Source organism: Corynebacterium sp. HMSC070E08, assembly GCF_001808895.1.
GTDB classification, from domain to species: domain Bacteria; phylum Actinomycetota; class Actinomycetes; order Mycobacteriales; family Mycobacteriaceae; genus Corynebacterium; species Corynebacterium hiratae.
In genome coordinates this window covers 57,672-103,861 of the sequence record NZ_KV794751.1, presented here as the reverse complement: position 1 = coordinate 103,861, position 46,190 = coordinate 57,672, and the positions used below count along the sequence as shown (strand labels likewise).

Below are 46,190 nucleotides of genomic sequence, written 5' to 3'. Positions count from 1 at the left end.
CGCCGCAAATCCACACGAAATGTCCCTTAAGCCAGAGAAAGGGCCTTGAAAAAGGCCCTTTTGAGCTGGAGACGAGACTTGAACTCGCAACCTACGGTTTACAAGACCGTTGCGCTACCGATTGCGCCACTCCAGCACCGCGGCTCATCCGCTATGGGGAATCGTACCTGAGCCCACCCCATGGACGGAAAGCCAGGGTGGTTGCACTGCGAAAAAGCGGCCGTCAGGGGCCCGAAAAGCACTGGCAGGTGCATAAATCCGCGGCAGTTACTAAAGTGCTGACTTACCGAACCCAGAAGTGTTGTTGAGGTCTTTCTTTTCCGTGTCTGTTCTTTCTTCCTTGCGCCAGCGCCTGCTGTACCGGTCGGCTCCGGTCGCCACCATTGACGCCGCTAAGGCCGCACCGCCGCCCTCCCCGCTCGCCCCAGTCGATCTCACCGATCCGGCCCAGGTCACCGGCGTCATGGAGATCGCCGCGCGCGTCGGCGAAATCCTGATTGCAGCGGGCTCAGCCAATACCGACGTGCAGGCACAGATTCACCTCGTCGCATCCTCCTATGGCCTGCACTACTGCCACGTGTCGATCCTGATGAACACCATCACTATCCACACCGCCATCGGCACAGGGCCGGATCGGCACAACCTCCACGTCTTCCGCGTGGCGCCGAGCATCGCCGTGGATTTCACCAAACTATCCGCCGTTGACAGGCTCATCCGCTCCATCCATTCCGGTGCTACGCCACCGGCAATGGCGGAGAAGATCTTGGATGACATCGATGCGATGAAGAACCCCTATTCCAAGACCACCATCGTCAGCGCGTGGGGTGCCATGGGTGGATTCATCGCCGTGATGCTGGGCGGTGACCTTCTCGTCGGTGTTGTCACCTTCCTCATTTCGGCACTCATCATGGGCACGAATATGTTCCTCGCCGGCTACCGGCTGCCGCCGTTCTATCAGAACCTTGTCGGCGGCCTGCTTGCCGTCATTCCCGCGGCCATCCTCTACAACGTTTTCGCGCGATTTGGCATCCAGATGCTACCCTCCCAAATCATCGGTTCCGGCATCGTCGTGCTGGTGGCGGGACTAACGCTCGTACAGTGCCTCGTGGACGGCATCACCCGCGCACCCGTGACCTCGTCCGCGAAGTTCTTTGAGGCTCTCATGTCCACCGGCGCCATCATCGCCGGCGTGGGCCTGGGTATCCAGGTGGCGTCGTGGTTGGGCTTTAGCCTTCCCCCACTAGCCACGCTCGCCCCGCCCGTCTATCACCAAATCCCACTGCTCGTACTGTGCGGCGGCATCGGCTCCGCCGCCTTTGCGCTGGCGCTGGGAGCCTCCTGGTCCGAGGTCACCATCTCCGGTCTCACGGCCGCCGCCGGTATGGTGTTCTACTACTTCCTCGTCGTCTTCTTGGGCGTCGGGGCCGTCATTGCCTCGGGCATTTCTGCCGCAGCGGTGGGCTTGGCCGGCGGCCTACTCTCCCGTCGCTACATGATGCCGCCACTCATCACTATGATCGTGGGCTATACGCCCATGCTTCCAGGCCTGACGTTGTACCGCGGCATGTACGCCATGCTCAACGAGCAGCTCATCACCGGCCTGACCAACCTGGCCAGCGCCCTCGCCATCGCCGGTGCACTTGCCGCCGGCGTCGTCTTCGGCGAGCGAGTCGCCCGCCGCCTGCGCCGCCCGCAGTACTTCCGCCCCTACACCGCCTTCAAGCGCCTAGGCACGTTCTCCTTCGCGCGCGCCACCCGCCTGGCGCAGCGCGCCCGCATTCCCCGCGTACCCCTGTCTCCCTTCGCCCCGCGCCACAATCTGCCGGCCCCGCCGCCGCAATATGGGCCCAAACCACCGACGCCCGCACAGCAGGCGCGCTTCCAGCAGGGCGATGCCATCACGGACATGTGGCCCGTTACCACGCAATTTCCGGCGCAGCGCCCCACCTACACGGTGCCCGGCAAAGATGACCCGAGCGCCCCAACGAAGTCGCAATAGCGTAGAATAGCCGGTCTGAAAGCTTTCATACTTCATCCCAGGAGGACTCCGTGCCACCAAAGGTCACAGATACCCAGCCCGCGGCTGACCAGACTCACGCAGTAGAGGAGGAGACCGCCCGCTCCGCGCGCCGCGTTGTCGCCACCTATGCGGAGGATTTCCTCGACGGCGTGACCCTCATGTCGATGCTGGGCGTCGAGCCAGAAGGCTTGGTCCACCGCAAGGTGCTGGCCGAGCAAGCCGATGCTGCCCCCAAGAAGAGCAGCAAGAAGGCCACGAAGAAGGCTTCTAAGAAATCCACGAAGAAGACGACTAAGAAGGCCACGAAGAAAGCCACCAAGAAGACAACTAAGAAGGCCACGAAGAAGGCAACTAAAAAGGCCGCAAAGAAGGCCTAGCTATGTCCGGGCGCACCAATAGCTTCGTCGTCGTTGCCAATCGCCTGCCGGTGGACCTCGAGACCGCCGCCGATGGCACCCGCGAGTGGAAGGCATCCCCCGGCGGCCTCGTCACCGCGCTCTCCCCGGTCTTGGAAGAACACCAGGGCTGCTGGGTGGGATGGCCGGGCGTAGCCGACGAAGCTCCCGAGCCCTTCACCACGGATAACGGTGTCCTCCTTCACCCGGTGCGCCTGACACAGGAGGATTTTGAGGCCTTCTATGAGGGCTTTTCCAACGCCACCCTGTGGCCGCTCTACCACGACCTCATCGTCACCCCCGTCTACAACCGCGACTGGTGGGATGCCTACCGCGAGGTCAACCTGCGTTTTGCCAACGAGGTAGCAGCCGTCGCCGCAGAGAATGCCACGGTGTGGGTGCAGGACTATCAGCTCCAGCTCGTCCCCGGCATCCTGCGCCAGCTACGCCCCGACCTCACCATTGGATTCTTCCTGCACATTCCCTTCCCCTCCCCGGATCTCTTCCGCCAGTTGCCGTGGCGTGAGGAGTTGGTGCGGGGGCTTCTCGACGCCAACCTGATCGGCTTCCACCTCGAATCCAACGCCCGCAATTTCTTGGAGCTGGCCCGCACCCAAGGGCTGGACGTAGAAGGGGAGGTCAGCACCCGCGCGGTCACCGCTCGCATCGTGACCGGTAGCGGGCATTCTGTCGGGGTAGGCGCTTTCCCCATTTCTATTGCGGCGGGTGAATTCGCTGACGGTGGCGATGCGGGGGACGTCGCCCAGCTGCGCGCTGAGCTGGGGAACCCCAAGCACGTCATTTTGGGTGTGGACCGCCTGGATTACACGAAGGGGATCCTGCAGCGCCTCACCGCCTTCGAGGAGCTCCTCGAGACCGGTGCGCTGGACCCACACGAGGTAACCTTCGTCCAGCTGGCTACTCCTTCGCGCGAACGCATCGACCATTACCGCGCCACGCGTTCAAAGGTGGAGGAGGCCGTGGGCCGCATCAATGGCCGCTTTGGGCGCCTCGGCGCGCCGGTGGTGCATTACCAGCACAGTTCCGTACCGAAGGACGTCCTGCGGCGTTATTACCGGCTCGCGGACATCATGCTGGTCACGCCATTTAAGGACGGCATGAACCTAGTGGCCAAGGAATACGTGGCCTCCCACGGCGACGGCACAGGTGCACTCGTGCTCTCCGAGTTTGCGGGCGCGGCAGCAGAGCTTACCCAAGCCAACCTGTGCAACCCCTTCGACATCGAATCCATCAAGCGCGCCCTACTCTCCGCGGTCAAAGCACTGGAGGAATTCCCCGAGACCATGCGCGAGCGCATGATTGCTATGAACGAGCAGGTGTGTCAGCACGATATCGCGCTGTGGTCGCAGTCCTTCCTCGGCGCTTTGGACCAGGAGGAAGCATGATGCGGCGCCGGCTCACCGCTGTGCTCAGTACTGTGCTGCTTGCGCTTGGCCTAGCTGGATGCAGCTCCGCTGAGGAGGAACCTGCCCCGCGCGGCGATGACCGCATCGTGGGCAAGGATTGGCAGGTCATCAACCTCTACACCTCACCGGACGCTCCTTCCTCCCTCCCTGCCGATACTGCACACGTGCCCCATATGAGCTTCGGTGAGCACACCGCGGTGGGCTCAACTGGCTGCGTACCGTTTACCGCTGAGGTGTCCTTCCACAAGGATGACAAAACCTCCACGATCTGGGAGGGCGATATCATGCGGGTGGAGAAAGCCACCTATGAAAGCCCACCGCGAAGCGGCGACTGCGAGGGCTCGATGCAATGGGCTGATTCGCTGATGCGCAACCTCATCGCCGAAGGCCATGAGTTCGACTTCGCGCTCAACCCCAACAACCAACTCGTGTTGACGCTGCGCACCGACAAGGTGGATTCACCGATTATCCGCATGGCCGCGCTATAGCTCCGAAGTTTCAGCGCTAGGGTGGGGAGCATGATTGATGCTCTCGCCGCCGCCGAACATTTAGCGGTTGTTTCCGACTTCGATGGCACCTTGGCCGGCTTCGCGCGCAACGCCTACGCAGTGCGCCCCGAGCAGCGCTCGCTGGATGCTCTCGCTGCCTTGGCGCAACTACCTAACACCACCGCGGCAGTGCTCTCTGGGCGCCACCTCGATGGCCTGATGCGAGTATGCCCGCTGCGCGAGCCGGTGCTTTTTGGTGGCTCGCATGGGGCCGAATCCTCGTGGGAAGAATCCGCGCTCACCCCGGAGATGGAAGCCTACTTGGCCAAGAAGGAAGCGGAAATCAAGGAGATTATCGCCCGCCACCCCGGCGCGGAGCTGGAGATCAAACCTTTCCAGCGGGTGCTGCACCTGCGGGCGCTGGAGTTGCAAGACCCGGACGCCGCCGCTGCTGCTTATGCGGAAGGCGAGGCCTTAAGCGCCGATGGTTTCCCCAAGACTGCGGGCAAGTGCGTCGTCGAGTTCTCCGCAACGCAGGCCACGAAGGGCACGTGGATTGACAAGCTTCGTCACCGCGTCGGGGCCACAGCGGTGGTCTTTTTAGGGGATGACACCACCGACGAAGACGGCTTCGCCGCGCTCAATCAGCCGCCGGACCTCGGTGTCAAGGTTGGTGAGGGCGCAACGCAGGCGGCGCTGCGCGTGCCCGATATCGCGGCGGTGACAGAGTTCCTCGAAGAACTCGCCGCCGCTCGCGCGCAGCACAGCTCTTAAGCCCCGACCGGCGCCACGGTGCGCCCCGGGCGGAAGGTGGTCTCCAACAACACGCGCGGCACCTCGCCGCGCCCCTCGATGAGGCTGGCCAGCATGCGCCCCGCCGCCGCCCCCTTTTCCTTGTTCGGCTGCACGACGGTGCTCAGGCCCAGCGCCAGGGCCGGCGCGATGCCATCGAAGCCGGTGACGGAGAGCTGCTCGGGAACCGCGATTCCATGATCGCGCGCATAAGCCATAACCCCGAGCGCCATCGAATCCGTCGTGCACAACACCGCGGTGAGATCCGGGTACTTAGTCAGCAGCTCCTCCGCGGCCGCGTAAGCCGTACGCGAATCGTTGATGTGTCGCGTCACCACGGGGATGTCTGCAGGATCGAGTCCCGCGTCTGCAAAAACATCGAGCGCACCCAATACACGTGAGCGCTGCACGTGCATGTCCGCCGCGGCCAGTTGTGCGGCCGTCACTTCGCCGTCGAGGCGTTCGCGGTGTAGTCGGATGGCAAGGATACCGATGCGGGTATGGGAGGCGTCGACAAGTGCCTGCGCCGCCGGGGCAATCGCGGCGCGGTCATCGATGCCCACGAAGGGCAGGCCCGAATCCGTGGGCTGGTCACACACCACCACCGGCAGGCCACGGCGCTGCACGGCGTCGAGGTAAGCATCACCCGCCGCCACGGAATAGACCACGAAACCGTCGACGGCAGCCGAACCTACGAGCTGCGCTGCCTGGGCGTCGTTGGGCGCGCCGGCGGTATCCGGCCCGGCAGGGATGAGAGTCAACGTCGTGCTCGCCCCCGCCGAGGCCTCCGCCATGCCGGCGAGGAAGTCCACAGAAGCCATGTCCTCGAAGGCATAGGAAAGGTGCTCGGTGAGCAGAACACCCAGTGAACCTTGGCGGCGCGTGCGCAAGCTGCGTGCGGTGGGATCCGGGCCTGTGTATCCACGCTCAGCCGCGGCGGCGAGGATGCGCTCGCGGGTGGCAGGCGCCAGCTGGTCCGGCCGGTTGTACGCGTTGGACACCGTGGTGGGCGAAACCCCAAGTTCGGCCGCTAGGGAGGCCAGCGTCGTGCTGCGTTTGGACATGACGGCAACATTACCCTTTTTCAACTCATTATCATTTGACAACAATTTTCACTAAACGTAGAAATAGGGGCATGACCACTTCCCTCTCACGCCGTGCTTTCCGACGTCCCACCGCTCTCCTCTTCGCAGCCACCCTGGGCGCCGCTTCGCTCACCGCCTGTTCTTCCAGCGGCGATAACGCCGATGGCGGCTCGGATGCCGGTTCCGACAAGGAGACCATTCAGGTCGTCGCCTCGACCTCCATCTGGGCTGATGTGGCCCAGGCGGTCGTCAACACCGCGCAGACCGACGTGAACATCGACGTTCACCCCATCGTGAGCGGCAACAGCGTGGATCCACACCACTTCGAGCCCACCGCCGCGGACATCGCCCGCGCCAACGAGGCTGACGTCATCATCGCCGGTGGCGGCGGTTACGACGCCTGGCTTTACCAGGCCGTCAAGAACCAGGACCAGATCATTCACGCGCTCCCGCTTACCGCTCACGATCATGGTGGCCATGACCATGACGAGCATGATCATGGCGAGGAACACGAGCATGATCATGAAGAAGGGCACGACCATGCGCACGACCATGACGAGCGTGCGCATGACCATGCGCACGAACACGGGCATGACCATGACCACGCTCACGAAGGCGACACCGTGACCATGGACGAGGCCAAGAAGATCGCCGCCGAGCACCCCGAGCAGGTCACCAACATCGATGGCAACGAGCACGTGTGGTACGACGCCGCAGCCATCGAGAAGGTGGCGACCGAAGTGGCCGAGCTCGTTAACGAGACCAACCCAGAGGCTAAGGCCACCGCCGATCCGCTAGTCGAGCGCGTGGAGGGCCTGAAGGCACGCATCGAGAAGCTCCCGCAGCGCAACTACGCGCAGACCGAGCCCATCGCGGACTACATCTTCAAGTACACCGACAGCACCGACGCCACCCCGGAGGGCTACCGCAAGGCCACCGTCGCTGAGGGCGAGCCCACCGCCGCCGATTTGGCCCGCTTCCTTGAGGACATCAAGCAGGACAAGATCGACCTGCTCATCTTTAACCCACAGACCGAAACCGACATGACCAAGCGCATCCGCGCCGCCGCCGAGGATAAGAACATCCCGGTGGTAGAGATTGGTGAAACCCCGCCGGAGGGGACCAACTTCCTCGACTACTACGAGGAAGTCGTCAACGCACTCGAGGCTGTGTAAGTGCTCATCTCTTTTAAGAACGCCGCAGTAGAACCGCTGTGGTCGGACATGAACCTCGCCGTAGACCGCGGCGAGTTCATCGCCGTTTTAGGCCCCAACGGCGTGGGCAAATCCACGCTCCTCGGCACTATCTTGGGTACCCGCCAGCTCACCGCGGGCAGCGTAGATATCAACTGCCGTGTGGGCTTTATCCCGCAGCAAAGGATGTTCCCTCAGGACCTGCCCCTGCGCGCCCGAGACCTCGTGTCGCTGTCCCTGGCGCATGGCACGCTGCGCAACCGACGTCCTGCCCGGGGGCGCGTGGACGAGCTCCTCGCCGAAGTCGGTGCCACCGGCATCGCTGACCGCCGCGTGGGCCAGCTCTCGGGCGGGCAGCAACAGCTCATCCGCCAAGCCCAGGCCCTAGCCAACGACCCAGAGCTCATCCTCGCGGACGAGCCGCTCTTGTCCTTGGACCCGGCGCGGCAGCAGGCGACCGTCGAGAAGCTCAATGCGTGGCGCCACGAGCGCGGCACCTCCGTGCTCTTCGTTACCCACGGCATCAACCCGGTACTAGGCGTGGTGGACAAGGTGCTCTACCTCGCGCCCAATGGCCACATCTTCGGCACGGTCGATGAAGTCATGCGCTCTGAGGTGCTCTCGGAACTCTATGGCTCCTCCGTGACCGTCCTCAACGTCGATGGGAGGCTCATCGTTGTCTAAGTTCATCGAAGATACCCAGTACCTGCTGGGTGTTGACTTCGTGCAATCCTCGCTCATCGCCTGCGCCCTGCTCGGAATCCTGTCCGGAGTGATGACCTCGCTCATCGTCCTGCGCCAAATGTCCTTCTCCGTGCACGCCACCTCTGAGCTCGCGCTCATGGGCGCGGCCGCAGCTTTGCTCTTCGGCCTCAACATCGGCTTTGGCGCGATTGCTGGCGCCATCGTCGCCGCCATCATCCTGGCGGTGCTGGGACTGAAAGGCCAACAAGACAGCGCTATCGGCGTGGTCATGAGTTTCGGCCTGGGACTCTCGGTTTTGTTCCTGCACCTCTACCCCGGCAACGCCAAGACCGCGATGACGCTGCTCACTGGCCAGATCGTCGGTGTGTCCTCCGCCTCGGTGTGGCTGCTCGCCGCCACGACCGCCATCGTGGTTGCTGTCGTGGTGCTCTTCTGGCGCCCGCTGCTTTTCGCCTCCGCGGACCCCGTCATGGCCCAGGCGGCCGGCCTGCCGGTCAGGTGGCTCGCGGTGGGTTTCGCCATCCTCGTGGGTCTGACGGCCGCGCAGTCGGTGCAGATTGTCGGCTCGCTGTTGGTCATGGCGCTGCTCATCACCCCGGGTGCCGCGGCGGTGCAGGTAACTTCCTCCCCGCTGCGCGCGGTGGTGTGGTCCACCATCTTCGCGGAAGTCTCCGCCGTGGGCGGCTTCCTGCTCTCCCTAGCGCCCGGCCTGCCGGTATCGGTCTTTGTAACCACGATTTCTTTCATCATCTACCTGGTGTGCCGGTTCATCGGCTGGCAGCGCGGGCGCACCGCCGTGCGCGATGACATCGCCGCCGCACGCTTCCACCGCGAGCACAAGGCCGTTGGCGAAGAACACCACACGAGCACCCACGATGAGCGCTGCGCACACACCGACTAAACTGTCTGCCCGTGAAAGAATCCCTGGAACTCGATGGCCGCACCCGCACCTTCATCACCGTGGAGCCCGCTGAGCCAGGCGGGGATCTAATCCTCTTCTTCCACGGTTCGCTGCAATCCGGCAGCGTGCTCCGCCGGTTTACGGCCAATACCTTCGATGAAATGGCCCAGCGCACCGGCCGCGTCATCATCTATCCGGAGGGCGTGGACCGCCACTTCAACGATGCCCGCGGCACCTTGCCGGTCAAGGCCCGGGAGCTCGGCGTCGACGACGTCGCCTTTGCCCGCGCCCTGGTGGAGCTGGCCCAGCAGCGCTACGGCACACAGCGCACGTTTGCCTGTGGCTACTCCAACGGTGGGCAGATGGTGCTGCGCCTGCTTTTCGACGCCCCCGGGCTCCTCGACGCCGCCTGCGTCTTCGCCTCCACCCTGGGCTCCGGCGCTAACCACGCGCCGAGCAACCCGGACTCGGCCTACCTGCCCACCCCGGTCCTACTCATGCACGGCACTGCCGATCCGCTTGCTCCCTATGAGGGCGGCGTGGCCGGGCTGGATGCGACCCGCACGCGCGGCAAGGTGACCTCAGCGCCGTGGACGGCCGCGCGCTTGGCACAGCTCAATGGCCTAACTGGAGAGCCTCAGGTGACCCACCCTTACGAGGCAGTGACCACAAGGACGTGGGCGGGCGAGAACCCCGTGGTGCTGTGGACGATGGAGGGCACCGGACACGTCATCCCGTCCGGCAACCAGCTTGATGCACGCCTCGGCCCCAACACCGACGCCTTTCTGGCAGCCGATGTCGTCGAGGGCTTCTTCGCCCGCGTTTCTTAGCCGCAGAGTCCAAACACGGCCACAACTGCCCTTGTTGCCAAAGTTCCGGCCAGATCTTGAATCAGCGCGGAGAAGTTTGGCAGGTAGGCCAGTGCCGTGTGGACGCGGCGCCTTAAGCGCCGCGCGCGCGACGCTGGCGGGCGAACTCCGAAAGAACCGCGCCCGCTGCCACGGAGGCGTTGAGGGATTCGACCCAGTCCGTCATGGGGATGGACATGATGGCATCGCAGTTCTCGCGGACGAGGCGCGAAATGCCTTTGCCCTCAGAGCCGATGACGATGACAACGGGGTCGGTGCCACCGTTGTAGGTGTCGAGCGTGTGCTCGCCTCCGGCATCCAGGCCGACAACCTGATAGCCGGCCTTCTGGAAGTCCTGAACCGTGCGGGTCACGTTGGTCACGCGAGCCACCGGCAGGCGCGCAGCAGTGCCGGCAGAGGTACGCCAGGCCACGGCAGTAACGGAGGCGGAGCGGCGCTCTGGGATGATAACGCCGTGGCCGCCGAAGGCCGCGACGGAGCGGATGACCGCGCCGAGGTTGCGCGGGTCAGTGATGTTATCGAGGATGACGAACATGCCCGGTTCCTGAGCATCGCGTGCCCGATCCATCAGGTCATGGACGTCGGCATACTTGTACGGCGGGATCTGCAGGCCAATGCCCTGGTGCATACCGTTGCCGGTCATGCGGTCCATCTCGTGGCGCTGGACCTCAAGAATCGGGATGTTGCGGGTATTGCACATGGCTACCGCCTCGGAAAGGCGAGCGTCATTACGCGTGCCCTGCACGATGTAAAGGGAGGTAGCAGGCACCTTGGCGTGCAGGCACTCGATGACCGGGTTGCGGCCAACGACCATCTCCGCGGTCTCCTTCTGGTGGCGGCCCGAATTGCGGCGCTCGCGCTCCAGTTTCGCCTTGTGCTTGGCGTGGTAGACGCGGTCCTCTGCCTTAGGCGTGGGACCCTTGCCAGCTAGGCCCTTGCGGCGCTGGCCACCAGAGCCCTTCGTGGCACCCTTCTTATTCGTCTTGCGGATACCTGCGCCGCCGCGGCCATGGGTACGTGCCATAATTCTTCTCCTTTGTTGTCCTCTGCGTATGCAGAGGACGTTAATCCGCCAGGGACCAGGTGGGGCCGTCGGCGGTGTCGGTGATGGTAATACCCGCGGCTGCAAGGCGGTCGCGCACGGCGTCCGCAGTAGCCCAGTCCTTTTCTGCGCGGGCGGTGGTGCGACGCTCCAGTTCGGCACGGACGAGGACGTCCAGTGCTGCATCAGCGCCGCTCTCTTCGCCACTATCTTTCCACTGTTCATCCAAGGGATCAAAGCCAAGAACCGCGGCCATGGCGCGCACCGCCCCGGCGAGGCGCTCGGCTTCCTCCCGGTTGCCTTCACTGAGCGCCTTATTACCCGCGCGCACGGTGGTGTGGATTTCCGCCAGCGCCTTCGGCACAGCGATGTCATCGTTCATCGCCTCTTCGAAAGCCGGGGTCCACTCGCCCTTTTCTACGTTTTCAAACTTGCCCACGAAGTCCTCGATGCGGCGGTAGCCGGCCGCAGCTTCGGTCAGCGCTGCCTCGGAGTATTCGAGGACCGAACGGTAATGCGCGGAGCCCAGGTAGTAGCGCAGCTCCACCGGGCGGACGATCTCCAACATGTTGGCAATGGAGAGCACGTTGCCCAAGGACTTCGACATCTTCTCGCCGGCCATGGTGACCCAGTGGTTGTGCATCCAGTAGTTGGCGAACTTATCGCCCGCCGCATGGGACTGCGCGATCTCATTTTCGTGGTGCGGGAACTGCAGGTCCAAGCCACCGCAGTGGATATCGAACTCGCCGCCTAGGTAGTAGGTGGACATGGCGGAGCATTCCAGGTGCCAGCCCGGGCGGCCCTTGCCCCACGGTGTGGGCCAGGACGGTTCGCCCGCCTTAGCCGCCTTCCACAGCGCGAAGTCCTGCGGGCTGCGCTTGCCCACGGCATCCGACTCGCCCTGCTCCATATCCTCGACGCGGTTGCCAGACAACGCGCCATAGTCCGAGCCTTCCGTGGCATTCCACGCGGCGACATCAAAGTAGACGGAACCAGCACCGTCTTCGCCAGGCACGGAATACGCGAAGCCGGCGTCGATAAGCCGCTGCATGTACTCCACCATCTGGGTGACGAAGCCCGTCGCGCGCGGCTCCACGGAAGGGGGCAGAACACCCAGGGTGTTATAGGCCTTGGTGAACTCGCGCTCATAGGTGGATACCCACTCCCACCAGGGGCGGTTATTCTCAGCGGCCTTGGTGAGGATCTTGTCATCGATATCAGTCACGTTGCGCACCAAGGCCACGTCATAGCCCTGCGCAAGTAGCCAGCGGCGCAGGATGTCAAAGGCAACGCCGGAGCGCAGGTGCCCAATGTGCGGCTGCGACTGCGGGGTAGCACCACACAGGTAGATCGACGCGTGGCCGGGACGAACCGGCTCGAACTCACGTTGGCTGCGGGTGGCGGTATCAAAAATGCGCAAAGTACTCACCCGCCCTAGTCTAATTGACTCATCCAGCCGGCAAGTTCAGGACGCCTTAGGCGCGCCAGACTACGGCAGTCGCCACGGCAGCGCGGCCCTCCTTGCGCCCGGTGAAGCCAAGGTGATCCGTCGTCGTGGCCGAAACGGATACTGGGGCGCCGAGGATGTCGCTCAGCACGGCCTCGGCTTCCTTCCTCCGCGGGCCCATCTTGGGGTTCTGGCCAACCAATTGTGCGGCAGCGTTGCCAATGATGAAGCCTTCCTTTTCTAGCAGCTCGCGGCACTCGCGCAGCAACTGAGCGCCGGAAACCCCGTCGTACTCTGGCCGGCCTACGCCAACGAAGGAGCCGAGGTCGCCGAGGCTGGAGGCGGAAAGCAGAGCGTCGACAAGCGCGTGGCTCACCACGTCCCCATCGGAGTGGCCCTCGCAGCCATCCACGTCCTCAAAGAGAAGGCCTGCAATCCAGCAGGGTTTTCCGGGCTCGATCTGATGGGCATCGGTGGCGATTCCCACGCGCGGGATGATGGGGTTAGTCACTAGGCACCTCGAAGATGGTCGGTTCGGCCTCATCCGTCACGGCCTTCGCCAGGACGAGGTCGATGGGAGTGGTGATTTTAAACGCGAAGGTATCTCCCTGCACGGTCTCCACGCGCTCGCCGTGCCATTCCATGAGGCTGGCGTCATCCGTGGCGACAAAGTCAGGGTCCTGCGCCCAATAGTCTAGGTTGGCGCGGCGCAGCGCGGCCAGGTTAAAACCCTGCGGCGTCTGCACGGCACGCAGGCGGGAGCGATCCGGAGTAGACAGCACCGTGGTCCCCTCGACTTCTTTGATGGTGTCCGCGACGGGAAGGACCGGGATGACCGCGGTGGCACCGTCGAGCACGCGCTTGGCGACGCGCGCGATCATCCCCGGCGGCGTCAACGCCCGGGCGGCGTCGTGGACCAGCACCACGGCATCCTCATCTGGGATGGCTTGCAGGCCCGCCCAGACGGAATCGGCGCGCTCACCCCCGCCGTGGACGATGCGTACGGGCACATCAGAATCGATGCGGTCGAGGATGCTGGCGGCATAATCCTCCATGGCGGGGCTGACGAGAACGATGACTTCATCGACAAATTCCGAGGTAATCATGGCCTTCACGGAGCGCTCAAGCAGGGTACTTCCGCGCAGCTCCACGTAGGCCTTAGGAATATCAGCGCCAAGGCGCGTTCCCTGACCGGCCGCCGCGACGAGGGCGATCACGCGGCGGGTATTAGTCTTCGTCGTCGAAGGAGAGGTCATCGAGATCGACGTCATTGTCAATGTCGGTGGTGATGGACTTGTCCTCGACCAAGCCGGCGGCGCGGTGGCGCTCGATGGTGGCGTTGATTTCCTCCATCATGGTGTCCGCCTTCTTGTCATCGACCGGCTTAGCCAGGGAAAGCTCACCGACCAGAATCTGGCGGGCCTTGGCAAGCATGCGCTTCTCGCCGGCGGACAGGCCGCGGTCCTGATCGCGGCGCCACAAGTCACGCACGACTTCTGCCACCTTGTTGATATCGCCGGATGCAAGGCGCTCCTGGTTGGCCTTGTAGCGGCGGGACCAGTTGCCGGCCTCCTCCACGTCTTCTTCGCGTAAGACGGAGAAGACCTTCTCGAGGCCTTCCTTGCCCACAACATCACGCACGCCCACCATCTCAACGTTCTTGGAGGGCACACGAACCACGAGGTCGGACTGGTTGATCTGGAGGACGAGATACTCGAGCTCCTCGCCGCCCATCTCGCGCGTTTCAATCGCCGTAATCTTGGCGGCGCCGTGGTGGGGGTAGACGACGACCTCTCCGACCTTAAATTCCATTGCCACTCCTTATGAAGCCTTTGAGACGGTGCCCATCGTGCGCTCTCGGCGTACTCTCAGTGGGCCGCATATACAGGGTATCTACTCTAGCACGCAGTTTTCCGGCACTGCTCCCCCACCCAGGCCCGTAGAGCAGCTCGCTTTACACCACGATGACGGCCAACATAAAGCGCGGCTACCCCCGGTTTACCCAAGAGGTTTGTCGGAAACTGTGTGCTTTTACTGCGGAGGTACTAGGCTAAAGCGTTGATAAGCTTTGTGATCGCAATTCAATGGAGGACACTCACAGTGCAGTCCCTGAAGTCCGCCGCTCGCTGCGGTGCCATCATGTCAGTTACCGCCCTCTCCGCGCTGGCCTTGGCGTCCTGCTCGGCCGGTCATGTTGCTCAGACCGCGGAAAAGGTCATTGCTGTCGACGGCGCATCCGCAAGCACCGAAGATGGCAAGGTGGCCGTGCGTGACGTCACCATTCAGGTTGAGCCGGACACCGGTGAGACCTCCCTGAAGTTCGTGGCCGTCAACCAGGGCTACAAGGTCGACGACGTCGTCCTCGAGTCCGTGAGCGTCGACGGCCAGGACGTACCACTGGAAGGCGCAGAGCCGCTTCCTCGCGATCACGCCCTCTACGCTGATTCCCAGACGAACCTGGACCGTCTCCCGAAGGACGGCAAGGACAAGAACATCACCTACGTGGCCACCACCCTAGAGAACGACGGCTTCGCCTTCGGCGGCGCCCGCCCGGTGACCTTCACTTTTAACACCGGCACCATCGAGGTTGACGCCACCGTGTCCGCCTCCCCGCTGCAGTCCGGTGACTTTGACCGCGACCCGCAGTCCACCGAGGGCTACGCCGAGAACAAGTAAGCCTTTTCTTCATAGAAAACCGCCCCAGCCGCCAAAGTTTTCCCGCCCGAATCACGGGCTTCAACTTTGGCAGTTGGGGCGGTCTGCGTTTAACGCTCCTTAGCGAACGCAGAAAACTCTTAAGCTCGCGAGGATGCCGTAGCCATCACAAGCAGAGAGTTAAGAATGCCCAGAGAGGACAGGGCAGCCGGGATGAGAAGAAGGTTCGGTGCCTGCGGGCCGCCGTACTTCACCATCTCATCCATAACCTGGTTGAGCGGTTCCGGGTAGGTAGCGGCGGAAGCGGCCGGGGCGCCGGCTACAGCCAGGGAGGTAGCAGCGGCCAGAGCAACGAGGGTACGACGAATCTTCATGGGTTCTCCTTGAATAGTGAGGTGTGGGGGTAAGTGAACTGGACTAGGACAGCAGGTTCGACAGGAAGCCCAAGGAGGACAGCGCCGCCGGGACGAGGATGAGGTTCTGAGCCTCATAGCCAGCGACGTTGGTGATCTCGGTCAGAACAGTGGCCAGCGGCTCGGGAGCTTGTGCGGCAGAAGCAGCCGGGGTGCCAGCGAGGGCGACGGCGGCAGAAGCGCCAGCGGCGACGAGGGTACGACGAATCTTCATGGAAATACCTTCTTGTTGTGAGAAATCGGACGGGGATAAAGAGGGGGCAGGCACACACAAGATGTAACCTGGCTAACACTGTAGCGCCTCTGTGCATATCCCGCGCGATGAAAAGGGTGCGATCCTGCCCGCGACGTGAATGTCCACACCACTTACTAGAGTGATGGGCATGGCAAAAAAGGTTCGTCCCGTCCACACGTGCTCTGAATGCGGCTTCGTCTCCCCCAAGTGGCTTGGCCGCTGCCCCGAGTGCGGTTCATGGGGAACGTTGCAGGAAACCGCGGCGTCAGAAAGCAGCACCGCGGCCCAGGCCGCTGTGTCTGGACGCCGACCAACCGGCCTGACACCGACGAGCCCAGCGGTTCCGATTACGAAGGTGGGCGCTGCCGCCACGAAGGCCCTCAACACTGGCATCGGGGAGCTCGATCGCGTTCTTGGCCGCGGCATCGTTCCCGGTTCGGTGGTGCTCATGGCGGGTGAGCCGGGAGTCGGAAAATCCACTTTGTTATTGGAGGTCGCCTCCCGCTGGGCGCAGCTGGGCCGCACCGCCCTCTATGCCACGGCCGAGGAATCCGCCGGGCAGGTCCGCGCCCGGGCCGAGCGGACCGGGGCCTTGCACGAGACGCTCTACCTCGCGGCCGAATCGAATTTGGATGTCGTCTTTGGTCACGTCGAACAGCTCAAGCCCAGCCTCCTCATCGTGGACTCCGTCCAAACCATGCACGCGGCCGGGGTGGAGGGCGTAGCCGGTGGCGTGGCACAGTCGCGTGCGGTGACCGCAGCCCTGACCACGCTGGCCAAAACCACCGGCATCCCCATCCTCCTCGTCGGACACGTGACCAAGGACGGCAACGTCGCTGGCCCGCGCGTGCTCGAGCACCTCGTGGACGTCGTGTTGAACTTTGAAGGTGACCGTCAATCCTCCCTGCGTCTGCTCCGGGGACTCAAGAACCGCTTCGGCGCCACCGATGAGATGGGCTGCTTTGAGCAAACCGCCGCCGGCATCCGGGAGGTGGCGGACCCTTCCGGCCTCTTCCTCTCCCACCGCGGCAGCACCCCAGACGGTTCAGCGGTGACCGTCGCCATGGATGGCGTGCGCCCCATCCTGGCGGAGGTGCAGGCGCTGACCGTCGACCCCGTGGCGAAGAACCCGCGGCGCGTGGTCACGGGGCTCGATGCCAACCGTGTCCCGATGGTGCTCGCCGTACTGCAGGCCCGCGCCGGTGAACGCACCAACGATAAGGACGCTTACGTGGCCACGGTGGGCGGCATGAAGATTCAAGAGCCGGCGACGGATCTTGCCGTAGCGCTCGCCACGTGGTCTTCCTTGCACGAGCAGCCGCTACCACCGAAGACGGTGGTCATCGGCGAGGTGGGCTTGGCCGGCGAAGTTCGCCGCGTACCGAACCTAGACCGCCGCTTGGCAGAAGCGTCCCGCTTGGGTTACCGCTACGCCATCGTCCCGCCCGGAAAGGTAGATGTCGGCGGCGGCATACAGGTGCGCCAAGCCGCAACCCTGAGCGAGGCGATTGCAGCGCTTAAAGCAAGTTGAACGGCAACGCTGGGGAGTAGTTTTCCCCGATGACAGTATGCAGGAAGTAAGCGCCCGGCTCGGCTTCCTCGCGCTCGGTGCACTGGCCCGGCTCGGAGCGCTTGCGGGACCAATCCGCCTGGAAGTAGCGCGTCTCACCGGACTTGAAAGTCTGCTTGCCGGTTTCTACCGAGGCATAGCAATCGGTATCGGACCACACGCGTTCGTTCGAGCCCATCTTGTAGACCTCGAAACGCAGCTGCTCTTCATCGAGATCGATGGAGCAGTCCTCCGTCGTCGGGTTAAATACCTCCAAGTAGAAGGTGGGCATCTTGCCAGCGGGGACGCTGTCCTCGTTGGTCTTGGCCATCACTTTAAGGTCTTGGAGGGAACACGTTGTCTTGGATGGATCAACGGTGAGCTCAGCTGGCTTTGCCTCGGAGGTCGGTTCTTCTTTGTCCGCCTCCCCCGCCTCGGGCTCGGTGGATTCCTCAGACGCAGTGGATTCCGTCGTCTCCACCGCCGAGGTTGCATCCTCCGACGGAGTCAGAGTTCCCGACGCCGCCGCCTGCTGCGACTCGGCTCCCGGGTCCTCCTTCGAACCGCTAAAGAGCGCGGTAGCAGCCCAAATAAGGATGACCACGAGTACCAGAATCGCCACGAGCGCGGCGATGCGGCGACGCAGGTAAATCTCTCGCGGCAGCTGCTTCGGGGTACGGGATGGCTCAGTCACAGCTCTTAGTTTAAGGGGACTAGAGCCCAACCCGGGCCAGCCCGGGGCCGCGTGTCTTGAGCAGCGACTTCTATGCGCTTAGTCCCGCCCAGTGCCCGGGCCAGCCGGCGAGCCTAGTGAACGCCGTGCAGGACGACGGTCTCCACGCTGGAATCCTCTAGGAGGTAGCGCAGGCCGACGATGCCGAGCGTGCCGGCGTCGAGAAGCTGGCGCGCAGCCGGAACGTCAGAAATGATCTGGGAGACTGTCTGCGCGGTATTCTCGCGCTCAAAATCGGCGAGTTCCTCGCGGCCATCACGCTTGGCCACCATCGAGGCAGCGGCCACACGCTCAATGATCGGACGCTGCAGGCCCGTCGGCAGATCGCCGCCCGCCAGGAAGTCCGCGGCTGCGCCCACCGCACCGCAGGACTGATGCCCCATCACCACGAGCAGGTTAGCCTTGAGATTCTCCAGGGCATAGTCCAGCGACGCCATCACCGCGCTGTCCAGGATATGACCGGCGGTGCGGATGACGAAGGCATCGCCGAAACCAATGTTGAACACGTGCTCAATGGGCGCGCGGGAATCGGAGCAGGCAAGCACGATGACGCGTGGGTCCTGGCCTTGAGTCAGGCCAGCGCGCAGCTTCGCGTCTTGGTTAACGTCGATGAGGTTACCCGTCACCAGTCGGTGGTTACCTTCCTGGAGGGCTTCCCACACCTTCTGTGGGTTTTGAGGGACATCTACTAAAGGCATGATTCTTACTCTAGTCCCCACCGCCCTACACTGAGATGCCTATGGATACCCAAGCTGTCGTGGAATGGTTCGATGCCCATGAGCGTCCCCTACCGTGGCGCGAGCCAGGGACCTCAGCGTGGGGCGTGCTCTTAAGCGAGGTCATGAGCCAGCAAACACCCGTCGCGCGCGTCGCCCCGCAGTGGGAGGAGTGGATGCGCCGCTGGCCCACCCCACAGGACCTCGCGGCAGCATCCAAAGCAGATGTGCTGCGCGCCTGGGGAAAGCTGGGCTACCCGCGCCGCGCGCTGCGCTTGTGGGAATGCGCGAAGGAGATTGGTGAGGGGCCGGTCCCGGGGGACGTCGACAAACTCTTGGCGTTGCCCGGAATCGGTGAGTACACCGCGCGTGCGGTGGCTTGCTTCCATTTTGGGCACAACGTTCCGGTGGTGGATACCAACGTCCGCCGCGTCTATGCCCGCGCCGAGGAGGGCCGCTTCCTGGCGCCACCTCCCGCAAAACGCGAGTTGGCGCAGGTAGAAGCTTTGCTTCCAGAAGAGAACGGTCCGCGTTTTTCCGCCGCACTCATGGAACTCGGCGCGCTGGTGTGCACGGCGAAGAACCCCGACTGTGCCGCCTGCCCCATTAAGTCCACGTGCGCCTGGCAGCTCGCGGGCTGTCCGGAGCCCAGCGAAGAAGAGACCGCGCGGGCCAAGAAGCGAGTGCAAAAGTTCACCGGTACGGACCGGCAGGTGCGAGGGCTGCTTCTCGACGTCCTGCGCGCCACCCCTCATCCCGTCGAGCAATCCGCGCTCGACGCGGTATGGCCGGATGCGGCACAGCGTTCGCGCGCGCAGGCCTCACTGCTCGAGGATGGGTTGATGGATGTCAACGACGAGGGTTTGTTTCACCTGCCGCACTAGGCACGTGTGAGAAGTCGATGAGGTGACCAAAGGTCCAGTCGCGGTCGGTCAACAAGCGCGCGAGGATAAGCCCACAGCCGATGGCTGCCACGGCCATTGAGGCGGTAGCGAAGTTGCTCAACGCCTGGTCCATGTTGCCCACGTTGAGGTGATAGACGGTGCGGAACATGGAGGTGCCGGGGATCATGATGACGGACGCGGGCACCGTCGTGGTGATGCGCGGTAGGTGTGCGCGTGTGGAGGCCACCGCGCCCAAGAGCCCAACGATGAGACCACCGACGAAAGCGCCGACGTAGGCCGTGGCCCCGACCCCGATGAGGAGCAAGCGCACAAGGTTGGCCACCGTTCCCACCGCGGCCGCCACGAGCACCATCCGGCGCGAGGAGTTAAAGAGGAACGCGAATCCGGAAATGCCTAGGAAGCTGGCCGCCGCGGCGGCGAGGTACCACACGGGCGCATAGTCCGGAATTCCCGGTTCCGGGGTGAGTTCCGTGGTCCAGCTGACTAAGGCCACGGTAAAGGTCGCAGCTGTGATCACCGTCAGCGCGTAGGTCAGGCGGGATAGTCCGGCCTCGAAGTCGAAGCGCGCGAGATCAATGAGCGCGGAGAATAGCGGGAAGCCGGGAATGAGGAAAAGTACGGCGGCCACATAGCCCGAGGAAAACTCCGACGGGTCCGCCACCCCGGCGGCGGCCACAGCCTCGGTGGTGAAGAAGTACACGAGGCTAGCCACAGTTCCGGCCGCCACGATGCAACCCAGCTGGTGAACGTGCTTGCCGTGCAAGACCGCGCGGGTGAGCTGGCCGCAGAAAGCGGCGAGAGCCACTAGGAGAATCGCCAGCGGCGTGAAGAAGTTCAGGACCGCGAAAGAGGCGCACGCAATAGCTGCCGCTGCAGCCAAGAGCCAGCGGTTCCAACGCTTGACCACCGTTGACTCGATGGAATCAAGCATCTCCGTGAGCTCTTCCGCAGTAATGCCCGCGTACAGCCTGTGGTGGGTGAGATCCTCCAGCGCCTCGATGCGGGAGGCGTCGACGGCGGGTGAATGCTGCTGGGCCACCACGGTGCGAAACTCGCGGCCGCGGTGAAACGTGCACGTTATCTGGGTGACGCCCACGTTGGCGTCGAGCCGATCAAAGCCGAGCGCACGGGCGGCACGTTTCATGCCGCGCAGCACGCGGTAGCCGGACGTTCCCGCCCCCATGAGCATCATGCCTAGGCGCAAGACGACGTCGGCCTCGTACCCCATACGGACATAGTCGCTGTTGGGGTGAGATGTCATTAGCGCCAGCGTCCCCGGAAATTCAGGCCTCCGGGCAGGTTGACCCACATGCCGCCGCGGGAGTTAAACGTCACGGGGCCGACCTTCGTCGACATCGAGGCACCGGAGCCGGAGAGGTTGATCCAGCTGTTCTTTCCGGTCTTCTTGCGCTTGCGATAATAAATTCCCATGCGTGCCAGCTTAGCGCGGATGCGCACTACGACGCCGCAGGCTACTCTGAGCTTTGTGCGAATAAAATCCCTGTTAACAGTGCTAACGACCACCGCTGCTCTTATTCTGGCATCGCCCGCCGCCCACGCGGTGGAGCCGGGCAGCGTCCAATCGGCGTCACCGATAGAACAACCCGGTGTTAAGGCCACTGTTATCTCTTATTCCTCCACCCTCATGGATGGCACACCCACCACGGTGACCGGCATGGTCTACGAGTCCTCAGCACCATGGAACGGGCCGGGCGAGCGCCCAACTATCGTCTACGCGCCGGGAACGCGTGGGGCGGGTGACCAGTGTGCGCCGTCCCGAGCCCGTTTCGCCGCCGACGGCAACCGCGTTGACCAGCGCTATGAAGCTGCGGCCACGCGCGTGTATAACTACGCGGCCTCCCAAGGTGTGCGCGTCGTAGTCACGGACTACATCGGGCTCGGAACCCCGGGGCACCATTCTTATGTCAACAACGTCGAGGAGGCCCACGCGGTTCTTGACGCCGCCCGCGCCGCGCTCCGGCTCGCCGGTGCTCCCGCCGATTCCCCCGTGGGATTTGTCGGCTACTCCCAAGGCGGTGGCGCAGCTGCCGCTGCGGGCGAATACGCCGCGAGCTACGCCCCCGAGCTCAACGTCAAGGGAGCTTTCGCCGGTGCACCGCCAGCGGACCTCTTCGAGGTGATGCAGGCGGTCGACGGCTCAGCGCTCGTTCACGTGTTGGGCTACGCCATCAATGGTTTTGCGGAGCGTAGCCCGGAGTTCTCCCGGGAAATCATCGATGAGATGAATCCGCGCGGCCACACATTCCTCGCCGACGCTGCCACCTTTTGTTTGCGCGAATCGATGTCTACCTGGGGAAATGTTCGAACCAGTGAGCTGACCACGAGCGGTGAATCCTTCGCCGAGCTCCTGCGCCGCAAGCCGGTGGCCTCCCGCATGCTGCACGAGCAGCGCCTCGGCCAGCGGGCTCTCAACGCCCCGATGATGGTGGTCAACTCCCCGACCGATGACATCATCCCCTACCAGCAAGCACGCCGCATGGCTCACGACTTCTGTGCTGCCGGTGGGACCGTCTACTTTGAGGACGCCTGGGCGGTGAACGTGAGCCCGGGCTCGGGCACCAACCATGCCGCGCCCACGGTCCGCGCGGTTCTGCAGGGCACGAACTACCTCATCGACCGCTTCCGCGACGTCCCCGCACCGTCAAACTGCCAACCTGCCGAATCCTAGAATCGCCCCCTGGCGCCGCCATCTATTTTCATTTACTTGTCAATAAGCGCCGGCGGGGATAGGCTGAGTGCATGGCACACGAGCACCACGACCACGATCACTCCAGCACGCCCCTGCGCGCGCTCTTGATTGCGCTCAGCATTACCGGCACCGTTTTCTTCGCGGAGCTAATCGGCGGCTGGTTGGCGGGTTCAATGGCGCTGATGGCGGATGCGATGCACATGCTTTCCGACGCCGCTGGGTTGATCATCGCGGTGTTAGCGGTGTTGGTTGGGCGTCGACAAGCATCAGCCCAGGCCACGTACGGCTACCGGCGAGTAGAGGTGCTTGCTGCGCTAGCGAACGCGGTGATGGTCCTGGCGATCTCGGTGTGGATTGTCGTCGAGGCGGTGCGCCGCCTGCAGAGCCCAGCTGAGGTACAAGGAACAACGATGCTGATCATCGCGGTGATTGGCCTTGTGGCGAATGCGCTATCGGCGTGGGTGTTGCACCGGCACCGCGAATCCTCAATCAACGTGGAGGGCGCGTTCTTGCACGTGCTGGTGGATATGCTCGGCTCGATCGCAGTGATCGTGGCGGGCGTCGTGGTACTGACCACGGGGTTTGTGGCGGCGGACGTGATCGCCTCCCTGGTGATCGCGGCGATGGTGCTCCCGCGCGCCTGGCAGCTCATGCGGCTCTCGGCGAGCGTGCTGCTCGAGCAGGTCCCGGCGGACTTCGACGCCAGCGTCATCGAGCCCGCGCTGCGGGAGGTCGAGGGCGTTGCCGACATCCACGACCTGCACCTGTGGAGCCTGGACGGCGTGAACGTGCTGACGACCGTGCACATCGTGCGCGACGGTACCGTCGAGACCGGCCCGCTGTTGGATGCCGCCCAGCAGGCCCTGCGCGAACACGGCATCGAGCACTCCACCATCCAGATCGAGCACCCAGAGCACGAATCCCACGAGACGGTGTGCTGATTCCCTTCTAGTGGTGGGCGGGTCATCCCGCCCACTGGGCCTTCCCACCCACCGGGCCATCTCGCCCACTGGTCGTGCAAAAAGCCCCGGACCGCATGCAGTGTCACACGCATGCGATCCGGGGCTAATCCTTATGGGGCCCAGGTCAGCGCTTAGAGCGGCTGGCCAGCACCGGCACCTGCCGGCGGCGGGTTGCCGTCATCGCCATCGTCGTTGTGGGATTCCTCAGCGGAATCGCTACCAGACTCGTCGAGGACGTCCGGGGTCACCGTGTCCGGACCATTGGAGTCGGGGCCGTGAGTTTCGGCGTCGATCTCGGTGGCCAGTTCCTCATCGGCCTCACGCACGGCGGTCTCCTCGAGCTCCTTGTCGAAGGTGTCCTCCGGCAGCGGGCGTGGACGCGGCGTGAAGGTGAAGGTGGCAGAAGAGTTGTCCTTGGACTCGCCGTCCCAGCCTTCAACGTCCACGGTGATGATCTCACCCGCGCCGATTTCGCCGAAGAGGATCTTCTCGGAGAGCTGGTCCTCAATCTCGCGCTGGATGGTGCGGCGCAGCGGACGTGCACCCAAGACCGGGTCGAAGCCGCGCTGAGCCAGCAGGTCCTTGGCCTTCTGAGTGAGCTCGATGCCCATGTCACGCTCGGAGAGCTGCTTCTCTACGCGGGCGATGAGCAGCTCCACCATCTCGACGATCTGCTCCTGGGTGAGCTGGTGGAAGACCACAATCTCATCAATACGGTTGAGGAACTCGGGGCGGAAGTGCTTCTTCAGCTCGTCATTGACCTTGTTCTTCATGCGCTCGTACTGCGCATCGGCGTCATTCTCCGAAGAGCCGGTGAAGCCCAGTCCCACAGCCTTGGAGATATCCTGAGTACCCAAGTTCGAGGTGAAGATAAGCACGGTGTTCTTGAAGTCCACCACGCGGCCCTGACCATCGGTCAGACGGCCATCCTCCAACACCTGCAGAAGGGTGTTGTAAATCTCCTTGTGGGCCTTTTCGATCTCATCGAAGAGCACCACGGAGAAAGGCTTGCGGCGAACCTTCTCGGTCAGCTGGCCGCCCTCTTCGTAGCCAACGTATCCCGGAGGAGCACCAAAGAGGCGGGACGCGGTGAAGCGATCGTGGAACTCACCCATATCGATCTGGATGAGGTCATCATCCGAACCGAAGAGGAAGTTGGCCAGGGACTTCGACAGCTCCGTCTTACCCACACCGGAGGGGCCTGCGAAGATGAAGGAACCGGAAGGACGGCGCGGGTCCTTCAGGCCGGCACGGGTGCGGCGAATGGCGCGGGACACGGCCTTGACGGCATCGTCCTGGCCGATGATGCGCTTGTGCAGCTCCTCTTCCATGTTGAGGAGGCGGTTGGATTCCTTCTCCGTGAGCTTGAGCACCGGAATGCCGGTCCAGTGCGCGAGGACCTCAGCGATCTGCTCCTCGCCGACCTCGGCGATTTCCTCCAAGTCACCGGAGCGCCACTGCTTTTCCTTTTCCGCGCGCTCTTCACCCAGCTTGCGCTCCTTATCGCGCAGTCCAGCGGCCTTCTCGAAGTCCTGGGCGTCAATCGCAGCTTCCTTTTCCTTGCGGACCTCTGCGATGCGATCATCCACTTCGCGCAGGCCCTCCGGGGCGGTCATGCGCTTGATGCGCATACGGGCACCGGCCTCATCGAGGAGGTCAACAGCCTTATCCGGCAAGAAGCGGTCATTGATGTAGCGGTCCGACAGGGAGGCTGCAGCCTTCAACGCTTCATCGGTGTAGGAGACGCGGTGGTGTGCCTCGTACTTATCGCGCAGCCCCTTGAGGATCAGGATGGTGTCATCGAGGGAGGGCTCCTCCACCTTGACAGGCTGGAAGCGGCGCTCCAAGGCAGCATCCTTCTCAATGTGCTTGCGGTACTCATCCAGGGTGGTGGCACCGATGGTCTGCAGCTCGCCGCGAGCCAGTTTCGGCTTTAGCAAGGAAGCAGCATCGATAGCGCCCTCGGCGGCACCGGCGCCGACCAGGGTGTGGATCTCATCGATAAAGAGGATGATGTCACCGCGCTGGTTAATCTCCTTGAGCACCTTCTTCAGGCGCTCCTCGAAGTCACCGCGGTAGCGCGAGCCAGCCACCAGGGAGCCGAGGTCCAGCGAATAGAGCTGCTTATCCTTGAGGGTCTCCGGGACCTTGCCGTTAACGATATCGAGGGCTAGGCCCTCGACCACGGCGGTCTTCCCCACGCCGGGCTCACCGATGAGCACCGGGTTGTTCTTGGTGCGGCGAGACAGAACCTGCATGATGCGTTCAATCTCGGAATCGCGACCCACGACTGGGTCCAGCTTGCCGTCGCGCGCAGCCTGGGTGAGGTTGCGGCCAAACTGGTCCAGCACCAGGGAGTTGGAGCGCTCGCCGGAGCCACCCGGGCCAACACGGCCTCCCTGGCCAGCGCCGGCACCGGCACCTACCGGGCCGGGGCCACCCTGGGACTGGCCGCCTTCGCCTTCATTCCCTTCGTAGCCTGAGAGCAGCTGGATAACCTGCTGGCGCACGCGCGGCAGGTCGGCGCCCAGCTTGGTCAGCACCTGAGCCGCCACGCCGTCACCCTCACGGATGAGGCCAAGCAGCAGGAACTCAGTGCCAATGTACTTGTGGCCCATCTGGAGACCCTCACGCAGGGAGAGCTCGAGAACCTTCTTCGCGCGCGGGGTAAATGGGATGTGGCCGGTGTGCGGCTGAGAACCTTGACCAATAATCTCTTCCACCTCACGGCGGACGTCCTCCAGCGAGATACCCATGGACTCCAAAGCCTTGGCCGCTACACCTTCGCCTTCGTGAATAAGCCCCAGGAGGATGTGCTCGGTGCCGATGTAATTGTGGTTGAGCATGCGTGCTTCCTCCTGCGCCAAAACAATGACGCGGCGAGCACGGTCAGTAAACCTCTCGAACATTACCTCTTACCTTTCGCTGTAAATGTGTCATCCACTCTAACGCGCGGGGCGGACACTCCATTCGCGAATTCCGCACCCCCCTACTCAAAAACCTCATTTCCCCAGGTAGAGCCACTGTACGCCGGTAGCGAACAGGTGGCGGGAGGCGTCGCCAAGCGCCTGCGCGCAAGCCTTGAAGTAAAGTAACTCTTCAGTCAACACTGGTTACATCCCCGCGGGAAGGAGCCTCCCCCGATGCAACAGGCACAGCACGGCACCCTGCTTATCGACGATCTGATTGGGCACTCCCGCCTCCTCGAGGTCTCCGAAAGCGTCACCCTTGGCCGCCAGGGGGACTTCCTACTGGCCTCCGATGATCCCGCCATGCACCGCACGTTCCTGCAGGTGTGGTCCAATGGCTCACAGTGGTTCATCAAGAACATCGGCAGTTTCATCGCCGCTACGATCCAGCCGCCCGCCGCCTGCGGCTTCGGCCGCACCCTCATCAGCCCCGGCAGCATTGAGGTCCTGCACCCGGGAACCTCCACGCTCTATTTCTCCACTGCCACCATGAGCTACGAGTGCGAGCTCACCGTCATGCAGTCGCTGCGCAGCCCACAGCCCAGCCTTCCACCGGATGGGCCGTTTACCACCCACGTCTTCGAGCCGAATGAGGAGCAGTGCCTGCTGCTCAAGACCCTCGCTCAGCCACTCCTCGACAACCCCGCCGCGGAGCCACGGGTGGTCGTGAGTAGTCAGCGCGAGCTAGCAGAGGCCCTGGATTGGACGGAAAAGAAAGTAGAGCGCAAGATTCAGACGCTGGCGGAGACCTTGCAAAAGCTCGGCGTTCCGCAGTTCCAGCCGGGCCAAAAGATCTCATGGCGCATTGTGCTCGCCCAATTCGCGGCCGCGCACCCGCACTACTATGCGCACCTTTCATAACAATTCAGCATTATTGTTTTAAGCCGCTCACCGGTGCTGTTATTCTTTGTCTGATTCTGGCCCCTATCTATTTTTATCCCCTTCTATCCCTCATCTGTCCCTCTGCAAGGATCTGACAACCAATGTTCGCCTCCGTCTCTCCGCGCGCGCTAGCTGGACTCGGCGTAGCGCTCCTCGCGCTGTCTGCGTGCGCGACGAACAAAGACACCGCGGAGGATGCGCCCAAGTTCACGGTCACGGGCCAGACCACCCTGTCCCAGCACGAAGACGTTCCTGTCGAGGGGACCGATTCCGAGATCCCAGAACCCAGCGAACCTTCGCACCTGCGCCAGGAGGACGGCACCTACCTGCTCACGAAAAAGGAAGCGGGCCCAGGAGTGGTCAACGAAATCGTGGCCACCTACTCGGGCGTAGAGCCCTACGGTTTCCAAACCCTGCGCGTTGAGCTGGACAACCGGCGCTACGACGGGGCTACCGGCGGCTCTGCCCCGACCGGCGTGCTGCAGTGGGCCACCGGGGGTGCCCTTGTCCTCAGCGTGCAGGCCACGAACTTGAGTGGGGACGAGGCGGATTTGGACAACAATGCCGAATGGCAGGTGGCGCTTCTCGACGACACCCAGTCACACCACCTCAAGGAGGGCGAGGATTTCGTCGTGGACTGTGAGTCCGGCGAGTGCACGCTGGTTGCTCGGCTCACCGACCCTGGCGACTTTGTCGCAGAGATCAGCATCCGGCAGGCCGGTTATGAGCCTTTTGTCATTCACCAGCCCATCATCGTCGCCGCATAGCCATGAACAGCCAGCCCACCGCTTCCGGTCTGCCTTTGGATCTTGAGCCCGAGCTCAGCGCCAAGGGCTACTCGCAGTTCCACCAGATCGGTGCGGGTGGCATGGGCACCATCGTCTTTGCCCGCAAGGAAAGCTTGGACCGCGAAGTAGCCATCAAGGTCATCGCGCAGCATGCGGCCGAGGACGATGAGGAAGTCCGCCGCTTCATGGCGGAGATGCGCACCGTCGCGGCACTCGAGCATCCGGCCATCGTGCCTATCTACGATGGCGACATCACCCCGGGCGGCGTGCCTTATTTCATTATGAAATTCCTGCGCGGCCCCAGCCTGGAGGCGCACATCAACCAGCGCATCTTGGACAATTCCAAGTTCACGGTGGAGGAAACCGTGCAGCTGCTCGCGCCCATCGCACAGGCCCTGGACTACCTGGCGGCCCTGCCTTCGCCGGTCATTCACCGCGACGTCAAGCCCGCGAACATCATCGCCGATAGCACGCCTTCCCCCACGGCCCACAGTGATAACGAGGGCTGTACCGTCATGCTGGCGGACTTTGGCATCGCCATCAATGAGGACACGACGCGCTTGACCCGCGAAGGCCTGCGCGTGGGCACGGATGCCTACATGGCGCCGGAGCTCTACCCCACGCAGCTGGTCAAGCAGCCACCGCAGCCGACCGCCGCCAGCGACCGCTACTCGCTCGCGCTCATCGCGCTGGAGATGCTCACTCTGGTTAATCTGCGCCGCGCCACCAGTCCCCAGCAGTGGGCGCACAGCCGTGTGATACCGCAGTTGACCGCTCATAATCTGGCGCCTGGCGACGCTCCCCTCGCCCCCGCCCTCAACACTTTTTTCGCCAGCGCGCTGAACCCGGATCCTCATCAGCGCTTCGCCAGCGCATCGGAGATGCTCGCGGAGCTGAGTGAGCTGGCGTCCGCGCCGCGCCCCGCAGCCCCGGATGCTGCCGCCGGCCCTGCTACGCCACCGGCCAGCCCCCACCACGAGCGCGCCCAGCAGCCGCGGCGCCGCCATCTGAGCATCCTCGGGGGCGTGCTTGCGGCGGTGTTGCTGTGTCTGGCAGTCGCCGGCGGACTAGCGCTGTACGGCGCGGGGTGGGACGACTACGACGAGGTTCTGGCCCAACAATTTCCACAGTTGTTGCCGGAGCACCCTGGCCGCGCTCCGTGGCGCAACCTCGACTGCCGCCCCGCGCTGCCGGAAGCGGGGCAGCAGGCTCGAATCGTGTGCAGGGGCGACGACCTCACGCTCGTCGCAGCTGATTTCGGCACGGAGGACAACCGTAACTCCATCATGCCGCGCCGCCTCGACGTCTTAGTCCAGGATGCGTGCAGCATCACCTCGGCGGAAATCCCTCACCAGCCGGGAACGTGGGGAGTGTACCCCTCGGGAGTCTCCGCGCGTTTTGCTCTCGTTCTTGCTGGTCCGCATGCTCGCGAGGACCGTTTGAGCTTGCCCATCTGTTAGCCCACCGTGGCGGGAGCGCTGTGTCACGCCCATGGACACGGTGTCGCCTTTAGAATGAGGAAGATTCTTATACCTCACCGTCGACCTCCTCCACGAAGGATTTCTCTCACCGTGACTACGCTTCCTGAATTTTTCACTACCCAGCACCGGCTGCGCGAGAAGGCTGTCTTGGACCAAGGGGCGGGCTCCTCGCTGTTTCTCGTGGAAGATCCCTCGCAGGACGAACTCCTCGTAGAAATTTATGGTCCGGAGCACCGCGGCGTGCTCCGCCAGTCCGGAATCGTTGGCCAGCTGCAGCACAGCGCCATTGCCCCTATCGTGGGTACGGGCACGATGAACAATGGTCAGGAGTTTTTTGTACGCCGCAGCCTGCCGGGCGAGCAGCTGTCGAAGTACACGTCGTCTGGCATCGGCGCCCATCACCTTTCCCAGGAGGAGGCTCTCGCCGTCTTTGCTCCCTTGGCCGACGCCACGGACTTCCTTATCCAGCAGGGCCGCGCTGGCTTTGCTCTCCGTGCGCTCAACCCGCGGCGCATCATCCTCACCGATAACCGCTCGAACGCCTTCTTCGCCTCAGTCGGCCCAGCCACCGCTACCGACGCCCCCACTGCCTCCGCGAAGGAGGTCATCGACCGCCTGGCCCAGCTCGTCTCCGCGGCCTACCCAGGCTTCCGCGCCGCGGCCGCCTACCCCTCAGCCGCCGCCGTTATCGACGCCGTGCGCAGCACACACGCGGACAGCCCGGGCCCGGGCGCGGCCCCGTGGCAGTCAGCTCCGCAACACACCGCCGCCCCGCAGGCGGAGTGGGCCGGGCCGCAGCAACCCCAGCAACCCCAGCAACCGCAACCTGGCTATGCTGCCGACCCCGCGGAGGAATCATCCACCACGCGCACCTCGAAGTCGAAAGGCAAGGTCTTTGCGGGCTTGGGCGTGGGTCTTCTTCTCCTGCTCCTGGTTGGTGGACTGCTGTGGTTCTTCCTAGGGCGGTCGGCGTGGTCCGACTCAGAACAGGCGCTTGCCGATGCCCACCCCGGGCTCATCAGCTCCCGCCCCGGCGACGAAGGCTTCAACGGCGCCACCTGCGAATCCCGTGATCCGGAAGACGGCCAGGAGGCCAAAATTACGTGCGTTGGTAACGGCGTGAGCTACTCCGTGGCGCGGTACGGGGACGCCGCCCAGCGCGAGGCCGCCGGCCCGACGCAGGGCGCGCAGGAACTATCCAACGGACGCTGCACCGTGTACAGCTACGACATTTCCGATTCCGAGCCGGTGTTCTACATGAGCGCCGAGGACTCCGCTGACGCCGTCCTCGTCTGGGGCGAGGACGCAGAGGACATCCGCCTCAACCTGCCGCTGTGTTAAACCGCGCACTTAATCCGCGCGCTTAAGCAGCGGTGCTATCACCGCAATGGCGATGCCGGCCACGCCGGCAAACAGGAAAGCCCAGTGCGTTCCCTGCGCCGTCGCCGCGGCCGGGCTTAGCCCAGCGGCAGCGCCAGCCAGGGTGCCGCGGGTGAGGAAGACAACGAGCAAAGCCGTTCCCGTCGCACCCGCCAACTGCTGGAAAGTGTTCATGATTGCCGAGCCGTGCGAGTAGAGCTTCTTCGGAAGCGAGGACAGCGCAGTGGTCATCAGCGGCGTCATCATCAAGCACATGCCGAGGGAGAAGATCACGTGCATACCCACGACCATCCACACGGCTGAGTTCTCACCCAAGGTGGCCATGAGCCACAGCCCGGCCACCATGAGCAGCGACCCGGGAATCATGAGCGGGCGCGGGCCATAGGAATCGAAGAGCCGGCCCACAATCGGAGAGAGGAAGGCTTGGAGGATGCCGCCCGGCATCACCGCCAACCCCGTGGCAAAGGCCGTAGCACCCAGTGTGGTTTGCAGATAGATGGGCAAGACCGTGACCATTCCCAGCATGAGCCCAAAGGACAGGAGGAGGATGATCACCGCGAGGGTGAAATTGCGCACACGGAAGGGACGCAGATCCATCAGGGCGCGATCCTCCAGCGCCAAGCGCTGCTGCCGACGGATGAATACGGCGAGCGCGATGACGCCCACCACGGTAACGGCGATGTCCACCCAGCCGTCACCCTGCAGGATCTTTTCCATCGAGGACAGGCCGTAGATCAAACCGCCAAACGCGAAGGCGGAAAGGACGACGGAGAGGCCGTCGAGCGGGGTATCACGGTTCTCCCCCACATTGTCCAAACGCCACAGCCCGGCGACGAGAATGAGGGCGATGAGCGGGACCATGGCCCAGAAGATAACGTGCCAGGTGAAGTGGTTGAGAATCGCTCCGCCGACGGTGGGGCCCAATGCCGGGGCCACGGAGATCACCACGGAAATGATGCCCATCACCGTGCCACGACGCTGCGCTGGGACCAGCGTCATGGCCACGGTCATAAGGGTAGGGATCATCAAAGCGGTTCCGCCAGCTTGAAGGACGCGGCCCACCAGCAGGATGAAGAAGCTCGGTGCGAGGGCCGCCACCACGGTTCCGGCCAGGAAGAGCCCCGCGGACGCAACGAAGATCTGGCGCGTCGTGAGCCTTTCCAGAAGGAAGCCGGTGGTCGGGATAACCACAGCCATGGTGAGCATGAATCCCGTCAACAACCACTGGGCACTCGTGGCAGGAATGGAGTAGTCCGCCATAATGGCTGGTAGCGCAACGGAGAGCGAGGTCTCGTTGAGAATCATGACCATCGCTCCCAGCACCAGGATGCTGAGGGTAGTTATTACCTTCGAAGGGATTTCAGCGGACATGCGGCCGGCTACACCTTTCAACTTTTCTATTTTGGGTCTTCAGCGCTGCTACTCACATCGTCAGCGCCCAAGAGACAACACGTGAGCGATTTAGTGTATTCCTCTGGTGGCCGGGGGTGCCACACGAGCCAAATGTGAACCCTCGTTGGGTGGCACTCCCCGGAATCTCAGCAGGCGCGCTAGGCCACACGGCAGTGTAAAGGTGACAGCGCCCTCCGTACTACTCAAAGCTCTAAAAGCTACTGCCTAAAGTTACAGAAAGGCCTCTGGATGCAGCGCGACCTCCTTGTCACTAACTCCGCTGGGGAACGCGCCGTCGTGCGCCCAGGTCAGCAGCTAGTGGCAGGCCGCGCGGGGGACTTCCCGCTGGCTCCTGATGACGCCTCCATGCACCGCCACTTCCTCCACTTCTGGCAGCAAGAGGACAACTGGATGGTGAGTAACGTGGGCAGCTTCCTCGCGGCGGAGTTATCCTCCCCACACATCCGCACGCACGGCCCCATCAGGCTGCCGCCGCAGGCTACCGCAGCCATCCCCAAGGGCACCTCGCTGCTGTGCTTCACGACGCCCAGCGGTTCCTACGAACTCACGCTGACGCGCGGCCAGCACTGATCTAGCGCTGCCCACCTTTCTCTGACACGAGTGCACGCGCGGCCGGGTCCAGGACGACGACTGCGCCACCGTCTTCGATGCTGCAGCCAAGCCACCGATAGTCGGGCTCGTCTGGCCAGCCGGGATCGGCGTTATAGGAGCAGCTGAAGCCATCTTCCATGAGGTACCCGCGGTTGCCTCCCTCCATCGGAGCGAAGTCATAGTTTTTGTAATAGTCAAGAACTTCCATTGCCCGCGCGCAATCCGTCCCGTTTTCTTTGGCATAGACATACTCGCCATTGCCGAGGTCCCCACAGATGGTTCCGGTCATAGCTTTCCCTTCCCCATCTGGCTGCGGTGGGAAGGTATCGGAGTAGTACTCACCATCGTCTTTCACTGTGAAGTGGTGGCCATCGATCTTGACCGTGAACTCATCCTCATTCACGGATTCAAACGTCACACCGTTCATCGTGACGGTGTTCCCTGCTTCTAGCGTGGTGGGTGCCGCGGCGTCTCCGCCCATTTTCACATTGGGATAAAAGCCCGCGTTCGCATCGAAGTTGACGGAGTTAGAAAGCCAGAACGGCTGCCCGGTCGCCGGGTACAGGGGCGGATCAGCGAACATTACGCTGCACCCGATCAAACCTTGATCTTCAGTGACTGTGCAGGCCACGCGATCGTTCGGGCTGCTCACTCCATACACCGTGGAGGTCGCGTGCCCCAAGTTGGTGGCGATGAAGTCTTCCTTATCTAATTCTTTAAGGCCCGAGTCACCTTCCTTGTCCTTCGCGGACGTCGGAGCCGGGCTCGCTTCCGTAGATTCAGTGTTATCGGCGGAAGTCTCGGCGGTGGAGGTCTTGTGGAATTGCGGCTCACCGCTGGTGGAATCCTCGGCAGCAGAACACGCTGCCGCTGTACAGGCGATTAGTGCGAGGGGCAGGGCATTCAGAAGCTTTGTCACACCTGCATTTTCCCATGGATTGGTCAATCCTGCGGCTAGCCGCAGCAACTTTCCCTCATTGGGGGCTGGAGGCGCAGCAATGAGAAAACCAGAAAACCCGCGCAGCCACCAGAGTGGCGGGCGCGGGCAGGTGGAGGCTAGGAGAAACTAGTGCTCCGGCTTCACGATCGGGAAGAGCACGGTCTCGCGGATGCCCAGGCCGGTCAGGGCCATGAGCAGGCGGTCCATGCCCATGCCAGCACCGGCTGTCGGCGGCATGCCCTGCTCCATGGCGGCGAGGAAGTCCTCATCCAGCACCATGGCTTCCTCATCACCGCCGGCGGCAAGGCGGGCCTGATCCTCAAAGCGCTCACGCTGGATGACGGGATCGATGAGCTCCGAATAGCCCGTGGCCAGCTCGAAGCCGCGCACGTACAGGTCCCACTTCTCCGTCACGCCCGGCTGGGAGCGGTGCTGGCGGGTCAGCGGGGAGGTTTCAACCGGGAAGTTCTTCACAAAGATCGGGCCCTCGAGCTGGTCTTCGCAGAGCACCTCCCAGATCTCTTCCACCAGCTTGCCGTGGCCCCAGCCGCCGTTCTTCGGGACGTCGAGCCCGATGACGTCGGCAATCGCCTTGAGCTCCTCGACGGTGGAGTCGATGGTCACCTCCGGCTGGCCCGGGAACTTGCGCTGCAGAGCCTCGTTGAGGGAGGGGTACATCTCAATCTCCGGCCACTCTTCGCCGCCGAGGTCGTACTCCGTGCCATCCGCCAAGGTCACGGTGGTGGAACCGAAGACTGCGCGGGCCACCGACTGGATGGACTCGCGAATGGTGCGAGCACAGTCGCTGTAGTCGCCCCATGCCTCGTAGGTCTCCAGCATGGCGAACTCCGGGGAGTGGGAGCGGTCAACGCCCTCGTTGCGGAAGTTGCGGTTGATTTCAAAGACGCGGTCAATGCCGCCGACGACAGCGCGCTTCAGGAAGAGCTCCGGAGCGATGCGCAGGTAGAGGTCGATGTCCAGGGCATTGGAGTGGGTTACGAACGGGCGGGCCGCCGCACCACCGTGGATGGTCTGCAGCATCGGGGTTTCGATCTCCACGAAGCCCTGATCCTCCAGGTAGTTGCGCAACGCACGCATGACCTTCACGCGGGTCATGGCATTCTTGCGGGCCTCCTCGCGCACGATGAGATCGTTGTAGCGCTGGCGCACGCGAGTTTCCTCGTTCATGTCAGCGAAGGAAACCGGAAGCGGGCGCAAGGACTTCGCCGCCATGGTCCACTCGGAAGCCATGACGGAGAGCTCGCCGCGGCGCGAAGCAATGACGCGGCCGCGTACGGAAATGAAATCACCCAGGTCAACGTCAGACTTCCACGCGGCGAGGCGCTCCTCCCCTACCTCCGCCAGCGACAGCATGGCCTGTACCTGGGTGCCATCACCATCCTGCAAGGTGGCAAAGCAGAGCTTGCCGGTATTACGCATGAAGATAAGGCGGCCGGCGATGGCTACCTCGACGTCAGTCTCCTCACCCGCGCTGAGGTAGGTGACGCCCTCTTCCGCGGCCGGCTCTTCGCCCTCTGCAACGACCTGGAACTGCTGGCGGAGATCCCGCAGGGAGATCGTGCGGTCCACGGTCACCGGATAAGGCTCGGTGCCGGACTCCAACAGTCGGGCGCGCTTCTCGCGGCGGATGCGCAGCTGCTCGGGGACGTCAGTAACTTCAGTATTCTTCTTCTCGCTCACGGTTGTCTAGGGTAGTCGATCCCCATACGCTGGCGCGATCCCGGTTCACAGAGTGTTCATCTAGCCGTTAGACAGTATCAACCGCGCGGCCATCTCAACCGTATTAACTCAGTGCGTCCGTTGCGACATCCCCGCGCAACCAACGAGTTCGATTTTTGGAGCATATTTTCATGACACTCAACGGCCGCAATCTCTTGGCTAACATGTTTACCTCTTCTCGTTCTTCTCTTACCTGCACCTACAAGTGCGGTAATGCCTGCTTCGGCGAGTGCGAGAACACCTCCGATAACCCTTACTTTGGTGACCAGTTCTCCCGCCGCACTGCTCTGCGCGCCGGTGGTCTGGCCGTCGTCGCCGTCGGTGGCTCCTCTGCGCTGGCTGCGTGTGCCGCGCCGGATGACAACGGGTCTGCGGCTGGCAGCTCCTCCAACAAGACCAGCGAGGTCAAGGGCTCTGACATCGAGCTCACCTCCGCCGAGGGCATGCACTTTGAAGCCGTGGAGGCCAACACCAAGGATGAGGTCGTCATCCCCAAGGGTTATGAGCAGTCCGTCCTGATTGCCTGGGGTGACCCGGTCATCGAGGGCGCGCCGGAATTCGACGTCAACAACCAGACTGCCGCGGATGCGGAGAAGCAGTTCGGCTTCAACAATGACTTCGCCGGCCTCATCGAGCACCCGGATGACAAGAACCGCATGATCTACATGTGCTCGCACGAGTACACCACCGAGCCGATGATGTTCCCGGACTACGACCCGGAGAACCCTACCGAGGAGCAGGTAAAGATCGGTTGGGCTGGCCACGGCCACACCATCCTCGAGGTCTCCAAGGTGAAGGGCTCCGGCGAACTCAAGCGCGAGTTCGGCCCGCTCAACCGCCGCATTACCGCTACCACCCCGTTCACCCTGGTGGGCCCCGCTAAGGGCACCGACCTGGTGAAGACCTCCGCCGACCCGAAGGGTGAGAAGGTCCTGGGCACCCTCAACAACTGCTCCGGTGGCGTGACCCCGTGGAACACCATGCTCTCTGGCGAAGAGAACTTCGACCAGTATTTCGCCGGTGGCGATGTCAAGGATGAGAAGGCCGCTGAATCCCTCAAGCGCTTCGGCATCGAGGAGGGCCCGTCCGAGCGTAAGTGGGAAAAGTACGATGACCGCTTCGACGTGACCAAGGAGCCGAACGAGCCGAACCGCTTTGGCTGGCTCGTGGAGATCAACCCGCTGGACCCGAAGTCCACCCCGATTAAGCACACCGCTGTGGGCCGCTTCAAGCACGAGGCCGGCAACATCCACATCACCAAGGATGGCACCGTGGTCTGCTACTCCGGCGATGACTCCCGCTTCGAGTACGTCTACAAGTTCGTCTCCTCCAAGAAGTACAAGGAGGGCGACCTGAAGCACAACATGACCATCCTGGACCACGGCACCCTGTACGTGGCCAAGATGGAGGGCAACTCCCCGGAGAAGGAAATCGACGGCTCCGGCGTCCTGCCGGAGGACGGTGCTTTCGACGGCACCGGTGAGTGGGTCAAGCTGCTGACCTCCGATACGGAGAACAACAAGTTCGAGTCCCACGTGGACGGCATGTCCGCCGAAGAAGTCGCCGTCTTTACCCGTGAGGCCGCCGATAAGGTGGGTGCCACCAAGATGGACCGCCCAGAGGACGTTGAGGTTCACCCGGAGACCGAGAAGGTCTACATCGCACTGACCAACAACAAGTACCGCGGCGCCACCGGTGAGAACGCCAAGAAGAACAAGGAAGACGCCAAGGAATGGGCTCCGGTCAAGGAGAACAAGAACGGCCTGGTCATGGAGCTCGAGGATGACCACGCCGGCGAGAAGTTCACCTGGAACCTCTTCCTGGTCTGTGGTGACCCGCGTGAGGCCAGCACCTACTTCGGTGGCTTTGATAAGGAGAAGGTCTCCCCGATTTCCTGCCCGGATAACCTGGCCTTCGACAACCACGGCAACCTGTGGATCTCCACTGACGGCAACGCGCTGGACTCTAACGACGGCCTCTACGCCGTGACCACCGAGGGCGAGACCCGCGGCGAGCTCAAGTGCTTCCTCACCGTCCCGGCGGGCGCGGAGACCTGTGGCCCGATCGTCGACGATGACCGCGTCATGGTCAACGTTCAGCACCCGGGCGAGTCTGATGACGCCACCTTCGACAACGCCACCTCCCACTGGCCTGATGGCGGTAAGTCCACCCCGCGCCCGGCCGTGGTTGTGGTGTGGAAGAAGGGCGGCAAGATCGGTACCGAATAAGGCACCGACGTTGCGTAGTGCGCACTCTTAGGCGGTGCGCAGCTGCGCCTCCAGCACCTCCTGTGCAAAGTCCCACAACGGGGTTGCAACGCCAGCCTTGACGCCCATGCGTCGGATCGCTCCGACCTGGGCGTCCAATTCATTCGGCAGTCCTTCCTTGATATCGCGCTGCATCGAAGACGTACTGTCCGGGTGCTGCTGGCGGGCAAATTCCATGGTCTGCTCCACCACGTTCTCTGGCAGCTCCACGCCGAGTGCGCGCCCGACGGCCTCGACTTCCCGCATGAATGCCTCGAGCTGGCCGGGGATTTCCTGGCAGAGGTAACCGATAGGTTTATCCACCAAGGCGCCCAAAGTGCCTGTCGGGGTGACGAACATGGCTTTCGACCAGACGTCGACAAGCGCGGCGTCGTGGAACTTGCTGGAAGCCCCCGCCTCTTTCAGCGCTGCCGACAGCTCCTCGCCCGTGCGGCGCAGTGACTCCGGCGCATCAGCACTCAGCGGACCAAAGGCCAAAGCCAAGGGCCCCGGGTTGCGCTTGATCTGCGCCGGCCCCAGACGCGTGGCGTAAACGCGAGCGACACCAGCGAGGATGTTTTCCTCCCCGAATTCCTCGGCCGCCAGGTACGGAATCTCTACTGAATTGTGCGTGGTCACCACCGGGATTCCCTGCAGGGCCTCGCGGTCCTCCGCGCTTCCAAAGGTCTCGTTGCCCGGCAGCGCCTTCGACGCGATAATCGCCACGTCCAATCCGCCCAAGAGTTCTTTGACCTCAGCAAAGGTGTGGGCAGCCGGGACCTTTATGACCTCGGTGGTGGTGGGTTCCGCGTGGGCGTCGATCAGCGTCACGCCCGTCTCCCCCAGCACCCGCAAGGTCTCACCGCGAGCGACGAAGGCGACGTCGTGGCCCGCTGCTTTCAGTTTTCCGCCAAAGTATCCGCCGATGGCGCCGGCTCCCAGAATTCCAATCTTCATGTCTCCAACCTAGCTGGTGGAGACCTGCGCCACAGACTTTTATCCGCGCTGTTCTAAGTTACGGAAGCCAATGCCCAACGGCACGCCCGCGTTATCGATGAGCCGCACGCCGCCAATGGTGGCGGCGATAAAGAGGCGGGCATCGCCCTCTGCTGGGGCTTCACCCAGGTCGCGTCCGCGCAGCTCCACGTACTCCGGCTCGACGCCCGCGGCGGCCAACACTTCACGTGCCACACGGACAACTTCCTCGGCTCCGGATTCCGCCGCGTACGCACCGGCGGTGAGTGCCGCTGACAAGGCGCTGGCTTGCTCACGGGCCTCCGGTGCGACGTCGGCATTGCGCAGGCTCATCACCACCCCATCGGGCATACGCACCGAGGGCACGCCCTGCACACGCGCCGCAATGTGGAGGTCCGTAAAGGCCTGCTGGGTGGCCACGAGCAGCTCGTAGTCCTTCTCCCCCATGAACACATCGCTGGGACCCAGCGCGCAGGTCAGCGCCACAATGCGGGTCAGCTCCGCGCTCACGTCCTCCATGCCGTGGTCGGGTGCAAGGACCCGCGTGCGCTGACTCTGCTGGTCGTAGCGCCACACCACATCAACCCCATCGAGGGAAGAGATGTCCGTCTCCGGGTCCACTGCCACGACCACGATGCCACCGCGCACGCGTTGTGCTGCCTGCACGAGTGCCAGGTGCCCGGCGTGAATATCGCGGCCGAGTGGCACCAGCACTACGCGCTTGCCGGTCTTGCGGTAGGCGCTGCCGACCATGCGGATGCGCTCGTTGTCCTCCACTAGGAGTTGCTCTGCCACGGCGCTTCCTTTCTTACTGCCCACAGTTCCAGTTCTTCCATGTTCTTCTTCTCACCCACCATGCGGGCGACGTCGCGGTAGTTGCGCGCCATGCCCAGCTCCACGGCGGCGGGGTAAGCATCGATGATGTCGCCAGCGTCAAGGTCGAAGGAACTGCCCATAAAATCTTCGATAATCCCCGCCTTAAGCGCCGCCCACGCGCTGAGTTCACCGAGCATCTCCGCGTAGTACAACCGCGCGGCTCGCTCGGCACGTTGTGCCGCCGGCACCGTTTCTGCAGTTTGGTGAATCTCCGAGAGCAGCAACCCAATGACGGTCTCCGCCACCTCATCGAGGGTGCCCACCGCGTAGGAGTCGCCCAGGGGAGCTGCGGCAATCGTCAGGCACCCGCGCGTTTCCAGCTCATCAAGGGCTTCCACCCCAGCCAGCAATGAGGTGTGGATGACGATTTGCTTGGGGCGCACGTGCTTTTCGACGTCCCCCACTGCCCCCTCCAGCTCCCTCGCCGTCGCGGCGAGAATCAGCGCATCGAAGCGGTCCAGCTGGGCGGGGTCCTCAAGCTTCTCAATGGTGTGGCCAGCCATCTCCAGACGGAGGGCGAAGTTAATGCCGGCTCGGGAATTACCCCAGACCGCCACTCGCATGCGCGGAGCAGACATCTACTTCTTCACGTCCTTGTTCTGCTGTTCTTTCCGGCGCTTGCTACGCGCCATGAGTTCAGCCACGGAGACCGCGCCCTCGCGGTGTTCATCGCTACGACGGCGGCCACGGGTGTCGGGCTGTGCGGTATCTGCTTCCGGCTTGCGGTGGCGGTGGTGCGGCTGCTGCGCGGGGCTAGCATCCTCCTTGACGTGCTGCGCACCCGCAGCACCCTGGTTCCACTGCACGGCCTGGAAGCTATCGGTCTTGAACTCCGGCGCCTTCTGCTGCGACCGAGTCTGGGGCTTCGACTGCTGCGGCTTCTGCTCGGTGCGCGCCTGCGGCTTCTCTGCCTTTGCCTGTGGCTTGTCATCCTTGGGCTGGGGCTTGTCGGCCTTTGGCTGAGGCTGAGGCTGCGGTGCTCCCATAGGGCGAAACGCCGGAGGACGGCCCTGCGACGGCTGCGGTGCGCCGAACGGGGATGGTGCCGGGCGGGTGCCCTGCTGATCCGCGGGCTGCTCCGCGGGTTTCGCGGCAGACTGCTCGGCTGGCTTCGGAGTGGGTTGCTGAGCAGGCTTCGCGGCTGGCTTCGCCGCCGGCTGCTGGGCGTTGGCACGGGCGTTATCCGCCAGCAGATTGTCCAGCGGGTTGCTCACCGGGTGGGTCGGCTGCGAGCCGAGGCGGCCTGCGACGGCGTCGGCAGACGGCGCGCCGCCGGACTTCTGGGTGAAGTTCACGTTGGGGGCATCGCCGCGCTCATCCACGCCAGCGCCGCCAGCCTTGCGCTCCAGCTCCTGGATGCGGCGAGCCTCCGCATACAGGGCGGCCGGCTCGTAGACCCACTCGCGCCCGGAGATCTCCTCGATCTGGGTGCGGATGGCTTCCAGCTCCGATCGGATCTCCGCCAGGACCTTGCTGTTATCCGCGCTCGAAGCACCGGAAGCGGTCAAGGTGGATGCGGCATGGGCGCGCTCCACCGCCAGAAGCTCCTTGGCCTCATGGGCCTGACGGCGATAGCGCACCACCAAGAAGAAGCCCAACACCGCGGCCCACAGGGCAGCCAGCAGGGCAATCTTCAGTGCGTTCGCCGAACCCGAAATCAACATGACCAGGCTGGCGATGACCGCGAGGATGACGAGGATGATAAGCCCAATAGAACCAGCATCCGTCTTCGAACCGTCCTGGGAAGACTCCGCCGTTGTCGGTGGCTGAGAGTCCGGCTGCGCAGAAAACTGGGTGGTCGGGCGATCATCCGGGGCCGACTCGTACTGGGGATCAGGGGCGTGGTGCGGGCTCGTCATGCCCACTAACTTACCGCTTGTGCCCCATCAGTTGGAGGTGGCACCTCGCAGTGTCGCTCCAACACCACTCCGGCAACACACATCGCGGCACCGCCCAGCGCCGAAGACACCACCCCGGCCAGGTCACCAGCCGCAGCGACGAGCTCACCGGCGCGCGGCACCACGTAGACCGCCATGCCAGCATAGGCCCCGCCCACGATGGCCCCGGTCCACGCCGAGGCTTTGCCGACAAGCAGGAATTGCGCGATGGTCATGGGATTGAGCTGCGAGTTATCCAGGCCGATACCGTGCTCGTCCTCCTTGGCACCGCGCACCTTGAGCGTCAACAGCACGCACACCAGCGCCATAGCCCACAGAGAAATCGATACGGTTGCCGGAATGGCCAGCATGGAGCCATAAAAGCGGGTGGTGAGGGTGGCAGCCGCCGCAGCCACGAAGAGGGCGGTGCCGACAAGCGCGCCAATCGACGTCCTCGTCATTACTCCCCCAGTTCCTTCACCGCAGCGACCTCGTCCTCATCGAGGTCGGCGATGAGCTCGCGCACCGGGGTGCCGTTGAGCTCCGCGTGCTCATCCGCGGCCAACCACGGCACGAGCACGAAGGCCCGCTCGTGAGCATAAGGATGCGGCAGAATAAGTTCCGGATCTTCGGAGGTCACGCCGTCTATCTGCACGACGTCCACGTCCAGGGTGCGAGGACCCCAGTGCCGCACCCGCACACGCTCAGCGGCCTCCTCCAGCTTCTGGCCACGGCGTAGCAGCTCCAGCGGGGTGCAGTCCACGTCCACGATGAGCACCGCGTTGAGGAATTCATCTTGGTCGGTCACGCCCCACGGCGGGGTGGCAAAGACTGGAGAGGCAGCGACGGTCTCCTCAGCAAACTCGTCAAAGACGGTCTGCAGCAGCGCGCAGCGGTCTTCCATGTTGGAGCCGATAGACAGCACGGCGCGCATTAGCCTGCCATCCTCTTTCGGGAGCGGCGGGCCACGACTGCCACGTCCGCGAAGGTGCGCGGGATGGGCGCCTTCGGCTTGTGGATGGTCACCTCGATGGCATGGAGAATCCCGAAGCGCTGCATCGCGGTCTCGGCGACCTCCTCAGCCACCGTCTCGATAAGGTCCCGGGAGGGGCCCTCGACGATGTCCGCGGCGACGTCGGCAAGCTCGGCGTAATTCACCGTGCGGGACAGGTCATCCCCGATTCCCGCGGTGTCCAACCAACAGGTGATATCCACGATGAAGGGCTGCCCCGTCTTCTTCTCTTCCTCGAAGACGCCGTGGTAGCCAAAGCACTCCAGGCCGGTGAGTTCAATGCGATCCGCCATGTTTTATGCCTTTCCCAAAGAAGTGGACACCACTGTTCCGCCGTCCGCGCCGTTGGCGTAGCTGCCGGAGGCATGCGCGCCGCCGGTGTAGGCCGCGCCCGCGTTCCAGGCCGCGGCGACATCCACGGCATCGCGCGAGACTTCCACCTCGTGCACGCGCACGCCCCACGCACCCATCTGCGCAGAGATGGCGGTGACGGCCGCGGTGGCCGGGTCCGCGAGCAGCGGGCTGGACTCGGCGCCGCGATCTTCCCGGATGGCGGCGAGGAAGCGCTTGCGGGACGCGCCCACCAACAGCGGGAACTCGCCCTGGAGGAACTCCGGCAGAGCCTTGAGCAAAGCCCAGTTATCCTGCGGGGACTTGGCAAAACCCAGGCCCGGATCCACGACGATATTGTCGTGGCTAACACCGGCCTGCAGGGCGTTATCAGCGAGCTTCGCCAGGGACTCGTGGACATCGCGCACCACATCCCCGCCATGGTCGGCCACACCGGCGGCCGAGCCGAACTGGACGGTGCGCCAGTGCATGAGGCAGACCGGCAGGCCGGTTTCGGCCATGGTGCGGTACATGTCCGGGTCGGCCGCACCACCGGAGACGTCATTGATCATGTCCACGCCGGCCTCCGCAGCGGCTTGAGCAACCGAGGCCCGCATCGTGTCCACCGAGGTCTTAATCCCCTCCTCGCGCAGCGCCTTGATGACGGGCACGACGCGGCGTTCTTCCTCCTCGGCAGCCACGCGCACCGCACCCGGGCGGGTGGACTCACCGCCGACATCGATCATGTCCGCGCCGCAGGCGACAAGGTGGCGGGCGTGGGTAAGTGCATCGTCGATGTTGATCCAGCGCCCGCCGTCGGAGAAGGAGTCCTCGGTGACATTGACGATGCCCATGACCAGCGTGCGGCCGGGAACGGTGAGATCACTGACTGCCATTGCTGCTAGCTCCTAATCAGGCTCATGACCTCCGCGCGGGAGGCCGCATTCTTCTTGAATCCGCCGCGCACCGCGGATGTCGTCGTGGTCGCCCCCGGCTTGCGGATACCGCGCATGGCCATGCACAGGTGCTCGCACTCGATGACGACGATGACGGACTGCGCGTGGAGGACCTCCACCAGCGCATCGGCGATCTGGCTGGTGAGGCGCTCCTGGACCTGCGGGCGCTTTGCGTACATGTCCGCCAGGCGAGCCAGCTTGGACAGGCCGGTGACGTGGCCGTCGGAGCCAGGGATATAGCCGATGTGCGCCGTGCCGTAGAAGGGCACGAGGTGGTGCTCGCAGGTGGAATAGATGGGGATATCGCGCACGAGGACGAGCTCTTGGTGCTCCTCGGCAAAGGTCTTGTGCAGGACCTCAGTCGGGTCCTGGTGGAGACCTGCGAAGACCTCGGCATAGGCGCGGGCCACGCGGGCCGGGGTCTCGCGCAGGCCCTCGCGGTCGGGGTCCTCGCCCACTGCGATGAGCAGCTCGCGGATGGCTGCTTCGGCGCGCTCGTGGTCGAAGTCGCGCTGCGCCGGGATGTTATCGCTCATTGGTGTCGCCATCCTTGTACGGGTTGTTGCGGTGTTCATGTTCTCCCCAGCCGGGAGCGCCCCAGGCGTGCTCCTCCGGCTTGGCGTGGCGGCCGCGGCGTTCCGGTTCGCGCGGTTGCGGCTGGGCTTCCGGCTGCGGTGCAGCGGCATTCGGCACACGCGGAATCTCTTGGGTGTCCTCGTGGTTAGGGCCGGCCTGTTCTGGGGCCACGGTCTCCTCTTGCGCCCCATCGCTGGCGGCCTCGTCTGCGCTGAGCTCGCGGCCGGTGGGCTCGGTGATATCGGACTCGCCGAAGAAGGTATTGCCCTTCTCCGGATCCACAAAGTCGCCTGCGTGCTGGCCAAAGCTGAAGCCGATCTCCTCGACCGGCGCCGCCGATGTCGCGGCGGCGCCATCGGCCTCCCCGCCGTTTTCCTTCGCGCGCTCGAGCTCCGCGTGGCGGCGCGCGCGGGCGGCACGGGAGGCGTCGAGAAGCGTCATGCGCTTCGGCAGCTCCTCACCGCGCTCCTGGGCAAGCTCCACCGGGGTCTTTACCGGCTCGCGGCCGGCCTGGCGCGGGAAGCGGGCGTCCTCGTTCGGGAAGACGTCGAAAGCCTCGCGCGGCTCAATGCCTTCGAAAATGCCCTCGAGGTCCGGGCGGCGCAGGGTTTCCTTCTCCAAGAGCATCTCGGCGAGCTTATCCAGGTAGTCGCGGTGCTCGGAAAGGATGTCATAGGCCTGCTGGTGCGCGCGGTCCAGCAGGTAGGCCATCTGCTCATCAATCTTGGCGGCCACGGCATCCGAATAGTCGATGGAGCCACCGCCGCCGGCGGCATAGGCGAAGGGATCGCCCTGCTCCTTGCCGTACTTGACGGTTCCCAAATCCGGGCTGAAGCCATACTCTGTGATCATGGAGCGCGCAATCTTGGTGGCGTGCTCAATATCCGAAGAAGCGCCGGTGGTGGGTGCTCCGAACACGAGTTCTTCCGCGGCGCGCCCGCCCATGGCGAAGACGAGGCGTGAGAACAACTCATCGCGGGTGTACATGCCCTTATCGTCTTCCTGCGCGGTCATGGCATGGCCGCCGGTGCGGCCGCGGGCCAAGATGGTCACCTTGTAGACGCGCTCGATATCCTTCAGCGCCCACGCGGACAGGGTGTGGCCGCCCTCGTGGTAGGCGGTGACCTTCTTCTCATGTTCGGAGATGATCTTGCCCTGGCGGCGCGGGCCGCCGACGACGCGGTCGGTGGCCTCCTCCAGCGCGTCATAGGTAATGACGTTGCCGCCGATGCGGGCGGTGAGCAGGGCAGCCTCGTTGAGCACGTTGGCCAGGTCCGCGCCGGACATACCGGCGGTGCGCTTGGCCAGCTGCGCCACATCCACTTCCTTAGCCAGCGGCTTGTCCTTGGCGTGCACGCGCAGGATTTGCTCGCGGCCGGCCAGGTCCGGGTTGGTCACCGGGATCTGGCGGTCGAAGCGTCCCGGGCGCAGAAGCGCAGGGTCCAGAATGTCGGGGCGGTTGGTGGCAGCGATGAGGATGACGCCTTCGCGGTCACCGAAGCCATCCATCTCCACGAGCAGCTGGTTCAGCGTCTGCTCGCGCTCATCATGGCCACCGCCGGTGCCGGAACCACGCTGGCGACCCACAGCGTCAATCTCATCGACGAAGATGATGCACGGGCTGTTCTGCTTGGCCTGCTTGAACAGGTCACGCACGCGGGAGGCACCCACGCCGACGAACATCTCCACGAAGTCGGAGCCGGAAATGGAATAGAAAGGCACGCCAGCCTCGCCCGCGACCGCGCGGGCCAGAAGGGTCTTACCCGTGCCGGGAGGGCCATAAAGCAGCACGCCGCGCGGGATCTTTGCGCCCAGCTCATGGTAGCGCTCCGGATCATCCAGGAAGTCCTTGATTTCCTGCAGCTCATCCACAGCTTCATCCGCGCCGGCCACATCCGCGAAGGTGTTGGTAGGCA

46 protein-coding genes and 1 tRNA gene (1 of these 47 only partly in view) are annotated in these 46,190 nt (G+C 63.7%); 20 read left to right on the top strand and 27 right to left on the bottom strand.

The genetic code is table 11. The features are described 5' to 3' along the window. Window positions 1-63: 63 nt before the first annotated feature. A tRNA-Thr gene (locus HMPREF2526_RS05655) sits at window positions 64-136 on the bottom strand. 186 nt (window positions 137-322) lie between these two features. Between HMPREF2526_RS05655 and HMPREF2526_RS05650 the strand changes: the two genes are divergently transcribed. Genes HMPREF2526_RS05650 through otsB form a run of 5 tightly spaced genes read left to right on the top strand, consistent with a single transcriptional unit; the run spans window position 323 to window position 5,104 of the window. After that, window positions 323-1,999: a threonine/serine exporter ThrE gene (locus HMPREF2526_RS05650; protein WP_046649278.1), complete on the top strand. Its 1,677-nt coding sequence runs from the start codon at window positions 323-325 to the stop codon at window positions 1,997-1,999. A gap of 50 nt (window positions 2,000-2,049) precedes the next feature. After that, entirely contained in the window at window positions 2,050-2,397 is a 348-nt protein-coding gene (locus HMPREF2526_RS05645; RefSeq protein ID WP_046649277.1) for a hypothetical protein, read from the top strand. Between the two features lie 2 nt (window positions 2,398-2,399). Further along, window positions 2,400-3,821, top strand: coding sequence for an alpha,alpha-trehalose-phosphate synthase (UDP-forming) (locus HMPREF2526_RS05640; RefSeq protein ID WP_046649276.1), 1,422 nt, complete (start codon window positions 2,400-2,402; stop codon window positions 3,819-3,821). Beyond that, entirely contained in the window at window positions 3,818-4,330 is a 513-nt protein-coding gene (locus HMPREF2526_RS05635) for a hypothetical protein (RefSeq protein WP_046649275.1), read from the top strand. The genes HMPREF2526_RS05640 and HMPREF2526_RS05635 overlap by 4 nt, the downstream gene beginning before the upstream one ends. 30 nt (window positions 4,331-4,360) lie before the next feature. Next, window positions 4,361-5,104, top strand: a complete 744-nt coding sequence (otsB, locus tag HMPREF2526_RS05630; protein WP_070511068.1) for a trehalose-phosphatase — start codon at window positions 4,361-4,363, stop codon at window positions 5,102-5,104. Here otsB and HMPREF2526_RS05625 read toward each other — a convergent pair. After that, entirely contained in the window at window positions 5,101-6,186 is a 1,086-nt protein-coding gene (locus HMPREF2526_RS05625; RefSeq protein WP_070511070.1) for a LacI family DNA-binding transcriptional regulator, read from the bottom strand. The two genes, otsB and HMPREF2526_RS05625, sit on opposite strands and share 4 nt — an antisense overlap. Before the next feature lie 71 nt (window positions 6,187-6,257). Here HMPREF2526_RS05625 and HMPREF2526_RS05620 point away from each other — a divergent pair, with 71 nt between their 5' ends. The 4 genes from HMPREF2526_RS05620 to HMPREF2526_RS05605 are packed head-to-tail and all read left to right on the top strand — an operon-like array spanning window position 6,258 to window position 9,836. Continuing rightward, window positions 6,258-7,382, top strand: coding sequence for a metal ABC transporter solute-binding protein, Zn/Mn family (locus HMPREF2526_RS05620; protein ID WP_070546305.1), 1,125 nt, complete (start codon window positions 6,258-6,260; stop codon window positions 7,380-7,382). Further along, window positions 7,383-8,084, top strand: coding sequence for a metal ABC transporter ATP-binding protein (locus HMPREF2526_RS05615; protein ID WP_049154738.1), 702 nt, complete (start codon window positions 7,383-7,385; stop codon window positions 8,082-8,084). After that, window positions 8,062-9,006 carry a metal ABC transporter permease gene (locus tag HMPREF2526_RS05610; RefSeq protein WP_210384394.1) on the top strand — a complete coding sequence of 315 codons (945 nt, stop codon included), beginning with the start codon at window positions 8,062-8,064 and terminating at the stop codon, window positions 9,004-9,006. The genes HMPREF2526_RS05615 and HMPREF2526_RS05610 overlap by 23 nt, the downstream gene beginning before the upstream one ends. An 11-nt stretch (window positions 9,007-9,017) precedes the next feature. Then, window positions 9,018-9,836: a CE1 family esterase gene (locus tag HMPREF2526_RS05605; protein ID WP_232745222.1), complete on the top strand. Its 819-nt coding sequence runs from the start codon at window positions 9,018-9,020 to the stop codon at window positions 9,834-9,836. A 112-nt stretch (window positions 9,837-9,948) separates the two neighbouring features. Here the strand turns inward: HMPREF2526_RS05605 and rlmB are convergent, their stop codons facing one another. Genes rlmB through HMPREF2526_RS05580 form a run of 5 tightly spaced genes read right to left on the bottom strand, consistent with a single transcriptional unit; the run spans window position 9,949 to window position 14,176 of the window. Beyond that, on the bottom strand, window positions 9,949-10,899 hold the full coding sequence (gene rlmB, locus HMPREF2526_RS05600) for a 23S rRNA (guanosine(2251)-2'-O)-methyltransferase RlmB (protein ID WP_070546301.1): 951 nt from the start codon (window positions 10,897-10,899) through the stop codon (window positions 9,949-9,951). A gap of 40 nt (window positions 10,900-10,939) precedes the next feature. Then, on the bottom strand, window positions 10,940-12,346 hold the full coding sequence (gene cysS / locus HMPREF2526_RS05595) for a cysteine--tRNA ligase (RefSeq protein ID WP_070546299.1): 1,407 nt from the start codon (window positions 12,344-12,346) through the stop codon (window positions 10,940-10,942). A gap of 46 nt (window positions 12,347-12,392) precedes the next feature. Beyond that, window positions 12,393-12,875, bottom strand: a complete 483-nt coding sequence (gene ispF, locus HMPREF2526_RS05590; protein ID WP_070546296.1) for a 2-C-methyl-D-erythritol 2,4-cyclodiphosphate synthase — start codon at window positions 12,873-12,875, stop codon at window positions 12,393-12,395. Beyond that, the gene (gene ispD / locus HMPREF2526_RS05585) at window positions 12,868-13,620 is read right to left on the bottom strand and encodes a 2-C-methyl-D-erythritol 4-phosphate cytidylyltransferase (RefSeq protein ID WP_070546294.1); all 753 of its coding nucleotides are present in this window, start codon (window positions 13,618-13,620) and stop codon (window positions 12,868-12,870) included. The genes ispF and ispD overlap by 8 nt, the downstream gene beginning before the upstream one ends. Further along, on the bottom strand, window positions 13,592-14,176 hold the full coding sequence (locus HMPREF2526_RS05580; RefSeq protein WP_046649265.1) for a CarD family transcriptional regulator: 585 nt from the start codon (window positions 14,174-14,176) through the stop codon (window positions 13,592-13,594). The genes ispD and HMPREF2526_RS05580 overlap by 29 nt, the downstream gene beginning before the upstream one ends. Window positions 14,177-14,464: 288 nt before the next feature. Between HMPREF2526_RS05580 and HMPREF2526_RS05575 the strand changes: the two genes are divergently transcribed. Next, the gene (locus tag HMPREF2526_RS05575; protein ID WP_070511090.1) at window positions 14,465-15,040 is read left to right on the top strand and encodes a hypothetical protein; all 576 of its coding nucleotides are present in this window, start codon (window positions 14,465-14,467) and stop codon (window positions 15,038-15,040) included. 119 nt (window positions 15,041-15,159) lie between these two features. On the opposite strand, the gene HMPREF2526_RS05570 is transcribed toward HMPREF2526_RS05575, so the two are convergent. Beyond that, window positions 15,160-15,393 carry a hypothetical protein gene (locus HMPREF2526_RS05570; RefSeq protein WP_070546292.1) on the bottom strand — a complete coding sequence of 78 codons (234 nt, stop codon included), beginning with the start codon at window positions 15,391-15,393 and terminating at the stop codon, window positions 15,160-15,162. Between the two features lie 43 nt (window positions 15,394-15,436). Continuing rightward, entirely contained in the window at window positions 15,437-15,646 is a 210-nt protein-coding gene (locus tag HMPREF2526_RS05565) for a hypothetical protein (protein WP_070546290.1), read from the bottom strand. 169 nt (window positions 15,647-15,815) lie between these two features. On the opposite strand from HMPREF2526_RS05565, the gene radA reads away from it, so the two are divergent. Beyond that, a complete protein-coding gene (gene radA, locus HMPREF2526_RS05560) occupies window positions 15,816-17,198 on the top strand; it encodes a DNA repair protein RadA (protein WP_049154761.1) in 1,383 nt (460 codons plus the stop codon). Here the strand turns inward: radA and HMPREF2526_RS05555 are convergent. Both HMPREF2526_RS05555 and HMPREF2526_RS05550 read right to left on the bottom strand, forming a co-directional pair. Continuing rightward, window positions 17,185-17,910, bottom strand: coding sequence for a hypothetical protein (locus tag HMPREF2526_RS05555; RefSeq protein ID WP_049154729.1), 726 nt, complete (start codon window positions 17,908-17,910; stop codon window positions 17,185-17,187). The two genes, radA and HMPREF2526_RS05555, sit on opposite strands and share 14 nt — an antisense overlap. 113 nt (window positions 17,911-18,023) lie before the next feature. Then, window positions 18,024-18,647, bottom strand: coding sequence for a carbonic anhydrase (locus tag HMPREF2526_RS05550; RefSeq protein WP_049154728.1), 624 nt, complete (start codon window positions 18,645-18,647; stop codon window positions 18,024-18,026). Window positions 18,648-18,688: 41 nt separating this feature from the next. Between HMPREF2526_RS05550 and HMPREF2526_RS05545 the strand changes: the two genes are divergently transcribed. After that, window positions 18,689-19,549: an HhH-GPD family protein gene (locus HMPREF2526_RS05545; RefSeq protein ID WP_049154727.1), complete on the top strand. Its 861-nt coding sequence runs from the start codon at window positions 18,689-18,691 to the stop codon at window positions 19,547-19,549. On the opposite strand, the gene HMPREF2526_RS05540 is transcribed toward HMPREF2526_RS05545, so the two are convergent. Both HMPREF2526_RS05540 and HMPREF2526_RS05535 read right to left on the bottom strand, forming a co-directional pair. Further along, window positions 19,515-20,831 (bottom strand): threonine/serine exporter family protein, encoded by a 1,317-nt coding sequence (locus HMPREF2526_RS05540; RefSeq protein ID WP_070546288.1) that lies wholly within the window; start codon window positions 20,829-20,831, stop codon window positions 19,515-19,517. The genes HMPREF2526_RS05545 and HMPREF2526_RS05540 overlap by 35 nt on opposite strands. After that, on the bottom strand, window positions 20,831-21,001 hold the full coding sequence (locus HMPREF2526_RS05535) for a DUF4236 domain-containing protein (protein ID WP_080975064.1): 171 nt from the start codon (window positions 20,999-21,001) through the stop codon (window positions 20,831-20,833). The genes HMPREF2526_RS05540 and HMPREF2526_RS05535 overlap by 1 nt, the downstream gene beginning before the upstream one ends. Before the next feature lie 79 nt (window positions 21,002-21,080). Between HMPREF2526_RS05535 and HMPREF2526_RS05530 the strand changes: the two genes are divergently transcribed. Further along, entirely contained in the window at window positions 21,081-22,259 is a 1,179-nt protein-coding gene (locus HMPREF2526_RS05530; protein WP_246819863.1) for a lipase family protein, read from the top strand. Window positions 22,260-22,330: 71 nt separating this feature from the next. Further along, window positions 22,331-23,221: a cation diffusion facilitator family transporter gene (locus HMPREF2526_RS05525; protein ID WP_070546284.1), complete on the top strand. Its 891-nt coding sequence runs from the start codon at window positions 22,331-22,333 to the stop codon at window positions 23,219-23,221. Between the two features lie 152 nt (window positions 23,222-23,373). Here the strand turns inward: HMPREF2526_RS05525 and HMPREF2526_RS05520 are convergent, their stop codons facing one another. Next, a complete protein-coding gene (locus HMPREF2526_RS05520; protein ID WP_070515872.1) occupies window positions 23,374-26,151 on the bottom strand; it encodes an ATP-dependent Clp protease ATP-binding subunit in 2,778 nt (925 codons plus the stop codon). A 234-nt stretch (window positions 26,152-26,385) separates the two neighbouring features. On the opposite strand from HMPREF2526_RS05520, the gene HMPREF2526_RS05515 reads away from it, so the two are divergent. The 4 genes from HMPREF2526_RS05515 to HMPREF2526_RS05500 all read left to right on the top strand — a co-directional run bounded on the left by HMPREF2526_RS05515 (window position 26,386) and on the right by HMPREF2526_RS05500 (window position 30,703). Next, window positions 26,386-27,072, top strand: coding sequence for a hypothetical protein (locus HMPREF2526_RS05515; RefSeq protein WP_070511101.1), 687 nt, complete (start codon window positions 26,386-26,388; stop codon window positions 27,070-27,072). A 122-nt stretch (window positions 27,073-27,194) separates the two neighbouring features. Then, window positions 27,195-27,860: a hypothetical protein gene (locus HMPREF2526_RS05510; protein ID WP_070546282.1), complete on the top strand. Its 666-nt coding sequence runs from the start codon at window positions 27,195-27,197 to the stop codon at window positions 27,858-27,860. 2 nt (window positions 27,861-27,862) lie between these two features. Next, a complete protein-coding gene (locus tag HMPREF2526_RS05505) occupies window positions 27,863-29,341 on the top strand; it encodes a serine/threonine-protein kinase (RefSeq protein WP_070546280.1) in 1,479 nt (492 codons plus the stop codon). A 111-nt stretch (window positions 29,342-29,452) separates the two neighbouring features. Next, window positions 29,453-30,703, top strand: a complete 1,251-nt coding sequence (locus HMPREF2526_RS05500; protein ID WP_070546278.1) for a serine/threonine protein kinase — start codon at window positions 29,453-29,455, stop codon at window positions 30,701-30,703. Between the two features lie 9 nt (window positions 30,704-30,712). Here the strand turns inward: HMPREF2526_RS05500 and HMPREF2526_RS05495 are convergent, their stop codons facing one another. After that, window positions 30,713-32,113: an MDR family MFS transporter gene (locus tag HMPREF2526_RS05495; protein ID WP_070515880.1), complete on the bottom strand. Its 1,401-nt coding sequence runs from the start codon at window positions 32,111-32,113 to the stop codon at window positions 30,713-30,715. Between the two features lie 270 nt (window positions 32,114-32,383). On the opposite strand from HMPREF2526_RS05495, the gene HMPREF2526_RS05490 reads away from it, so the two are divergent. Next, window positions 32,384-32,725, top strand: a complete 342-nt coding sequence (locus tag HMPREF2526_RS05490; RefSeq protein WP_070546276.1) for a hypothetical protein — start codon at window positions 32,384-32,386, stop codon at window positions 32,723-32,725. 1 nt (window position 32,726) lies between these two features. Here the strand turns inward: HMPREF2526_RS05490 and HMPREF2526_RS05485 are convergent, their stop codons facing one another. After that, entirely contained in the window at window positions 32,727-33,665 is a 939-nt protein-coding gene (locus HMPREF2526_RS05485) for a hypothetical protein (protein WP_070546274.1), read from the bottom strand. Between the two features lie 147 nt (window positions 33,666-33,812). Beyond that, entirely contained in the window at window positions 33,813-35,387 is a 1,575-nt protein-coding gene (gene lysS / locus HMPREF2526_RS05480) for a lysine--tRNA ligase (RefSeq protein ID WP_070546272.1), read from the bottom strand. A gap of 170 nt (window positions 35,388-35,557) precedes the next feature. Here lysS and HMPREF2526_RS05475 point away from each other — a divergent pair, with 170 nt between their 5' ends. Beyond that, window positions 35,558-37,654, top strand: a complete 2,097-nt coding sequence (locus HMPREF2526_RS05475) for a PhoX family protein (RefSeq protein ID WP_070511113.1) — start codon at window positions 35,558-35,560, stop codon at window positions 37,652-37,654. A 27-nt stretch (window positions 37,655-37,681) separates the two neighbouring features. Here HMPREF2526_RS05475 and HMPREF2526_RS05470 read toward each other — a convergent pair whose 3' ends face one another. The 10 genes in view from HMPREF2526_RS05470 to ftsH are tightly spaced (at most 39 nt apart) and all read right to left on the bottom strand, a layout consistent with a single transcriptional unit that may run on beyond the window. Then, window positions 37,682-38,629, bottom strand: coding sequence for a 2-dehydropantoate 2-reductase (locus HMPREF2526_RS05470; protein ID WP_070546270.1), 948 nt, complete (start codon window positions 38,627-38,629; stop codon window positions 37,682-37,684). 39 nt (window positions 38,630-38,668) lie between these two features. After that, the gene (locus HMPREF2526_RS05465) at window positions 38,669-39,400 is read right to left on the bottom strand and encodes a pantoate--beta-alanine ligase (RefSeq protein ID WP_046647273.1); all 732 of its coding nucleotides are present in this window, start codon (window positions 39,398-39,400) and stop codon (window positions 38,669-38,671) included. Between the two features lie 23 nt (window positions 39,401-39,423). Continuing rightward, window positions 39,424-40,101, bottom strand: a complete 678-nt coding sequence (locus HMPREF2526_RS05460) for a Rossmann-fold NAD(P)-binding domain-containing protein (RefSeq protein WP_052750503.1) — start codon at window positions 40,099-40,101, stop codon at window positions 39,424-39,426. Next, window positions 40,102-41,382, bottom strand: a complete 1,281-nt coding sequence (locus HMPREF2526_RS05455; protein WP_070546311.1) for a DUF6779 domain-containing protein — start codon at window positions 41,380-41,382, stop codon at window positions 40,102-40,104. A gap of 5 nt (window positions 41,383-41,387) precedes the next feature. Further along, window positions 41,388-41,861: a DUF3180 domain-containing protein gene (locus HMPREF2526_RS05450; protein WP_070511118.1), complete on the bottom strand. Its 474-nt coding sequence runs from the start codon at window positions 41,859-41,861 to the stop codon at window positions 41,388-41,390. Then, on the bottom strand, window positions 41,861-42,334 hold the full coding sequence (folK, locus tag HMPREF2526_RS05445) for a 2-amino-4-hydroxy-6-hydroxymethyldihydropteridine diphosphokinase (RefSeq protein ID WP_046647202.1): 474 nt from the start codon (window positions 42,332-42,334) through the stop codon (window positions 41,861-41,863). Before folK ends, HMPREF2526_RS05450 begins: the two co-directional genes overlap by 1 nt. Further along, window positions 42,334-42,705 carry a dihydroneopterin aldolase gene (gene folB, locus HMPREF2526_RS05440; protein ID WP_046647201.1) on the bottom strand — a complete coding sequence of 124 codons (372 nt, stop codon included), beginning with the start codon at window positions 42,703-42,705 and terminating at the stop codon, window positions 42,334-42,336. The genes folK and folB overlap by 1 nt, the downstream gene beginning before the upstream one ends. Before the next feature lie 3 nt (window positions 42,706-42,708). After that, entirely contained in the window at window positions 42,709-43,638 is a 930-nt protein-coding gene (gene folP, locus HMPREF2526_RS05435) for a dihydropteroate synthase (RefSeq protein ID WP_046647200.1), read from the bottom strand. A gap of 5 nt (window positions 43,639-43,643) precedes the next feature. Further along, window positions 43,644-44,234, bottom strand: a complete 591-nt coding sequence (gene folE, locus HMPREF2526_RS05430) for a GTP cyclohydrolase I FolE (RefSeq protein WP_046647199.1) — start codon at window positions 44,232-44,234, stop codon at window positions 43,644-43,646. Beyond that, on the bottom strand, window positions 44,224-46,190 hold the 3' portion of the coding sequence (gene ftsH / locus HMPREF2526_RS05425; protein ID WP_070546268.1) for an ATP-dependent zinc metalloprotease FtsH. 481 nt of this gene lie beyond the right edge of the window; 1,967 of the gene's 2,448 nt are visible here — the last part of the coding sequence; the start codon falls outside the window, past its right edge — the gene reads right to left on this strand; the stop codon is at window positions 44,224-44,226. The genes folE and ftsH overlap by 11 nt, the downstream gene beginning before the upstream one ends.

Excerpts from the sequence above, each read along its gene's own strand:
- HMPREF2526_RS05490 (WP_070546276.1), top strand. The coding sequence starts at position 32,384 with ATGCAGCGCGACCTCCTTGTCACTAACTCCGCTGGGGAACGCGCCGTC.
- HMPREF2526_RS05455 (WP_070546311.1), bottom strand. The coding sequence starts at position 41,382 with ATGACGAGCCCGCACCACGCCCCTGATCCCCAGTACGAGTCGGCCCCG.
- HMPREF2526_RS05525 (WP_070546284.1), top strand. The coding sequence starts at position 22,331 with ATGGCACACGAGCACCACGACCACGATCACTCCAGCACGCCCCTGCGC.
- HMPREF2526_RS05515 (WP_070511101.1), top strand. The coding sequence starts at position 26,386 with ATGCAACAGGCACAGCACGGCACCCTGCTTATCGACGATCTGATTGGG.
- radA (WP_049154761.1), top strand. The coding sequence starts at position 15,816 with ATGGCAAAAAAGGTTCGTCCCGTCCACACGTGCTCTGAATGCGGCTTC.
- HMPREF2526_RS05535 (WP_080975064.1), bottom strand. The coding sequence starts at position 21,001 with ATGGGAATTTATTATCGCAAGCGCAAGAAGACCGGAAAGAACAGCTGG.
- HMPREF2526_RS05570 (WP_070546292.1), bottom strand. The coding sequence starts at position 15,393 with ATGAAGATTCGTCGTACCCTCGTTGCTCTGGCCGCTGCTACCTCCCTG.
- folK (WP_046647202.1), bottom strand. The coding sequence starts at position 42,334 with ATGCGCGCCGTGCTGTCTATCGGCTCCAACATGGAAGACCGCTGCGCG.
- ispD (WP_070546294.1), bottom strand. The coding sequence starts at position 13,620 with ATGACCTCTCCTTCGACGACGAAGACTAATACCCGCCGCGTGATCGCC.
- HMPREF2526_RS05520 (WP_070515872.1), bottom strand. The coding sequence starts at position 26,151 with ATGTTCGAGAGGTTTACTGACCGTGCTCGCCGCGTCATTGTTTTGGCG.
- folE (WP_046647199.1), bottom strand. The coding sequence starts at position 44,234 with ATGAGCGATAACATCCCGGCGCAGCGCGACTTCGACCACGAGCGCGCC.
- folB (WP_046647201.1), bottom strand. The coding sequence starts at position 42,705 with ATGGCGGATCGCATTGAACTCACCGGCCTGGAGTGCTTTGGCTACCAC.
- HMPREF2526_RS05510 (WP_070546282.1), top strand. The coding sequence starts at position 27,195 with ATGTTCGCCTCCGTCTCTCCGCGCGCGCTAGCTGGACTCGGCGTAGCG.
- otsB (WP_070511068.1), top strand. The coding sequence starts at position 4,361 with ATGATTGATGCTCTCGCCGCCGCCGAACATTTAGCGGTTGTTTCCGAC.
- HMPREF2526_RS05540 (WP_070546288.1), bottom strand. The coding sequence starts at position 20,831 with ATGACATCTCACCCCAACAGCGACTATGTCCGTATGGGGTACGAGGCC.
- HMPREF2526_RS05610 (WP_210384394.1), top strand. The coding sequence starts at position 8,062 with ATGGGAGGCTCATCGTTGTCTAAGTTCATCGAAGATACCCAGTACCTG.
- HMPREF2526_RS05620 (WP_070546305.1), top strand. The coding sequence starts at position 6,258 with ATGACCACTTCCCTCTCACGCCGTGCTTTCCGACGTCCCACCGCTCTC.
- HMPREF2526_RS05635 (WP_046649275.1), top strand. The coding sequence starts at position 3,818 with ATGATGCGGCGCCGGCTCACCGCTGTGCTCAGTACTGTGCTGCTTGCG.
- rlmB (WP_070546301.1), bottom strand. The coding sequence starts at position 10,899 with ATGGCACGTACCCATGGCCGCGGCGGCGCAGGTATCCGCAAGACGAAT.
- HMPREF2526_RS05505 (WP_070546280.1), top strand. The coding sequence starts at position 27,863 with ATGAACAGCCAGCCCACCGCTTCCGGTCTGCCTTTGGATCTTGAGCCC.
- HMPREF2526_RS05495 (WP_070515880.1), bottom strand. The coding sequence starts at position 32,113 with ATGTCCGCTGAAATCCCTTCGAAGGTAATAACTACCCTCAGCATCCTG.
- HMPREF2526_RS05475 (WP_070511113.1), top strand. The coding sequence starts at position 35,558 with ATGACACTCAACGGCCGCAATCTCTTGGCTAACATGTTTACCTCTTCT.
- HMPREF2526_RS05625 (WP_070511070.1), bottom strand. The coding sequence starts at position 6,186 with ATGTCCAAACGCAGCACGACGCTGGCCTCCCTAGCGGCCGAACTTGGG.
- HMPREF2526_RS05470 (WP_070546270.1), bottom strand. The coding sequence starts at position 38,629 with ATGAAGATTGGAATTCTGGGAGCCGGCGCCATCGGCGGATACTTTGGC.
- HMPREF2526_RS05545 (WP_049154727.1), top strand. The coding sequence starts at position 18,689 with ATGGATACCCAAGCTGTCGTGGAATGGTTCGATGCCCATGAGCGTCCC.
- HMPREF2526_RS05565 (WP_070546290.1), bottom strand. The coding sequence starts at position 15,646 with ATGAAGATTCGTCGTACCCTCGTCGCCGCTGGCGCTTCTGCCGCCGTC.
- HMPREF2526_RS05460 (WP_052750503.1), bottom strand. The coding sequence starts at position 40,101 with ATGTCTGCTCCGCGCATGCGAGTGGCGGTCTGGGGTAATTCCCGAGCC.
- folP (WP_046647200.1), bottom strand. The coding sequence starts at position 43,638 with ATGGCAGTCAGTGATCTCACCGTTCCCGGCCGCACGCTGGTCATGGGC.
- HMPREF2526_RS05450 (WP_070511118.1), bottom strand. The coding sequence starts at position 41,861 with ATGACGAGGACGTCGATTGGCGCGCTTGTCGGCACCGCCCTCTTCGTG.
- HMPREF2526_RS05580 (WP_046649265.1), bottom strand. The coding sequence starts at position 14,176 with ATGGAATTTAAGGTCGGAGAGGTCGTCGTCTACCCCCACCACGGCGCC.
- HMPREF2526_RS05550 (WP_049154728.1), bottom strand. The coding sequence starts at position 18,647 with ATGCCTTTAGTAGATGTCCCTCAAAACCCACAGAAGGTGTGGGAAGCC.
- HMPREF2526_RS05465 (WP_046647273.1), bottom strand. The coding sequence starts at position 39,400 with ATGGTCGGCAGCGCCTACCGCAAGACCGGCAAGCGCGTAGTGCTGGTG.
- HMPREF2526_RS05640 (WP_046649276.1), top strand. The coding sequence starts at position 2,400 with ATGTCCGGGCGCACCAATAGCTTCGTCGTCGTTGCCAATCGCCTGCCG.